Here is a 57671-nt window from a genome sequence, read left to right as displayed (position 1 = left end):
CTTTGGCATTGGCCTTTGGTGTTCAGTCCGGGTTAGGAGCAATCTCAGGACTTTACGGTGCCATTGCGGTAGGTATTTTGGCAGCCCTTTTTGGGGGCACATTAACACAGGCCAGCGGACCTACAGGGCCCATGACCGTAGTATCGGCAGCCTTGGTAGCAAGTGCTATAGATATTGCCGGAAGTTTAGAAAGCGCTATGGGTATTATAATACTCGCTTTTTTATTGGGTGGCGTACTACAGATACTTTTTGGGCTTATTAATATTGCCGGATATATCAAATACTTTCCCTATCCCGTTGTTTCTGGATTTATGAGTGGCGTAGGTTTAATTATCGTTATTCTACAACTATTCCCGTTTGCAGGATTGGATTCTGCTAAATCTACGGTAGGAGTAATGCAGGATTTGCCCCGACTGTTTACAGATTTTAAATGGCAGGCACTAGCACTTGGAGCATTAACCGTGCTTATTTACTATGTTTTTCCGAAAATAACCAAAGCGGTGCCAAGCCCCTTAGTGGCGCTAATCGTTGCTTCTTTGGTAGCTTTTTTCCTAAAATGGGACGTGCCGGTTATAGGTGAAATTCCTTCTGGTCTTCCCAGTTTACAACTAGATGGCATCTTATCCATAGATAGTTCGGCTTATTATCTTATTGCGGAATATGCCTTGGTACTGGCAGTTTTAGGTTCCATTGATTCGTTGTTGACATCGGTCATTGCAGATAATATGACCAAGACCAAACACAATAGTAATCGTGAACTAATTGGGCAAGGTATTGGTAATGCCGTTGCGGCGATGTTCGGAGGTATTCCAGGAGCAGGTGCTACAAAGGGTACCGTTGTAAATATCAACTCTGGAGGTAGAACAAGGTTATCTGGCATGTTCCATGGTCTGTTTCTTTTAGCCGTTTTATTGGGTCTAGGCTCTTTGGCAGCGCATATTCCACTCGCCGTACTCGCAGGAATACTAATTCCAATAGGATTTAAAATAGTGGACACCAAGGGACTAAAACACTTGACAAGTGTGCCACGGGCCGATGCGGTGGTGCTTATTGTTGTACTTCTTTTTACGACCTTCGGTAGTTTAATACAAGCAGTAGGTATTGGTCTTATTCTTGCCTCCTTACTTTTTATGAAGAAAGCAAGTGATCTTGGTGAAGAAGGCATTGAGGTGGGTCTGTTGGCTGGTTTTGATGGGGAAAAACCTTGGAAAGACGAGGAAGAATTCTACAATAAGTACAAAGATAGGGTTGCGATAAAACACCTTTATGGACCACTTTTTTTCGGGTTTACCTCACATTTTAAAGATCAATTACAGGAAATCTCAGAAGTAGATGCGCTAATCATTCGTTTTGACCAAGTTCCCTATATAGACCAATCCGGATTATATGCCCTGGAAGATGCCCTTTTAGAGCTTGACAAAAAAGGTATCAAAGTTTTGCTGACCGGTCTACAGACCCAACCAATGGATTTACTTTCCTCAATTGATATTGTACCGGACCTTGTGCCCGAAGAGCAGCTTTTTGAGGATATTGAAGGTAGTTTTGAGTGGTTAAGGACCCATTTAAAAGGATTTGAATGATAGCCAGTCAAAAAACGGTGTAGTTCTACTATTCTTATTTTCAATAATCTATAATATGTCTTATCCGTAAAGTGCGTCCAAAAATGGCTGCGATATACGCAAAAAACCTACTATTTGACATGGCCTAACTGTGAATTTCGCTTTTTACGGGTGTTCAATTTTCATTATATCTATTTTAACCCTCTGATTTTTACGGTATTGGGATAGGTTTTTTATTAGCTCAATTCTAACTTAGTAACCATAGCTAATCCAACAAAAAAACTTCTCATGAGAACAGAAAAAATAAACCGTAGAAATTGGTTAAAAAAAGGTGTTTTAACTGCTGGTGGAGTCATCGCCGCACCCTATTTAAGTTTTGCGGAGACATCCCGAACACCCATTACCCTAGACCTTAATGGAGACGCAATCTATAGTCCTTTTTTTAAGGAATATTTACTAGACACTGAAAGGGAGTTCCCCGTTCTATCCGCAAAATTAAACGCCAACGAAAATCCTTATGGCCCCTCTCCAAAAGCACTTGAAGCATTAAAAACTAACGCTTTTAAAGGTAACCGTTATGCATGGAAGGAACTATTTGAACTCATGGACAAAATTGCCGAAGTTGAAGGGGTTCAACGTGAAAATATAATGATGGGGCCCGGGTCCTCTGACCTTTTGGAAAAAACGGCTGTTACGCTATTCATGAACGGAGGAAACGTTGTATCTGCAGACCCAGCTTATATGTCCCTAATACGCGTGGCAGAGGCCGCAGGTGGTACTTGGAAAGCCGTTCCTTTAAAAGAAAATTGGTCTCATGACCTAAAAGCCATGGAAGCCGCTATAGATAAAGATACCAAGTTGGTATATATCTGTAATCCTAATAATCCTACGGGAACTATTACCGAGTACAATGAACTCTTGGATTTTTGCTCTAGGGTCTCCGAAAAAGTGCCCGTTTTTATAGATGAAGCTTATCTAGGTTTTCTTGAAGATGGTGCCAAAAAAAGCATGGTCTCCCTGGTCAACGAAGGAAAAGACGTCATCATTGCGCGCACCTTTTCAAAAATTCATGGAATGGCTGGTTTAAGAGTAGGGTACGCCGTTGCGCAGAAAGCTACTTTAGATAGACTTCAAAAAATTACTCGTGCCGGGATGGGCATATCATATCCATCGGTATTTGCGGCAATGGCGGCAATGGATGATGTCGAATTTTTGGACCAATCTAGAGCACTTAATGCAGCATGTAGGGAGTATGTTTACCAAAGTCTTGATGCTATGGGCATAGCATATGTGCCTTCGCACACCAGTTTTATGATTTTCCCGATTGAAATGGAAGGCAAGGATTTCCTTCAAAAAATGACCGATTTAAAGGTCGGCGTACGTGCTTTTAACTTTATGGGAAAAAATTGGTGTCGCGTAAGTATGGGTACTATGGAAGAAATGAAAATTTTTACCTCTGCCCTAAAAGATGTAATTGCGTAGGATGGACTTAACTTTACAAAAGACCATAACATTTGTACTATTTATTGGTATTGGCATACTCTTAAAACTGAAATTCAAGTCTAAGGAAGAGTTGACCGGCATTAAGAAGATTATTCTAAACCTAGCGCTGCCCGCTACTATTTTCTTAGCACTAATAGGGGTTAAAATCGATAGCGCGCTACTATCCCTTCCATTTTTAGCTCTGATGCTAAACATGATTCTATTTCTAGTGTTTCCATACCTAATTCCTCTTACGGGTATCGCCAAGAATAGTCCGCAATATAGAACTGCTAGACTACTCGTTCCCTCATTGGCACCTGGACTCTCCTGTTTTCCTTTTGTTATAGAATTTTTGGGCGATGAGTATCTGGCTAAGGCTGCCATGGCAGATTTAGGGAATAAGGTTTTTGTGCTGATCATCCTTTATCTAGTAGCAATGAACTGGTACTATCGTAAAAGAGCTCTGAAAACAACATCAAACACTAAAAAAATTAAATCTTTGGTATTGGCAATGATTTCAGAACCTGTAAATATCTTTATAATCATTGCCTTGATTTTGGTGTTTTTCGGGTTTAATAAGGAATCGTTGCCATTTTTTATTAGCGAAACCATAAGTCGTTTAAGCCTAATCATGACCCCGTTAGTGCTTTTATTTATAGGTCTTGCCGTAAATATCAAGAAAAAACAGTTTTCAAAATTGTTAGCTTTACTTTTTTTACGAGCAGGTTTTGTGGCTTTATTATGTGGTTCGTTAATCATGGTATGCAATATTGAAGTTCAAAACGATATTCTTTTACTGCTTGCCTTTGGTTTTAGTGCTTGTAGCTTTTGGCCGTTTTCGCATATTGCACTGGTTGATGCCCAAGAGAACAGAATTGCCAAAAGCAAACGTACGTTTAACTCCAACTTTGCTGTAAATATTCTGGCACTTTCCTTCCCATTATCAACGGTATTAATTTTAGGAATTCTTTCCAGTGGAAGCTTATTTTCAAGCGCAACTCCGGTTTTCTTACTGGGAGCAATTTTTATGAGCTTGGGAATACTGCCCTTTATCATAAAAAACATTAAAGCGATACGAAGAAAAGCGGCCAAGGAAAAAATGCAATGGGTAATCTTTAAAACATCGTATACAGAGAGTCTTTAGTAACGCAACCCTTAACGTTTCTTGGCATCTTATGAAAGATATGATGCTAAAAAGTAAAGTGGCTCTTTGCCTAATTATACTGCTATTTTCTTGTAAGGACGATGAAGGACTTGGTGAATGTGCTCTTATAGATTGTGCAGCTCAAACTTTTGCCCTTGAATATGTTGATGTTGAAGGAAACAATCTTATTGCCAATAACTACTATTCATTAGAGAATATCACCATTACAAAGGATGGTGAGCAACTTAATTTTGGCCAACAACAAGGTGACGAAGTGGTCTACTTTTTTGTTGCGGGAACCAACGGCAGTAATACCTATAACATAAAGCTAAACGATACGGAAACGGACGAATTAATTCTCGACTTATCTAGAATAAAATCTGACCTAGAATGCTGTGGTCCGTATTTCACCGTAAATAGCTCTACCTACAATGACGAAACAATCGAAATTGCAGAAGGTCAGAATTCCTTTATTGAAAAAATCACCATTGTAAAGCCATAAGTAATATTCGTTCCTTCAAATTAATACAAATCTTAAAATCATCAATCATGGCCCCCTATATAGCACATCCCCTTATAAAAAACTTAAAAACAAAATTTTCTTTCCTCGGGCTTACGTTATTATTTATCTTTAGTTGTGACAACAATTCGCGTATTGACTGCGATACAGTAGTATGTGCCCAACAGCTATTACTTATTGAACTGGTCAATGAAGAAGGCGTCAACTTAATCACGAACGAAACGTATTCCTTAGAAAACATCGTTGTTTCCAAAGATGATATTCAGGTCAACGACTCTGGAAACTCCTCAACGGAAACTATTATAATTTTTATTTCTGGTATGGAAGGCAGTAACACCTATGAAGTTTTCTTGAACGATTCCGAAACCGATATTTTGGTGTTAAACCTTAGAAAAAATAGTCCTAGCAGTGATTGTTGTAGTCCGCCATTTACTATTGAAGAAGCCACCTATAATGAAACAGACATAGAAATAATTCGTGAAGAATCTGCATTGGAGCGTATACGCGTAGTTAAGTAGTTCGCCATTCGCTAAATGGCATCTTGCTTAATTGAGAATTATAATATTTGGTTTCTCCGGTGACTTCCCTTCCCAGCCATTTTGGCTTCGTAAAGACCTCGTTTTCGGAATCTAGTTCAACCTCCGCAACAATTAAACCTGTATTGGGGCCATAAAACTCGTCGACCTCAAAGACATGCTTGCCGTAAGATATTTCATATCTGGTTTTCTCCAAAGTACCTTCTTCACATAACTTCAACAAAGCTTCTGCTTCTTCCGGGCTTATTTCTTTTTCCCACTCAAAACGTGAAATGCCCGTTTTATTGGACCTGCCTTTTATTGTGATAAAACCCTCTTCTCCCTTTAATCGAATCCGAACTGTCCTATCAGGGTCCGTGTTCAAAAAACCTTGGACTATTCTAGTTTTTGAAATTGCTTCCTTCTTAAAAATAGCTGATGTTACTAAAAACTTCCGTTCAATTTCAATCATTCTATAAACTAGTATTACGAACTGATTTAAGTTGTTATAAATTTACAATATGATATCCGATTTGCCATTGCGAAAAATTATTCATGTAGATATGGATGCCTTCTATGCTTCGGTAGAACAATTGGACAATCCCGAATTAAGAGGTAAACCTATCGCCGTAGGAGGAAGCTCACAGCGAGGTGTCGTAGCCGCAGCTAGTTACGAGGCTCGTAAGTTTGGTGTGCGCAGCGCAATGAGCAGTGTTCTCGCAAAAAGGAACTGCCCGGAGCTTATCTTTGTAAAAGCAAGGTTTGACCGTTATAAAGAGATTTCCCAAAAAATAAGGGCCGTATTCTATGAATATACAGACTTGGTGGAGCCCTTATCTTTAGACGAAGCGTATTTAGACGTTACTACAAACAAGAAAGGAAACCCTTCTGCTACGCTAATAGCGAAAGAAATACGAAACAGGATTTACGAGGAAACGGGTTTAAATGCCTCCGCAGGAATTTCAATAAATAAATTCATTGCCAAGGTGGCTAGCGACATCAATAAACCGAACGGACAAAAAACCGTAAATCCCGAAGAGGTCATCGAATTTTTGGAAGACTTGGAAATTCGAAAGTTTTATGGAGTTGGAAAAGTTACCGCAGAAAAAATGTATCAACTGGGCATTTTTACGGGAAAAGATTTAAAGTCTAAATCTAAGGCCTTTTTGGAGGAGAAATTTGGAAAAAGTGGAAGCTATTACTATAATGTGGTGCGGGGAGTGCACCAGAGCGAAGTTAAACCACATCGGATTCCAAAGTCCGTGGGTGCAGAACGTACTTTCAATGAAAATCTAAGTAGTGAGATTTTCATGTTAGAACGTTTAGAGCATATTTCCAACGAGTTGGAAAAACGCTTGAAAAAATCGGATATCGCCGGTAAAACAGTAACCTTAAAAATTAAGTATAGTGATTTTACCTTGAATACAAGAAGTAAAACCCTTCCCTATTTTATAGCTGACAAAACCTTGATTCTTGAAACGGCAAAAGAATTGTTATACCAAGAAGAACTTCAAAATTCCGTACGCTTATTAGGTATTTCCCTAGCAAATCTAAATACGGACAAAAAGGAAAAAACCAAACAAGAAGCAGAGGCCATACAAGTACAATTGAAGTTCGATTTTTAACGAAAAAGCCGCCAATGAAATTAATATTCCATTAGCGGCCCTTACAAACACTAAACTTAAAAAATTACTGTACTATCAAGGTGTTATCCGTAGAGGTTGGGTTCAAAGGACAGAAATATACATACTCTCCTTTTGTCAACGTAGTTGGTTTTGACGTTTGTTTCTCACCGGTTACAACCTGCTCGGTTACGTAAGCGGTTTTGATGTGGTTTTCAGGTTTAGATACATCTTCACCTTTTTTCACTAATACGAAACCTACGTTATGTCCAACATTATTATTGGCGATTTCAAAAACATAGGTCCCTTCCGAGACGGTGATTTGTTTTTGTGTAAATTCTCCACTCGTTTGCTCCAAGGCAATTGTTTTCGTGGTAGATTTCATCATCTTATCCTCCTTCATCATTTTGTCTTGAGCGTTCATGGAGAATACTGTTCCTACTGCTAATACTAATACTGCGATTACTTTTTTCATGTTTTCTAATTTTAAATTCGGTCCCATATCAATGGAAGCTTGTTGTTTATATTAATTATATTGATTTACTGAACTTGAGCGGCCAGTCTTCGCTTTTTATAATTGTACTGTTTCTAAAGACTGTACTGCAGGAAAATCTACAGGCACATCAGTTGTCCTATGTAAGTAATTGGATATGGTCTTGTCGCCTACCAAAACTATGGTATCCACTAAATTCTCTTTGGTCCAACCGGCGTTTAGGAATTCGGTTACGACTTCTTCGTCGGTAGCTCCCCTATTTTCAGTGATGTTCTTAGCGAATTTGGCCAATGCATCCAATTTAGAATCGAACGAAGCTTCACCAGCTCTCAATTCTAAGATTTGCGCTTCTGTAAAACCGTTCATTTTTCCTATTGCGGTATGTGCGGCTAAGCAATAACTACAGTTGTTTACTTGACTCACAGCAAGATTTACGACTTCTTTCTGTTTTGCGTTAAGCGATGTTTTGGCGCCGCTTAATGCCAAATAGTTTCCTAAAGCATTCTCGGAGTGTGCGTAGGTGGCGTAAAGGTTCGGGACAAATCCCAATGCTTTTTCCAAGTTGTCAAAAATAGCTTGATTCCCTTCTGAAACTTCTTCTCTTTTTGGTACGTTAAATGTGCTCATAATTTTTATTGATTTTAAAATGATACAAATGGTTTCTCGGCATCACAATAGAAATCGTGATGGTGTTTTTGTTCACAGTGAGTTTTAGGGCTCACGGTATTTAGTGTTGGCCTTTTAGCTTGTCCGAAAATTTCGATTAAATTGAAAAGTGATTTTATTTGTGTCTTCATCTTGTATTGTTTTTAATTACACTACAAAGATGCGAACAGAAGAAGGGTATTTGTTAGGAGCTATTGCCCGACTACTTGCACATATTTCCCTTTAATTAGACAAGACCACTGTTTCTCGAAATCTAGATGGGGAATGACCTGTCATTTTCTTAAAGAACCTACTAAAATGTGCAGGATCGTTAAAACCAAGTTCATAGGCAATTTCTTGATTTTGCTTGTCCGTAAAGCTCATCAATCTTTTTGCCTCCAAGGCCAGGCGCTCCAGAATTATCTGTTGTGGAGATTTCTGATTATAAATAGCAAAAAGATTGGATAAGGTTTTTGGACTTTTAAAAAGGAGCTCCGCATAGTCACTTACTTTACGTTTGGTCTTGAAATGATTATCTACCAAAACGTTGAACTTACGTACCACATCAATCTGTTCGTTATCAAGAGTTCGTACAATAAGTTGTTCCTTGGCCAAGCGCGTGCACATTATGATCAAACGCTTTAACAGCATTTGTAGCATATCTCCCTGTATTTTATCCGAGGTAGAGAACTCCTCTTCAAAGACCTCAAACAATACATTGAACTTTCGCTCTTGTTCCACTGGAATTGTAATAATAGGTAAATCCTGGGTGCCAAAGAAAAGTATACCATTACAGGAAACTTCACTATCATGATCATTGATACAATAGAATGGCCTATTAAATAGAAAGGCGGTTAAAGGAGCCTTAGTCTTACTAAAACTGACATGTTGTAAATAGGTTGTGGTTACGAGCTGATTAGGTAGTAGTGTTATCGTAAGACCATCAATGCAGAGTAAAATAGGTATCTCATTTCGGTTCCAAAGAATTTGTATGTTACCCGAGTTACTAGAAAAGTTATTTTCATTTTTTTTGATATCATCCGTAAACCCAAAAAGTGAAGCCAATTTGGTATCATGAAATTCAAACTTCATACATTTTTCTGCTTTAAGTTCCCTTATTTACTACATTTAGTCTTAATTCTTGTTCATTCTTTACAAGTAGACGGGGCTTTAAACCAATCATTCTTTAAACAATAGTGTTAATCGTTGTTATATATTTTAACCTGAAACCTGATTTTTTAGCTTTAACAAAAATGCTACGAAAAAGAAGAGTTTTTATGACGAATTTACTAAATTATGATAACGCCCTACATAAGTTTTACAAAACACTAAAGCTTACTAGTTTACCCATTTCTTCATGGGATTTTTATAGTACATTTTTTGATAACCATTGTAAATCTAGTAGTGATGTTAAAGCACTTTTACAGCTTGCAAAAAATAACGCATGGGTATTCAACGAAGCTGTCCTAGAACAAGAATTGATTGATAAAGAACATACCATTGTAGTAACCGATGCGGAATTACGTATTGTGTACGCTTCACAGAATATATGGGAAATGAACAGATACCATCCTGAAGAAATAATTGGGCAACAACCAAAAATGTTCCAAGGAGAAAAGACTTGTAAAACCGCACTCAAAGTAATTTCTAACGCTGTTAAAAAGAAGGAGCCCTTTGAAGCCACCATCTTGAATTACCGTAAAGATGGGTCTACCTATAATTGCTGGATACATGGTCAACCTCTGTTCAACAAAGAAGGGGAAGTTGTGAATTTTATAGCATTTGAAAGGGAAGTAGCGTAATCTTCACCTACTGAAAAAGAAAGGCCCGCTTGTTATAAGCGGGCCTTTTTTTGATAACCGTATTTTTCTAAAAATTACAGCTCTCTATCTCTGTTACACGAAGGGTATTTACCATACCTTTTGCCTTTATAGGCATCGCGGCCAAACTTATAAGCATATCTCCCACTTCTAAAAATCCCTTCTTGCAAGCTATGCCGTTTACATCCTCGATAGTTTCATCGGTAGAAACGAATTTATCATAGTAAAAAGCTTTTACCCCCCATAAAAGATTAAGCTGCGTAAGTATTCTTCTATTTGATGTAAACACCAAAATATGAGCACTAGGTCTCCACGCAGAAATTTGAAAAGCCGTATATCCGCTATTGGTTAAGGTAGATATTGCTTTCGCCTTTATTTCATTTGCCATGAGCGCGGCATGGTAACAGACTGATTTGGTAATATATCTGTTTGTTCTAATGTGTGGCGGATCATGAGGAACATGAATAAGGTCCGATGCTTCCACACTTTTCAGAATACTAGCCATTTTCTCAATAACCTGTACCGGATAATTCCCTACGGAAGTTTCACCGGACAACATTACCGCGTCTGCACCGTCCATCACCGAATTTGCAACATCGTTGACCTCTGCCCTTGTCGGGGTAAGGCTAGTGATCATAGTTTCCATCATTTGGGTAGCTATGATTACAGGAATCCTGGCCTTTTTGGCTCTTAGGACCAATTGTTTCTGAATCAACGGAACCTCATGAGCCGGTACTTCTACACCTAGATCTCCCCGAGCTACCATTAAACCATCACAGTAAGCAACAATCTTATCTATGTTCTCGACTGCCTCTGGCTTTTCTATTTTAGCTATAATGGGAATTTTATGCTCCGAATGTTTTTGTATGATATTCTGGAGGTCTATTAAATCCTGACTGAACCTCACGAAAGAGAGTGCGATCCAATCTACTTCTAATGAAATAGCAAACTCCGCATCCTTGACATCTTTTTTAGTGAGCGCAGGTAAGGAAATATTCGTATTTGGAAGGTTTACCCCCTTTTTAGATTTTAAAGGTCCCCCTTGAATTACCTTGGCCTTTACTTCATTTTCGCCATTTGTAGCGACTACCTCGAACATAAGCTTACCATCGTCCAATAAGATACGCTCACCTGCCTTGACATCTCTTGGAAACTCCTTATAGTTCATATACACCCTTTCGGCCGTACCTTCAAAGGGTTCGCCCGTTACAAAGGTTATTTCATCTCCAGGGCCAACCACAACTTCCCCGGCCATTACCCCTACTCGAAGTTTAGGTCCCTGTAAGTCTCCCAAAATAGACACATTGGTCTCCAATTCTTCGTTCAATTCACGAATCATGGTTACGCGTTGCTTTACATCTTCGTAATCAGCATGGGAGAAATTAATTCTAAAGACATCTACTCCTGCCAAAATCATATCTCTTAGCACATCTTTCTTGCTCGTAGCCGGCCCCAAGGTGGCTACTACCTTTGTCTTCTTTTTAGTTGGCATTCTTAAAATATTAAATTGTTCTTAGATTTTAGTTTGTTGCTGTCTACTTCATATGCCGCCATTACTTTTGGCATTGTCAGCACATTTTTAATTATTTTGTCACTGCTACCCGTTATGTCTTCTTCTATCTTTAAAAAATAATCTACATCCTTTAATTCTGGAACAAGCCGCGGTACACTGTAGGTAGATTCGTTCTGAAATAAATCATTATTCGCTAGCAGCTCTCGTTTTAGACTTTGGTTAGCTACTAACACCCAGCACCGATCATGATAGGTATCTTGCCATTCAAAACAGGGAAAAACACTGTTTTCGAACAAATCAAAATCCTTTCTGGTTCTCTTGAAATTTGCCTTCAGGGTTATATTCAATTCATACGCCATTGCATAGTCCGCCATGGTGCTATGCATCGCAATTAAAAGAAATGAATCATCGTAAAAATCATCGTCAATTTTGTGTATTGCTGTCATATGCGCACAAAACGTCAAATATAGGACTATTACACTTTAAAGCCTAAAAAGCAATTGGGTTTAAGATGTTGTGAAAGTTACGATTACGTTAATCCTTTGTTGTATTTATAACTAGAGTTGCTCCATTTTATCCTGTAGCGCAAAAAAGGCTCTTTTAGAGGCTCTTTCCTCCGCTTTCTTTTTAGAAGTTGCCCTTGCTTTGGCAATAACGCTACCAGCGATCGACAGTTTAACCGCAAAATGTTTTAGGGAATCATTTCCCGTATCCTCGTACACATTATAATCGAATGTTTTCTTTTGCTTTTGGCACCATTCTATTACCAAACTCTTGTAGCTAATAACACGACCCTCTAGCTGCTCTATATCCACATAGGGTTCAATAACACGTTTGTCTATGAACTTCTGGCAATAAGAGTAGCCTCTATCTAAATAAATAGCTCCAACAAGTGCTTCGAATACATTACCATGGATATTCTCTCCAAAGTGGGTCTTGGGAATTCTGCTCTCTACGTATTTTATGAGCTGTAAATCTTTTCCTAGTTCGTTCAAATGTTCCCTACTAACAATTTTTGAACGCATTTTGGTAAGGTAGCCTTCGTCTCCGTTCGGGACTTCTGTATAAAGATGCTTAGAAATGATAGTGCCCAACATGGAATCACCTAAAAACTCAAGGCGTTCATAGTTCATTGGGTTACCCTTATCATCCTTTTTATTCATTGACCTGTGCAAAAAGGCCTTTTTGTAAAATTTAATGTTCTTTGGCTTAAACCCTAGTATTCTTTTCATCCCTAAAAAAAAATCCCCATCCGCTTTAGGATGGGAATTAAAAATATTTTTGGGGAAAGTCATACAGTACGTGTATTAACTTATTTTTTTGAATACTACACAGGCGTTGTGTCCTCCAAAACCAAAGGTGTTACTCATGGCAACCTTAACGTCTCTCTTCTGAGCCTTGTTCAGTGTTAAATTTAAACTTGGGTCAATATTCTCATCTACTGTCGTATGGTTTATTGTCGGGGGCACTATACCATGTTCCATTGCCAGAATACTTGCGATAGCTTCTATTGCACCTGCTGCACCGAGCAAATGACCGGTCATTGATTTTGTAGAATTGATATTAATGTTTTTGGCATGATCGCCAAACACTTCCGAAATGGCTTTCAATTCGGCAACATCTCCCAATGGTGTAGAAGTACCGTGTGTATTAATAGCGTCTACTTCTTCTATGGCAATGCCAGCGTCTTTGAGGCAGTTTTGCATTACACGCACAACTCCAATGCCGTCAGGATGTGGTGCCGTCATATGGTATGCATCACTTGAAAGACCACCACCGGAAACCTCGGCATATATTTTTGCACCGCGCGCCTTGGCGTGCTCATATTCTTCCAGTATCAACGCCCCTGCACCTTCGCCTAGAACAAAACCATCCCTGGTTCCGTCAAAGGGTCTAGAAGCAGTTTCCGGACTATCGTTCCTTGTAGAAAGTGCATGCATTGCTCCAAAACCACCCATACCTGCAATTGTAACAGCAGCTTCGCTTCCGCCAGTAACCACAACATCACAATGTCCTAATCTAATATAGTTCAGTGCATCGATCATGGCGTTGGCCGACGATGCACAAGCAGATACCGTTGTATAATTTGGACCCATAAACCCATGCTTGATAGAAATATTCCCTGGGGCAATATCGGCTATCATTTTGGGTATAAAGAAGGGATTAAAGCGTGGTGTACCATCACCTTCGGCAAAATTCATTACCTCGTTTTGGAAGGTCTCCAGACCGCCGATACCGGCACCCCAGATAACTCCTACACGAAATTTATCCACCTTGTCCAAATCCAATTTAGAATCAAGTATAGCTTCGTCCGAGGAAACTAGGGCATATTGTGCAAACTTATCTAGTTTGCGCCCTTCCTTGCGGTCAAAATGGTCCTCTGTTTTGTAGTTTTTTAGTTCGCAGGCGAATTTTACCTTGAATTTTTCCGTATCGTAATATGTAATCGGCGCGGAGCCACTCTTACCATTTACAAGACCTTCCCAATATTCCTCAATATTATTACCTATAGGTGTTAGTGCCCCTAATCCGGTAACCACAACTCGCTTTAATTGCATTGAACTTGTTTTTCGTTTAGATATAAACCGAATGTAAATTAAAAAAAATTATCCATGCGGAGCATTTACCACATGGATAATTTGAATTCTATTTAAGAAATCATCAAATTACTTTGCTTCTTCTATATAGCTAATGGCTTGGCCAACTGTTGCGATATTCTCGGCTTGATCATCTGGGATTTGAATATCAAATTCTTTTTCGAATTCCATAATCAACTCTACTGTGTCCAATGAATCTGCCCCTAAATCGTTAGTAAAGCTAGCTTCTGTTACCACTTCGTTTTCATCAACTCCTAATTTATCAACGATGATAGCTTTAACTCTTGATGCAATGTCTGACATAATAATATTGGTTTTAAAAATTTAAATTGATGGCAAAAATAAAAAACTTTGGTTGAATAACACTAATTGTCGTTAAAATGTGCTGTAATTTAAGAAAATTATACACATCCAAGAATCTTTTCAATCTAAAATTAAGCCTTTAGCCCACGAGGTTTTTATTTGTTCTTTTATTGCGAACCTGTGCCAATTACTTAATTCCTACTCTGCCGCCAGGCAGGTCTCTTTAGTTTATATTATTTTTGCCTTACTTTCTTTTGGGAGGTAAATGGTACTACTAAACTTAAAATCTATTTCTGTTGAACACCAAACGAATTGTTCTTTTTGCATCCGGTTCTGGTTCTAATGTTGAGAACATTGTAAACTATTTTAGTGATAAGAGTCCTATTACGGTCACCGCCGTACTTACCAACAAAAGGGATGCCAAAGTTATTGACAGGTGTAATAGATTGAATATTAATGCCTTATATTTTAACAAACATGCCTTTACTGGTAGTAATTGTGTGCTGAACATATTACTATCCTTAAAGCCTGACTTGATCATACTTGCTGGTTTCCTATTGAAAATTCCAAAAAACCTTATCGATGCTTTCCCCAACAAAATCATAAATATTCATCCGGCACTATTACCTAAATACGGCGGTAAAGGTATGTACGGAATGCACGTACACCGAGCAGTGAAAGAAAATAAGGAAAAAGAGACCGGTATTACCATACACTATGTAAATGCCAATTATGACGAGGGTGCCATAATTAAACAGGCCAAAACATCAGTTTTACCAGAAGACAGCCCAGAGGAAATAGCTGCGAAAATTCATAGCTTAGAGTATGAGCACTTTCCTAAGATAATTGAAGAACTTTTAGCCTCCTCCCACATTGACCCAGGCAATGTTGACCGATCCAAAGGCGAGGTGTAAATATAACTTCAATTTAATTTTACTATCATGGCTAAAAAAGCAAAGTTTTATGTGGTTTGGAAGGGAAAGCAACCTGGCATACATAAAACTTGGGCAGCTTGTAAAAAGGCCATTGAAGGCTATAAGGGAGCAGAATACAAATCTTTTGAGAGTTTTGCCATGGCCCAGAAAGCCTTTAACGGCAATTATGAAGATTTCAAGGGTAAGAAAAAAGGAGAAACCACCTTATCCCCAGCTGAACTATTAAAAATTGGCCAACCCAATTACCATTCCATATCCGTTGATGCGGCCTCTAGCGGCAACCCTGGGGTTATGGAATACCAGGGAGTGGATACTAAAACTGGAAAGAAATTATTTAAGCAAGGTCCATTTCCTCAAGGCACCAACAACATTGGCGAATTCTTGGCCCTTGTCCACGGGCTTGCTTTTTTAAAGGAGCGCGGCAGCGACCGTATTATCTATACGGATTCCCGTACAGCAATGAGTTGGGTGCGCAAAAAAAAATGTAATACCAAGTTAACGGAGAACGAAAAGAATAAAGAAATGTTCCATTTGGTACGTAGGGCAGAAGCATGGTTAAAATCTAATACCTACAATACACCCATTGTAAAATGGGAAACCAAGGCTTGGGGAGAAATTCCTGCGGATTTTGGGAGGAAATAAGGAAATACGTTCGATGGGGAGATTTCTTAATAACTATTCCTAATTACCCCGTAAACCAAGTTTAAAATAGTAGTACAAAACCGTATATTTGCAGCTTAATTTTAACCAACAAAATGGGTAAACTTGTTATCGTAGGGACCGTTGCTTTTGATGAGATTGAAACCCCTTTTGGTAAAACCGATAAAATTCTAGGTGGCGCGGCCACGTTTATTGGGTTGGCGGCATCACAGTTTAAGGTAGATGCGGCTATTGTATCTATCGTAGGTGATGATATGCCGAAGAAATATTTAGACCTACTTTCCGATAGAAATATTGATCTAACCGGTCTAGAAATTGTAAAAGGCGGGAAAACCTTTTATTGGAAAGGAAAATACCACAACGACTTAAATTCTAGGGACACCTTAGTTACGGAATTAAATACTTTGGCCGATTTTAACCCTGTTGTCCCTACTGGTTATACCGATGCGGATGTAGTCATGTTGGGCAACTTACACCCAGGAGTTCAGCTCAGTGTAATTAATCAAATGGAAAAACGACCAAAACTCATCATTTTAGATACTATGAATTTTTGGATGGACAACGCTTTGCCGGAATTATTGGAAACCATTAAGTATATAGACGTTCTCACCATTAACGATGAGGAGGCCAGACAGCTAACGGGAGAATACTCCCTGGTAAAGGCAGCACACAAGATATATGGCATGGGACCTAGATATGTGGTCATTAAAAAAGGAGAGCACGGTGCGCTATTGTTTCATCAAGATCAAGTTTTCTTTGCTCCCGCATTACCTCTAGAAGAAGTTTTTGATCCAACTGGCGCAGGCGATACTTTTGCCGGTGGTTTCGCTGGATATTTGGCAGCTACGGACGACACCTCTTTTGAAAACCTGAAGAAAGCAGTAATTCATGGTTCTAATTTGGCATCATTCTCCGTGGAACGTTTTGGTACGGAACGAATGATTGATTTGGATAAACAGGAAGTCAATAAAAGATTGCATCAATTTAAAGCATTAACACAATTTGAAATTGAATTACAATAACCCACGCCCCATATTCGGGGCTTTTTTAATACAAAGAAGTAATGAGTGACGCTATTAAGCACGAGTGTGGCATCTCTGTAATCCGATTGCTTAAGCCCCTTGAATATTACAAGGAAAAATATGGGTCCGCGTTTTATGGTGTAAATAAAATGTACCTCATGATGGAAAAACAGCACAATCGCGGTCAGGATGGTGCAGGTTTTGCTAGCATTAAGTTAGATGTAGATGCAGGGCAACGTTATATGAGTAGGGTTCGTTCTTGCCAACAACAACCCATACAAGATATCTTTGCTCAAATAAATGAGCGTATAAACAAGGAGCTTAAGGAACATCCAGAATATGAAGATGATGTAGCGTTACAAAAAAAGAATATACCCTATATTGGCGAGTTACTCTTAGGTCACGTACGCTATGGAACTTTTGGTAAAAATAGTATAGAAAGTGTACATCCGTTTTTAAGACAGAACAATTGGATGCATCGTAACCTTATCGTTGCAGGTAATTTTAACATGACCAATGTTCATGAACTGTTCGATAATTTGGTACAGTTAGGGCAGCACCCTAAGGAAATGGCGGACACCGTTACCGTAATGGAAAAGATAGGCCACTTTTTAGATGATGCCGTTGCCAAACTATATAAGGAAATAAAAAAGCAGGGCTATACAAAACAAGAAGCTTCCGCCATTATAGCAGAACGCTTAAAAGTTTCCAAAATATTGAGGAGAGCTGCCAAAAATTTTGACGGTGGCTATGCCATGGCCGGTCTACTTGGACATGGTGACGCCTTTGTGCTTCGTGACCCCGCAGGTATAAGGCCTGCATATTATTATAAGGACGATGAGATTGTTGTAGTGGCTTCTGAGCGTCCTGCTATACAGACCGTATTCAACGTGCCTTATGAAAGTGTTCAAGAACTGGACCCCGGACACGCTATAATCGTTAAGAAAAGTGGCACAACGGCCATAAAACAAATATTAGAACCTAAGGAAAGAAAGGCGTGTTCTTTTGAGCGAATCTATTTTTCTAGAGGTAGCGATAAGGAGATTTACCAAGAACGAAAGAAACTGGGCAAGTTGGTTTTTCCGCAAATCTTAAAGTCTATTAACCATGATATAAAGAGAACGGTATTCTCCTATATTCCGAACACCGCAGAAACATCTTTCTTTGGTATGGTTAAAGAAGCGCAGAACTATCTTAACAAAAAGAAAGAAGAACAGATTCTTGCCATAGGCTCCAAAATTACCAGTAAGGAACTCCATGATATACTTGAGGTAAGACCAAGAATTGAAAAAGTAGCTATTAAAGACGCTAAATTAAGAACCTTTATCACGCAAGATGACAGTAGAGATGACCTTGTAGCCCACGTATACGACATTTCCTATGGGTCTGTAAAGAAAGGTGATAATTTGGTCATCATAGATGATAGTATTGTTAGAGGCACCACGTTAAAGAAAAGCATACTTCGTATCCTTGACCGTCTTTCTCCTAAAAAAATAATAGTAGTCTCCTCTGCTCCACAGATCAGATATCCAGACTGTTATGGTATAGACATGGCCAAACTAGAAGACTTTATTGCCTTTAGAGCTGCGCTAGACCTCCATAAGGACAATAATACCATGCACATAGTCGACGATATTTATAAAAAATGTGTTGAGCAAATTAACTCCAAGGATAAAGACGTAATTAATTACGTAAAGCAATTCTACGCCCCATTTTCGGCTGAACAAATATCGAAGAAAACTGGAGAACTTCTTAGCCCAAAAGGTATCAATGCCGAAGTTCAAATAATTTACCAGACCATATCAAATTTACATAAGGCCTGTCCAAAAAATTTAGGAGATTGGTACTTTACGGGAAACTATCCCACCCCTGGAGGAAACAGGGTGGTAAACAAGGCTTTTATCAACTTTTACGAAGGTAAAAACGAAAGAGCGTATTAAGCTTTTTAGTAAGAAAATATCTAATTTTAATGTATTTCATCGATAAAAATTGTCGTTTATCGATGGAATAGTCTTTTTGACCGGAGCAATTCTATTTTAGAGCTTGCCATAGCATAAGTAGGTTAAGTTCATGGTAAGATTTGGGGCAAAAAAGGTGGAGAACTCTCCACCTTTTTTATTTGATATAATGTAAGCTCTGAAAGATTAGGATAACCTCACATGGATAACTCCTCCTATACCTTTCAACCTAGAAATTGTACTTTAAACAAATACCTTTTTTCACAAGACTTAAAGCTCATACCTTTGAAGAACCATAGCATAAGTAGGTTAAGTTCATGGTAAGATTTGGGGAAAAGGCGGGGCAATGCTCCGCCTTTTTATTGCTCTTTATTTAATACGCGAACAACTTCTTTCGTCTTCTGTAAGACAATAATACACAGAAGGTATTTCAACCTTAAAATAAGACTTTAAACAAATACCTTTTTTCACAAGACTTAAAGCTTATACATTTGAAGAACCATAGCATAAGTAGGTTAAGTTCATGGTAAGATTTGGGGAAAAAAGGTAGAGCTGTGCTCTGCCTTTTTTATTTGACCACATTTTAAAAACGGACCCGTTTTTTAATTCTCATCAATGTTCCTTAAGCAATCTACTTAATGAGGTTATAATTAAAAATTTCTTAAAATTTCTTTTTTTATTTCCCACAATACCAGTAATTTAGTATTGCCATAGCATAAGTAGGTTAAGTTTATGGTAAGATTTGGGACGAAAAGGGTGGAGACTTCTCCGCCCTTTTCTATGCGTAAAAATCAAAAAAAACCACCTAAAGATTTCTCTCTAAGTGGTTGTCAGTCTTCTATTTAACAAGAATTTTCCTAACGTATTTTACTTCCCTGCAGCATATAGTTCAGCTACTTTTTTCCAATCGATAACGTTGAAAAAAGCACTTACATAGTCTGGTCTTCTGTTCTGGTAGTTTAGGTAATAAGCATGCTCCCAAACGTCTAAACCAAGAATTGGTTGACCTCCACAGCCAACATTTGGCATTAAAGGGTTGTCCTGGTTAGGGCTAGAGCAAATCTCTAATCTACCTCCCTTGTGTACACATAACCATGCCCATCCCGAGCCAAATCTAGTACCTGCGGCAGTGCTGAATTTTTCTTTAAATCCATCAAAAGAACCAAACGCACTATTTATTGCATCTGAAAGTTCTCCTGAGGGAGCACCTCCTCCGTTAGGGGACATAACGCTCCAAAAAAGAGAGTGATTGTAAAAACCGCCACCATTATTGCGTACGGCACCATTACCCATGTCTAAGCTAGACAAGATATCTTCAATAGATTTACCCTCCAAATCCGTGCCTTCTATTGCACCGTTCAACTTAGTAGTATATCCGTTATGATGTTTCGTATGATGTATTTCCATTGTCCTTGCATCAATATGCGGTTCTAAAGCATCATATGCATAAGGCAGTTTTGGTAATTCAAAAGCCATAATTTTTAGTTTAAAAGATTAATATTAATTGCTTTTCAAATTTACAGGTTTTAACATTTATATTCCTATAATTATTTGTTAAGAACTGTTCTATAATCCTTATTTTGCAAGTAAAAATAGGTGGACAACAGTTCCTTTAAAATTTATAATGCATCCGCTGGCTCCGGCAAGACCTATACCTTGTCCAGTGCCTATCTAAAAATTATTCTTTCTAGGCCTTTTGGTTTCAAGAGAATATTGGCCATCACATTTACCAATAAAGCGGTTAATGAGATGAAGGGGAGAATTTTGGAGAGTCTTTTTAACTTTAGCGAGGTTACCACCGAAGATAATGCTCCTCCTCTATTTTTAGAGATGATGCAAGCGCTGAATCTAACGGTGCCAGAACTTCAGAAACTCAGCGAACTGCGGTTAAAAGAAATTCTTCATAATTATGCTTTTTTCGATATTTCCACCATAGATAAATTTACACATAGGCTAATACGAACATTTGCAAGGGACCTGAAAATTCCGCAAAATTTTGAAGTTGTGTTAGATAGTGATTTACTTTTGGACGAGGCAGTGGCCAGAATCCTATCTAAAGCAGGGGAAGACAAGGAACTTACCAAAGTACTTTTAGACTTTGCCCTAGAAAAAATTGATGACGACCGGAGTTGGGACATTGGCTACGATCTTCTCAAGATTGGAGCATTACTCTTTAATGAGAGTAACATTTCTCATTTAGAATTATTGAAGGACAAGGACCTTCAAAGCTTCAAAGTTTTAAAGGAAGCGGTCATCCGTCAACTAAAGGATCTAGAAAAAAAATTGTCTGCAATGGCAACTGAAACGCTCAACTACATTGCACAGAGTGGTCTTGAGATGGAAGATTTTCCTAGACAGACTTTGCCTGATCATTTTAAAAAAGTTAAAAATGGTATTTTTTCACCCGCTTCATTGTATAAAAACAAGCTAGAGGAAAATTTGATTAACGGAAAAATAGTTAAGGTAAACGTTGTTTTACCGTCTGCCGAAATACCAATTCAGCTTTTGCAGCGGTATTTGGGCATAAAAGAATTAATATATCAAAGAAGTTTTCTACAAAACGTGTACAGAAATCTTGTGCCACTTACTTTACTAAATGCTATACAGCAAGAGGTGGCCGCCATTCAAAAAGAAAAGGACCAACTATCAATTTCAGAGTTTAACTCCATCATTTCTAAGGAAATAAAAAACCAGCCTGCCCCTTTCATATACGAGCGCTTAGGCGAAAAGTACCGTCATTATTTTATCGATGAGTTTCAAGACACTTCAGAGATGCAATGGACCAATCTAATTCCCTTAATAGGAAGTGCTCTGGAAGGTCAAGATGATTTTGGAAAAACAGGCTCGTTATTTTTGGTCGGTGATGTAAAACAGGCAATTTATAGATGGCGCGGAGGAAAGGCAGAACAATTTCTAGATTTAGCTACTGCTCAAAGCAATCCTTTTTCCGTATCCGCAGACACTTATTTGCTTCCGAAGAATTACCGCAGTCATGAGGAAATAATCAATTTTAACAATCGCTTCTTTCAAAGTGCTAGTGAATTTTTAGAAAACGATAGTTATAAGCACTTTTTTAAGGAAGGGAATAAACAGGAAACTAATAGTAAGAAAGGCGGGTATGTAAAACTCTCTTTTTTGGAAGAAGACACTGAGGAAAATTATGGACAAAAAACCTTGGAGTCCATTAGTCATGCCTTGTCCAATGGTTATACTTTTGAGGATATTTGTATTATTGTCCGCAAGAAAAAACATGGTGTTTCTTTGGCAGATTATTTAATGAAGGAGCATATACCCGTGATTTCATCAGAATCACTTTTGCTTGCATCAAGTTCCAAGATACAATTTATGGTAAGCCTTATACGATGGTCCCTGCAACCAGAGGAACAGGCGCTTGCCTTTGCTATACTGAATTTTCTTGCCGAGCTCCATGAACATAAGCACGATTTTATAGTTGAACATCTTAACGACTTGGCTAAGGGACTGCTACATGAATTCAATTTTAATAGCCATCTATTTTCTCAGCTTTCCGTTTATGATGGTATGGAATATGTGATTAGGACGTTTAGTTTGTCACAATCTCAAGACGCCTATCTAAACGCTTTTATGGATACCGTTTTTGAGGTAGAACAAAAGGATGGTGCAGATAAACAATCCTTCTTAAACTATTGGGATAAAAAGGAAGATAAATTAAGCATCGTTATTCCAGAAAGTACTTCGGCGGTTCAGATAATGACCATTCATAAAGCAAAAGGATTGGAATTTCCTGTAGTCATATTCCCCTACGCCAATACCAATATATATGAAGAAATTGAACCTAAACTCTGGATACCCGTAGATACCGAAACTTTCTCAGGTTTTAGCGAAGTGTTGATAAGCAAAAAACAAGAAGTCTTGGATTATGGCAACAAAGAAGCCCATATTTTTAATGAAGAGCAGGGCAAACTGCAGTTAGACTCCTTTAACCTTCTCTACGTAGCCCTAACCAGGGCGGTCTCTACTTTGTATATCGTTAGCGCATATGATTTTAAAAAAGAGCACACCTATAAAACGGATTATTTTTCTGGCCTATTCATTCATTTTTTAAAAGAACAGCAACTTTGGCGCGATGAAACATTCGAATATGAATTTGGCACAGTTCCCAAAAAAATAGAAGATTTGGGCAAAGAAACTCACATTACAACAATACCTTATATATATACTCATAAAGACAGACCCAATTTCAGCATTTTGACCAGCGCTGGCATGTTATGGGATACGGAACAAGAAAAAGCGATCAAGAAAGGAAATACCATCCATTATCTCTTAGGACTTATTAAGTTTGCAGATGATTTGGAAACTGCGTTGAAAATTGGCCTACAAAAAGGGATTATCGTAGCAGGTGAAATAGAACCGATTAAACGGACCCTACAACAAGTTATAGACCATAAAGACTTGAGGGACTTGTTCAAGACCGGAACAACAGTTCTCAACGAGACGGATATCCTGATGGCGGACGGAACGATTCAGCGGCCGGACAGGGTGGTAATTAAAAATAAAGAAGTTTATATCATAGACTATAAAACAGGTGCAAAAAATTCCAAATATAAAAATCAGTTAAACACTTACGCCGATGCCTTTTTAGAAATGGAATATGCGGTAACACATAAAATCATTGTTTATATTAACGATAACATAGATATAGAATTTATACCCTAAAAGATGTACGGAAAAATTAAAGAACACTTAGAAAAGGAATTAAACCAAATCAAAGAAGATGGTCTCTTTAAAGAAGAACGGATTATTGTTACTCCACAAGATGCGGTAATAAAAATCTCCACAGGAGAAGAGGTCATTAATTTTTGTGCGAACAATTATCTAGGTCTTTCTTCCCATCCGGAGGTAGTTCAGGCCGCTAAGGACACTTTGGACTCTCATGGTTTTGGTATGTCTTCGGTTCGGTTTATTTGTGGCACTCAAGACATCCACAAAACTTTAGAGAAAAAAATAGCCGAATTTTATGGTACAGAAGATACCATTCTATACGCGGCCGCTTTTGATGCGAACGGTGGTGTTTTTGAACCGCTATTAACCGCGGAAGATGCCATAATCTCCGATTCTCTAAATCATGCCTCCATCATAGATGGTGTAAGACTTTGTAAAGCCAAACGTTACCGCTACGCTAACAGTGATATGGGCGACCTAGAGAAACAATTACGGCAGGCCAATGAGGATAAGGCTAGATTTAAAATTATAGTGACCGATGGTGTATTTTCCATGGACGGCCTTGTTGCTCCACTAGATGAAATCTGCGACCTTGCCGACAAATATGATGCTATGGTCATGATAGATGAATGCCACGCTACTGGTTTTATAGGGCCAAAAGGAAAAGGTACTTTGGAAGAAAAGGGCGTAATGGGCCGCATTGACATCATAACAGGAACCTTGGGAAAAGCATTAGGCGGGGCCATGGGCGGTTATACAACGGCAAAAAAGGAAATTATAGAGCTTCTAAGACAGCGTTCCAGACCTTATCTGTTCTCCAACTCGTTAGCGCCTGCTATAGTCGGGGCCTCTATTAAGGTTTTTGAAATGTTGGAGAACGACACCTCGTTAAGAGATAAGCTGCAACAAAACACAGAATACTTTAAAAAAGGAATGAAAGAGGCAGGTTTTGATATTATAGACGGGGATTCCGCAATTGTTCCTGTAATGCTTTATGACGCTAAACTCTCACAAGACATGGCGAATATGCTTTTAGAGAAAGGTATATACGTAATAGGTTTCTTTTATCCCGTAGTTCCAAAAGATAAGGCTAGGATAAGAGTGCAGCTATCAGCAGCGCATACAAAAGAGCATTTAGATTTCGCAATCAGGGCTTTTATTGAGGTTGGCAAAGAATTAAAAATCGTTTAAATGCTGATTTTATTCTATCAAATGCGTTAAAAAAAATAGGAAATTGATTTTGTTAATAATATTTAACAACTTACATTTGCAGCTAATAAACACTTAAACTTAAAAATTTGAACATGAAACATCTTAGCAAATTATTGGTTGTTGCCCTACTTTTTGTAGGTTTTAACAGCATACAAGCGCAAGACGAGAATAATCCTTGGCAAGTACAGTTCGGGGTTAACGCCATTGACGTATATCCTACTGGGGATGTAAGTTCTTTCGGTAATGAATTCTTTAATGCGAACGATCATTGGAACATTCTTCCATCAATTTCTTTTGTAGGAGTATCTAAATCCGTTGGTGACGGATTCTCTATTGGAGCAAGAGGTTCCTTAAACAAAATTAGCAAATTAGGTGACGTTTCAGTTGATGACCTATCTCACTATGCTATAGATGGTACAATTAAATATGACTTCATCAAAAGAGAAAGCGTTATCGATCCTTTTATCGAAATCGGTGGTGGTTATACTTGGGTTGATGAAATTGGTGCTGGTACGGTAAACGGTGGTCTTGGTTTGAACATCTGGTTCTCTGAAAACCTTGGTCTTACTTTACAATCTACTTACAAGCACGCTTTCGAGGATTACGGAGTAAAACATTTCCAACATTTAGCAGGTATCTCTGTTAAGTTTGGTGGTACTGACACTGACGGTGACGGTATATACGACAAAGATGATGCTTGTCCAGAAGTTGCTGGTTTAGAAGCTTTCAACGGATGTCCTGATGCTGACGGTGATGGCATAGAAGATAGCAAAGATAGCTGTCCTAATGAAGCTGGTTCTGCCGAAATGAATGGTTGTCCAGATGCTGACGGTGACGGTGTTGCCGATAAAGACGATGCTTGTCCTAACGAAGCTGGTCTTGCCGCTTTAGCTGGTTGCCCAGATGCTGACGGTGACGGTGTTGCTGATAAAGATGATGAGTGTCCTAACGAAGCAGGTCCTGCTGAGAACAAAGGATGCCCATGGCCAGATAAAGATGGTGATAGCGTATTAGATAAAGACGATCAATGTCCAGATGTTGCTGGTACTGTAGCTAACGCTGGTTGTCCAGAAGTAACTGAAGAGGTTCAAAAACAATTGAACGACTATGCAAGAACTATCTTGTTCGACACTGGTAAATCTTCTATTAAAGCTGAGTCTACTTCTGTAATGGTAGATATCATCACAATCTTAAAAGAATATCCTAACGCTAAGTTTACTGTAGAAGGACATACTGACAGTGTTGGTAGTGCTAAATTGAACCAGAGTCTTTCTGAGTCAAGAGCTCTTTCCGTAAAAGAATTCTTAGTAGACAAAGGAATTGAAGAATTCAGATTATCTGCCGTAGGTTACGGAGAAGATAAGCCAATTGCTACTAACAATACTAGATCTGGTAGAACTCAGAACAGAAGGGTAGAAATCAACTTGGTAAAATAAGTTTCTAATAAACATAAGTGTTTTAATAAACAAAAAGCTCCGCAAATTGCGGAGCTTTTTTATTTTTACCATATGCGAAGTTTCATAGCGGAAGTAATAGATGACTTAAATTTAAAAGTTGATGATTTTGAACATCTTGTTTTTATTCTTCCCAGTAAACGAGCAGGTACGTTTCTTAAAAAAGCAATTTCTAAAAGCATTGCAAAGACCATCATCTCGCCTTCTATTTTTAGTATAGAAGAATTTATAGAGCAAGTTTCCGGATTAACCTACATCAATAATACTGAACAGTTATTTAAACTCTATGAGACCTATCTCACTGTTGGTGATTTCGAAAAAGAGTCCTTTGAATCCTTCTTAAAATGGGGGCAGACTTTACTGCAGGATTTCAATGAAGTAGATCGCTATCTGATCGATGGTCCAAAACTTTTTTCCAACCTATCCTCCATTCAAGAACTCAACCATTGGTCCCTAACTAATGAAAAGACGGAGTTAATGAAAAACTACCTTCATTTTTGGAATCATTTAAGCCCAATATATTCCTTATTTAATTCTAAACTCCTTCAAGAAAATGTTGGTCATCAAGGCTTAGTATACCGTACGGCGGCCGAAAACATAGGAACCTATTTGAGCCATAATTCCAAAAACCATGTGTTTATAGGTTTTAATGCTTTAAATAATGCGGAAAGTGAAATTATTCAGACCATCCTAGATACAACGAAATCAACTATTTATTTTGATATAGATTCTTATTTCTTAGAAGACCCCGTTCATGATGCAGGTCTTTTTATTAGAAAGCACACCGCCCGTTGGGATTACTTAAAAAAGAATTCGCTGAAAGGTTTAAGTAATTATTATTTGTCTAAAAAGAAAATCAAGGCAGTTGGAGTGCCAAAAAATATATCCCAATCTAAATACGTGGGAAATATTCTCGAAGAAATCCAGGAACATACTCCTGATCAATTAAAAAATACTGCTTTAATTCTAGCTGATGAAAATCTTCTGAACCCCATTTTAAATTCTATCCCTGAGACCATTGACAAGGTAAACATAACCATGGGGCAACAATTGGGAAATAGCCCTATTGCGAGTTTCTTTGAAAGTCTTTTTGAAATTCACGAGCAACGCACAACGAAAGGCTGGTTTTATAAAGACTTTATACGTTTGCTATCCCATCCTGTTACTTCAATCCTGTTAAATACATCAGGCTTTTCAACCAATGAGGTCATTACTACCCTTAAGACCAAAAATTGGGCTTACATAACAAAAGAACATATAGCATCTGTTCTTGATTTTAAGATAGCTACTATACCGCTACTTTTTGGTCAAGCCTTTATGGAACCAAAACAATTTATTGCTAATAGCCATGTTTTAATTTTAGAACTGAAAGATATCTATACCCAAAACGGGAATAATTTGGCGCTAGAGCAGTTGTATAAATTTCATACGCTCTTCAACCAGCTGCAAGACCTTCTGTTTAAGTACGATTATATTACCAATTTAAAAGGTCTAAAAACCCTATACTTACAACTATTATCCTCAGAAACTTTGGATTTTAAAGGGGATCCATTAGAAGGCCTACAGGTAATGGGTATGTTGGAATCTAGAAATTTAGATTTTGAAACAGTTATCCTTACTTCCGTAAACGAAGGTATCTTACCCTCTGGAAAGTCCAATAATTCCTTTATTCCCTTCGATTTAAAAATAGCTCACGGTCTACCTACTTATAAAGAGAAAGACGCTATTTACACCTATCACTTCTACAGGTTACTACAACGTGCGAAAAACATCCATCTAATTTACAATACAGAACCAGACGTGTTAGAAGGAGGTGAGAAAAGTAGACTCATTACACAAATCTTGACGGACCCTAATAGAAAGGACGTAACTGAAATTATAGCCTCTCCTAAAGTAACTATTCTACAGGAGAATGTTGAAAGCATAAGAAAAACCGAGGACTTAATATCCCTTATCCGTACCTATGCTGCAAAAGGATTCTCTCCCAGCTCATTAAGCAATTACATTAGAAATCCAGTAGATTTTTATAAACAAAATCTTTTGGGTATTAACGATATTGCTACGGTAGAAGAAACAGTAGCCGCGAATACATTTGGGACCATAGCTCACGATACGTTAGAAGAACTATATACGCCGTTTATTGGTCACGAACTATCAAGGGAAGGTCTGGAAAAGGCCAAATCACAAATTGAAGATACTGTACAAAAGAACTTTAAGAAAACATATCTCGACGGTGATTTCAGTACCGGTAAAAATCTTATTTCCTATTACGTTATCATCAAGTATATTCAGAATTTCATTGAGATAGAAATCGAGGGACTAAGCAAATGCACCACCAAAGTAATAGCACTAGAACAAAATCTATCCGTAACACTCAAAATCCCGGGAATAGAATTCCCAGTTGTATTAAAAGGTAAGCTAGACCGTATAGACGAGGTTGACGGGGTCGTAAGAATTATCGACTACAAAACGGGAAGAGTCCAAAAAAGCAATGTAGAAATCAAGGAATGGGATTCCCTCGTCGAAGACTACCAATACAGCAAAGCCTTTCAACTATTATGTTACTCCTACATGTACAATCACATACACCCGAGCAATTCCATACAAGCAGGTATCATATCGCTTAAAAATTTAAAAGCCGGAACACAATTCTTTGCGAAAAAAGAATCTTCCGGTAGGGCTACGAAAGAGCAACAGCGCATAGCTTCCGAAATTATATCAGAATTTGAACGCTGTTTGTTTCACCTTATTTCTGAAATTACCAATCCGGAAATAGACTTTCTGGAAAAAGAAGTATAACCCTATTTTAAATCTGGCCTGGTAGGTCTTACCTCTATTTTACTTGGTAACGTTCTCGGATTCATTCTTAGCAAGTCTACTACAAGTTCCCCAATGTCCTCAGGTTGAATTTTCCAAGCATCTTTTTCGTTAGGTTCATTCCCATTAAAATGTGTAGCAACGGAACCTGGCATAATTGTAGACACCTTTATCCCATGTTTTCTAAGGTCTAACATTACCGCTTGGGTAAAACCGACCACTCCAAATTTAGTGGCATTATACCCCGCACCTGAAGCAAAGAAATTGGTTCCGGCCAAACTCGCCAACGTAATGTAATATCCTTGAGACACCTTTAATCCTTCCATGGACGCTTTTAGTGTGTGGAACGCCCCTGTAAGGTTGGTGTTGACCATAATGTTCCAATCCGACAGAGAGAGCTCGTCTACAGGCGCAAAATGCCCTACTCCTGCATTGGCGAAGACAATATCCAAAGTTCCCCACTTTTCTAAAATCTGAGCAACGGCATTTTTTTCATTATCAAAATTAGTGACGTCAGACTGAATGCAAATCAAATCTTCTGAAGCATCCAAAACTTGTTTGGCATTTTCCAAACTCTTAGTGCCTCTTCCACTTATAGCAACCTTCACGCCTTCTTTTAAGAGAGCAGCTGCAACGCCTAATCCTATACCTTTAGAACCTCCGGTTATATAGGCCACTTTTCCTTTCATATTTTCTATATTAAATTTTACCTTGATACCTTTTATAAAGGTACTCATCTAAAATATGGTATATGTTAAAGTTTTGTTTTCTTATATTTAGAAGTTGTTAAACTCATTTTATGAATAGAATACTAGTTTGGTCCATAACCGTTGCTTTAGCCGGTTTCTTATTTGGTTTTGATACCGTTGTAATCAGCGGTGCAAATGACCCCATAAAGCAACTTTGGGAGACCTCTCCGTTATTCCACGGAACATTCATTATGAGTATGGCACTTTGGGGAACAGTTTTTGGATCGCTCTTCGGAGGTATTCCAACAAAAAAACTAGGTCGTAAAAAGACCCTTTTCTGGATTGGTATCCTCTTCTTTGTATCGGCTGTTGGTTGTGCCCTGGCACAAGACCCCTATGCTTTCTCCGCCTTTAGGTTTATAGGAGGCGTTGGCGTAGGAATCTCTTCCGTAGCGGCCCCAATCTATATCTCTGAAATCACGTCCAAAGAGAATAGAGGTAAGCTTGGAGGACTCTATCAGTTCTGGTTGGTCTTTGGAATACTAATTGCCTTTGTATCCAATTGGTTGCTAAAAGGTTTCGATGGTGCTAACGATTGGCGCTGGATGTTAGGCGTGGAAGCCATCCCTGCATTGATTTATACCATTATGGTACTTAAAGTTCCGAATAGTCCTAGATGGTTGGCGCTGCAAAAGAAGGATGATGAGGGTGCCCTCAGGGTCTTGGAACTCATTTATTCCAAAGAGACCGCGCAGCAACATCTGGATGAGATAAAACTAGATTTAGTCGAGTCCGAAAAAAACGAAAACCTTTTTCAAAAGAAATTTTCTCGAGTCATTTGGCTTGGCTTTTTTATTGCGCTCTTCAATCAACTATCGGGCATTAATTTCGTGCTCTATTATGCACCAGAAATTTTGGAACAAGCAGGTTTAGGAGGAAAAGAATCGCTCTTCAATTCAATCGCCATTGGAATTGTAAATCTAATCTTTACCATTATTGGGGTGCGCTTGTTGGACAAACTTGGCAGGAAACAATTGATTATAATAGGTTCTTTTGGCTATATCATTAGTTTACTCATGGTAGGTCTCTGCTTTCAGTTCGATTTGGGCTCTACTCTGACCCTCACATTTATATGCTCTTTTGTGGCTGCTCATGCCATAGGCCAAGGTGCTGTAATCTGGGTGTTCATTTCGGAAATATATCCAAACAGCGTGCGCGCTTATGGTCAGTCCTGGGGCGTTAGTATACATTGGGTCTTCGCGGCGATCATAACCTTGATCACTCCATTTTTTCTGGATGCAAGTGAAGGACTCCTGAGAAATGCAGTATGGTATATTTATTATTTCTTTGGCTTGATGATGGTACTGCAACTCATTTGGGCAATTACTGTAATGCCAGAGACCAAAGGTATGTCTCTAGAAGAATTGAGCAAAAAACTGTTGAATAAAGAATAGGTTACCATCCTTAAAGACAAGTGAAAGCTAGGTCGACGCCGTGCAAATAAAAAAAGCTTCCAATTTCTTGGAAGCCCTGTCATACTTGGTGGAGAATACCGGATTCGAACCGGTGACCTCTTGCCTGCCAGTCCGAAATTCTTAAAAACATCGAAAATTAAAATTGCTCGTTACTTATTGATTTTTAATTAGTTAACTCATTTTTCATAAGATTTATATTCATTTGACATCATATGAATACAAACAAAACTGTGCACAGACTGTGCATTTTTATTCCTAACTTGAAGTAGTTTAAGGGGTGAAAATGGCTAAAGTTAGACTCATATTAGATACTCGAAAATCCTCGAAAAATGCAATTTCCGAATTGTATCCGATTGCTTTGCGCGTTTTCCATATAAAACCAAGAATCATTCGATTGCCTTATGAAACTTCAAAAAATGGATGGGATGTAAATTCATTCTGTCTGAAACGCTCTGTTCTTGTAAATAAAAATATAGATTGTTCCAAAATCAACCAAATTCTATATGACAAACTTCATGTTGCGCGAAGCTTGATAAATGAACTCGGAGATGCTATTCAATATATGGACATTGATACTCTAGTAACAGAAATCAAAGATAAATGGGAGGAACAGATAAGCCCATCGCTCAAAGGTAAACTGTCAAACGGATTAACTCTAAAAGTTTGGGGTCAAGTCATTGTTGACAGAAAACTAAAAACAAACAAACCAAGCTCAGCCGAATGGTATCTCAATGGGATAAAAGCTTTTATAAAATTCAATAACAATCAAGATTTGAGATTGGACCAACTAAATGTAAGTATGCTCAAAGATTTTCAAATAGAAAAAGAATCAAAAGGTCTAAAACCAAATAGCATAAGTTCAGTTTTAAGAGCTATCAGAGCAATATATAACGCAGCTATAAATGAAGATAGAATTGAAGTAGCTAAGAATCCCTTCCATCGCTACAAGATTCCATCTTCAAATCAAACAAAGAAGAGAGCGATTTCTAAAGAAGACTTCCTAAACATTCGCAAATTAAAATATGAAAAGAACTCTGCGCTGTGGCATACGAAAAACTATGCTCTGATAATGTTTAATTGCAGAGAAATGAATTTGATAGACTTGGTTAAGCTTAAAAAATCAAATGTACGTGAGGATAGAATATTCTATGGAAGAAGTAAAACTGGTGACCCATTATCAGTAAAACTCACTTCCGAGTTAAAAGAAATTTTAACTCATTATTTAATAGATAAATCAGAAGAAGATTTTCTATTCCCTGCAAATTACGATGGCAGTACAGCTAAATATGAGAAGTATAAAACTATAAGAAGAAGGGTAAACGAAAGACTAAAAATTATCGCGCTAGACGCAGGAATTAAACAGCACTTTACAACCTATTCTATTCGTCATTCTTGGGCGACAATTGCTAAGTTTATGGGAATATCGACGGCAATAATCAGTGAAGGTTTGGGGCATAGTTCCTTAAAAACTACTGAAATTTACTTGAAACGTTTTGATAACTCCACTTTAGATGAAGCCAACGAACGCATTGTTGCTTAGTAGAATCATCCCAAATCTTACCCTAACTTAACTGCGCATGGTTCCTGTTTCGATTTCATAGTGTTCCGATAGATAAGCGTTAAGTGAAATCGAAATAGGGCGCATCTATTTATCTTGTTTTAAGTTCTAATTTTCCTTTGCAACCATCGGGAGCAAAGCAAGATTGTCATGACAATGACACATCTTGAATTGCCTTTTTTACTAAAAAATTAACTGTAAAACAGGAGCTGCGAAGGTTTTTTACGAAAAAATCAAGTAAAATTAGTGATGAAAAAATATTAACACATTGATTGTCATTGTTTTACAATAAATAACATCGCTTTGGCGTGTTATCCTCTTGCTTCTACCGAACTTTTTCAAATCCAAGCTAAGATTGATGACATATACAATCTTGATTGAATTCTTTTAGAACCTTTCCTTACTGCTTCCCCTACTGAAAATGGTCTAGTTAGCCCAATTAAAGAAACTACTAAAAGAGACCACGAATGAGACTTTAAGGGAATATTTTTTTGTCTTTTGAACTTGTCCCTTTAAACACCCGTTTGTTACACCTAATTTATTATAGACAGAATCCTAAATGGTAATGGAAGAATCAATTCAACGACCTAAATTCCTGTGGCGAATACCCAACTTTTTTCTTAAACAAACGACTAAAATGCTGTGGATATTTAAATCCAAGGTCGTAGGCTATCTCACTAACCGATTTATTAAGGTCAAAAACTTTTTCTTTTGCCACCTCGATAAGCTTACTTTGAATGTAGTCTTGAGCCGATTTTCCTGTTTCTTTTTTGACGAGGTCGCCAAAGTAATTAGACGATAGATGCAATTCATTTGCAAAATATCCTACGGTAGGTGTTCCAAGAATTTTAGGCTTATCCGATAAAAAATAGTCATTTAGTAAACCATCAAACTTCGCCAATGAATTTTGATGCGAAGTTTCGCGGGTCAAGAATTGACGGTCATAAAATCGCAAACTATAATCTAAGAACAATTCAATATTGGCAAGAATCAACTTTCTGCTGTGCTTGTCGATATTCTGTTCTAGTTCAAACTGAATTTTTTCTAACAGACTTATAATTACCCTGCGTTCTTTTGCTGATAAGTGCAATGCCTCATGTGTGGCATATGAGAAAAAACTATAGCGCTTCATCTTTCTGAGTAAATTTGTTCCTATCAATAAGTCCGGATGAAACAAGAGCGCATATCCCTTAGGTTTAAAATTAGGTTCATTGTAGGTCAAACCAACAACTTGTTCAGGACTCACAAATACTAAGGTTCCTTCATCATAATCGTATGATTTACCGCCGTATTTCAATTTACATCCTTTGGCATCTTTCAAGAAAATGGCATAGCAATTAAATTGTAGCGCGTCATAGTCAGAAATGGTTTTTGCTGATTCATCAACATTCTCAAAATCAACGACACCTACCAAAGGGTGAAGCACTTCCTGCTTTCGCATTTTCAAGTAGTCTCCTACAGCATTGATGGTACAAATATTTCTCATTACCTCACTAAGTTTGAACTAAAGATATGATATTGATTACCAAGGTTTCAAGCTTACATATCAATATCCGTAAAAATGGTATGAGCAACCGTAATTTAGGTATGGCTAACTGCCCTATTAACCTCTATTTTTGAATCAAAAGAAAACTCTTGAATGAGAACGGCAAAACAAAATAGTTTAATTTAACTTCATATATCTAAAAGCAAAACCATGAGAACAATATACATCGCATTATTATTAATCGCATTTAGTGCGAATTCCTTCGCACAAGACACCACTATTACACAAGAAATTACGGAGCTTTCTAAAGCAAAATGGGAATGGATGGCTGATAAGGATGTTGATAAACTTACCAACTTGTTTCATGATAAATCAAGATTTGTACACATGAGCGGCTCTTGGAAAAAAGACCGAGAATTAGAAATCATCGAATCGGGAAGCATTTGGTACAAAAAAGCCGATGTTCATGATGTGGTCGTTGAAGTTATTGCCGATGACACCGTGTTGCTTTGGAATCGAATTACGCTAACTGCTCATGTTCGTGGTAATGACGTCGCTAATGAATTTACCGTGACCGAGTTTTACCATAAAGAAGGAGAAGATTGGAAATTGTTAGACCTGACTTTTAGTAAGGTAAGAGACACGCATGAGATTGCACACTAAAGTTAAATAACTAGAGGGAAATTCGTGTTTTAAAATTTCATAACTTCATAGCATTCATATATTTATATAATAATCATGGCGAAATTTAATCTGAATATCAACGGAAAAGAACGTGAACTAGATGTTGACCCTACAACACCTATGTTATGGGTTTTAAGAGACCATATCAAACTAGTGGGAACAAAGTATGGTTGCGGTATTGCCCAATGTGGGGCATGCACCGTGCACTTAGATGGTACTGCAGTACGTTCTTGTCAACTACCAATATCTTCAGTTGGTGACAAAGAAATTACAACCATTGAAGGCTTATCTGAAAAAGGAGACCACCCGGTTCAACAAGCATGGTTAGAGGTTGATGTTCCGCAATGCGGCTATTGTCAAGCAGGCCAAATTATGACAGCTTCCGCTTTGTTAGAAAAAAATCCGAATCCTTCAGATGAAGAAATCGAGACGGCCATGAATGGTAACATCTGCCGTTGTGGAACGTATACCCGTATCAAAAAAGCGGTTAAAATTGCAGCAAATTCAATCAACGCTTAAGTACTGAGCACTCCTAAAAATCTGATACTATGACACTCATAAAAACCAAAATAGGTAGACGCTCATTCATTCGAACATCCACTTTAGCAAGTGGCGGATTAGTGCTAGGCTTTAATTGGCTAGCCTCTTGCAAAAACAAAACAGAAGAAGAAATTTTAGCCATGCCTAAGGAATGGTTTGAGATGAATTCATATTTAAAAATCGGAGATAATGGCGTGGTTACGATTACCACACCGAATCCTGAATTTGGTCAAAACATTCGGACTTCAATGCCCATGATTGTCGCTGAAGAATTGGGTGTTGATTGGAAAAATGTTGTCGTTGAGCAAGCACCTTATCATGCTGAAAAATACGGTATGCAATTTACAGGAGGTAGTCGCGGCATAATGACACGCTGGGAACCGCTGCGAATGGCAGGTGCTTCTGCACGTCATGTTTTGATTGCAGCAGCTGCCCAAGCATGGCAAGTTCCTGCAAATGAAATTACTACTGAAGATGGAGTGTTGTATCATAAAGCAACTGAAAAATCGGCTGGCTACGGAGAAATGGCATCCGCTGCAGCTAAAATTACCATCCCTGAAGATATCACCTTGAAAGAAGTCAAAGACTTTAACATCATTGGCACATCGCATAAGAATGTTGATGCGAAAAGTATCGTTACTGGAGAACCGATGTTTGGAATGGATTACCAAAAAGAAGGTATGTTGATTGCTATGATTGTCCATCCTCCTGCCTTCGGAATGACATTAAAATCTATGGATGCTCAAGCTGCCAAAGCCATGTCTGGCATTAAAGATGTCGTTGCGATTAAAAGTTTTAAAGACGATTATGAGAAAGGTGGTTTTGATGTCAATGCATTCCCCGAAATAGTTGCGGTCGTAGGAGATTCCACTTGGGAAGTATTACAAGCCAAAAAGAAATTAAACATAGAATGGCAACAATTTGATTCGTACACAGAGACCATCAATGGGTTTAGAGGTACGCAAACCAAAAACGTTCCTGCCGGACTCGAATCGTCTACAAATCATGCCGCGAAAATGGCAGAACTTGCTGCAAAACCCGGAAACATTGTCCGTACAGACGGTAACCCAAAAGCAGCATTTAAAAATGCCGCAAAAATTATAGAACGTTCGTATTCAGCTCCTTTTCTAGCGCATAATTGCATGGAGCCTTTGAATGCTTTTGCTCATGTAAAAGGAGATAAGGCAGAGATTGCCGCACCCATTCAAATTCCAAGTTTAATTGTGCCCACAATTGCCTCCAGTTTAGGAATTCCAGTAGAAAATATAGCCATGGAAATGCCTCGTATGGGAGGTGGTTTTGGTCGTAAGGCCTATGCACATTATGTCGTTGAAGCAGCTTTGATTTCTCAAAAAGTAAATGCCCCGGTAAAGTTGGTATACACTCGTGAAGATGATATGACTAATGGAATTTATCGCCCTAGTTATCATGCCACCTATCGTGCTGCACTAGATGAAAATAATAATATGACTGCCTTGCATGTGAAAGCGGGTGGTGTACCTGAGAGTCCCTTATTCGCAAATCGTTTTCCTGCGGGAGCCATCGATAATTATATGGCGGAAGAATGGGCTATTGATTCTAACATTACCATTGGGGCCTTCCGAGCGCCTCGCTCCAACTTTATGGCCGGTGCTGAGCAATCGTTTTTAGATGAAGTTGCTGAAGCTTCAGGCAAAGACCCGATTCAATTTCGTTTGGATTTGCTAAAACGTGCGAAGGAAAATCCTGTGGGAGAAAGAAATGATTACGATGCAGAACGCTATGCAGGAGTTTTGGAACTGCTTCGTGAAAAATCAGGTTGGAGCGCAACTCCGGCGAATGTAAACCGAGGAATATCAGCCTATTTTTGTCATAATTCTTATGCTGCACATGTTTTAGATATTCGAATGGATGACGGAAAACCTGTGGTTGAAAAAGTTGTTTGTGCTATCGATTGTGGTATTGTAGTGAATCCTGATGCGGCCACAAATATGGCCGAAGGAGCAATTACAGATGGTATTGGAAATGCCTTTTTCGGAGAACTGCCTTTTATAGATGGGATGCCGCAGAAAACGAATTTTCATGAATATCAGATGATACGTATGACCGATGCCCCTAAAGAAATAGAAGTGCATTTTGTTGAAAATGAAATCGCACCAACAGGAATGGGAGAACCACCATTTCCGCCAATTTTTGGTGCCGTTGCCAATGCATTGTACAAAGCAACTGGACAACGTCATTACCAACAGCCTTTTGTAACTGAAAAACAGGTGGTCGGATAATCAAAAATTCAATTCTTAATGAAGAAGAGCAAAATTCTGGTTTTTATCTTTTTTTCGGCTCTTGTAAGTAGTTCTTGGGGGCAATCGGAAAAATTAGTCCTGCAAGATTCCGTGTTTGACAATATGATGGTACGGATGGCGGAGATAGAAATCCATCCGGAATATATTGATGAATACAAAGCTATACTGAAGGAGGAATCCGAGGCATCGGTTAGGCTTGAAGCTGGGGTTATTTGTATTTATCCCATGTATCAAAAGGATAATCCGTTGCAAATCCGTTTATTAGAAATTTATGCAGATGATGAAGCTTATCAATCCCATCTACAAACCTCACATTTCCAAAAATATAAGACCTCGACCCTCAAGATGGTTAAGTCGCTAAAATTAATAGATATGGAAGCCATTGACTACAAAAGCATGTCCAAGCTTTTTCGAAAAGTCTAGTTATGTCATCAGTAAAAACAAAAATCGGAAGACGTTCCTTTATAAAAAGTTCTGCTTTGGCAGGTGGTGGACTCATGCTAAGTTTTAATTGGTTGGCATCGTGTAAAATGACTTCGGAAGAAGTAAATAATCTACCCAAGGAATGGTTTGAAATCAATGGCTATCTAAAAATTGCGGACAATGGTCAAGTCACAATCATGTCTCCAAATCCCGAAGGCGGTCAAAATGTAAAGACCGCTATGCCGATGATAGTAGCGGAAGAATTGGATATTGATTGGAAGGATGTTATTGTTGAACAAGCTCCCTTAAATACTGATTTATACAGCCGTCAATTTATCGGTGGTAGTCAAGCTATTCGAACAAGTTGGGAAGGTCTCCGTATGGCAGGAGCTTCTGCAAGATATATGCTTAAATCGGCAGCTGCGGAAGTATGGCAAGAACCCATTGAAGAAATCACTACGGAATTGGGAATACTGCATCACAAATCGAGTGAAAAGTCCGCGAGTTTCGGAGAAATGGCATCGACCGCAGTGCAAATTTCAGTTCCTGAAGAAGTGCAATTAAAGGAGGTAGGCGATTTTAAAATCATTGGCACTTCCAAAAAAAATGTGGACGGACTCAAAATCGTAACTGGGAAACCGTTGTTTGGAATAGACACCTACCATGAAGGTATGTTAACTGCCATGATAGTTCATCCTCCTGCTTTTGGAATGAAACTCAAATCATTCGATGATTCAGTTGTCAAGAAAATGCCTGGAATTCGAGCCGTTTTTTCAACAAAAGTGTTAGATGATGACTACACGCGACAACATTTTGACACCTGTACTTTTCTTGAGGTGGTTGCCATTGTAGGCGATTCTACTTGGGAAGTCATGAACGCAAAAAAAGTAATTTCTGTTGATTGGGAACCTTTTGAAACCTATACTGAGGAAAGACAACCCTATAGAGGGCCACAAATAACCCTTACTATCCCCTCTGGTTTGGAAAATTCTACTGGCCATATTGCAAAGATGACCGAAATGGTATCTAAAAAGGCTAAAGTCGTCCGGAAAGATGGTAATCCAGAAAAAGCCTTCAGAAATGCTGCAAGAGTTATTGAGCGGACTTATACCGCACCTTTTTTAGCCCATAATTGTATGGAGCCGATGAACTTTTTCGCCGATGTAAAGAGTGATAGCGCACAACTATCTGGGCCCCTTCAAAAAGCTGAACTTACAGAGCAGGCTATTTCTGTTCGGTTGGGAATTCCGATAGATAAAATAGATATTCAACTTACACGTCTCGGTGGTGGCTATGGGCGACGTTCATATGCCCATTGGGCTTTGGAAGCTGCTGTCATTTCACAAAAAATGAAAGCTCCCGTTAAACTGGTGTATTCGCGTGAAGATGACATGACCGGAGGTATCTATCGCCCTGCATATCAAGTTATCTACAAAGCTGCTTTGGATGCAAACAACAATGTGACCGCTTTTCATATTAATGCCGGAGGTATTCCTGAAAGTCCCTTGTATGCAAATAGATTTCCAGCTGGGGCAGTTGATAATTACCTTGCCGAGAGTTGGACAATCAATACGAACATCACCATAGGTTCCTTTCGGGCGCCCCGCTCCAATTTTATGGCGAGTGCTGAACAGTCTTTTCTTGATGAAATTGCGGAAGCAGTTGGAAAAGACCCCATCGATTTTCGACTAGAACTATTAGACCGTGCAGCGAAAAATCCGGTAGGCGAAAAGAACGATTATGATGCCGAACGTTATGCCGGCGTCTTAAAATTGGTCAAAGAGAAATCGAATTGGAGTGATAGCGATACGAATGCCAAACGGGGAGTTGCTGCTTATTTTTGTCATAATTCATATGCTGCTCAAGTGGTGGATATGACTTGGGAAAATGACCAACTAAAAATTCAGAAAGTGACCTGTGCTATTGATTGCGGTATCGTAATAAATCCTGATGCGGCTAGTAATCTTTGTGAGGGTGGAATTGTAGATGGAATTGGGAATGCACTATACGGAGAATTGACTTTTAAAGAAGGGATTCCTCGGAAAAGCAATTTTGACGATTACCGTATGATTCGGATGCGTGAATCGCCAAAAGAAATTGAGGTACACTTCGTAAAAAATGATATTAACCCAACTGGGTTGGGAGAGCCGACTTTCCCGCCTGTTTTTGCCGCTTTAGCAAATGCAATGTACAAAGCTACTGGTAAGAGATATTACAATCAACCATTTGCTAGTGACATGAAGGAGTTGATATAGCGGACTCATTTTTGGAAAGATGATTTTAAAAATCGAACGTTTTTTCGAACCATTATTTGCATTCATTTGACTTGAATTCAGCCCAATTATGTTAAATTTTATATCAAAAAGAAGAGATTTTCAAAAGTGTGCACAAACTGTGCATTATGAAAAAAGAAAAAGGCCTCACATCTGTGAAGCCCTGTAAATATTAGTGGAGAATACCGGATTCGAACCGGTGACCTCTTGCCTGCCAGGCACAGGATTATTGTATTAATACGATTCTAAAAATACATACTATACTGTTTTTCAGTTAATTAAAATTAATATGAATTCATATAAGACCATATAAAACACTATTTTGAGTGCAAATTGAGTGCAAATTTTTATATCTTTAGTATATGAAAACAAATATCACACTCTCGATGGACACAAGGCGCAAGCGTAAAAATGGCACTTGTCCCATTGTTTTCAGATTAAGCCATCATCGTAAAACCATTGCCATTTCTACAGGTTTTGCTGTGCCTCCCGAATTCTGGAATAAAAAGAGTCGTGACGTAAAAAAGACCTATAAAGGTGTTTCCTCAGTAGCCCGCCTCAATAATCTCCTAACAAAAAAAAAGACAGAGCTGAGAGACGGTATAAATGTCTTGGAGGAAAACGGTCAATTAAATGGCTTAAGTATTAAGGAGCTGAAATATAGGTTGACCAAAAAATCGGATTCAATTTGTTTTTTTGAATATGGCAAAAACTTGATTGAAGAAATGAAAGAGGCAAATCGTTTTGGAAATGCTCAAACCTACATCGGTGCCCTAGGCGTATTAAAAAAGTTCCATAAAAAAGAGCATCTTCGGTTTGAGGAGGTAACCTATGCCTATCTCAAAAGATTTGAAACTGCTCATTTAAAAAAAGGCAATAGCATCAATGGACTATCTACATACATGAGAACATTTAGGGCTATATACAACAAAGCTATTCATCAAGAATTGGTATCAGCAGATTCTTACCCTTTCAGAAAATATAAAATAAAAACTCAGCCAACGGCTAAACGAGCAATTAGTAAAGATAAAATCAAACGTATTTTGGATTTAAAATTAGAACCTGATTCCCCTTTATTCCATTCGCGCAATTACTTTCTCTGCTCATACCTTATGAACGGTATTTCCTTTATTGATATGGCATTTTTAAAAATTGACAACATCGTAGACAACCGCATTCAATATCGTCGGCAAAAAACTGCCAGACCTTATGATATCAAAATAACGGAGCAACTGGCATCTATAATGAACCACTATTTGAAAGATAAAATTAAAACCGCCTTTATATTTCCAATTATAAAGCGTGATGAAATTCAGGACCAATATAAAGATGTAAGATGGGCAAGAAAGCGATATAACAAACGTCTAAAAGAGATTGCTCAACTTTGTGAAATTGAAGAAAATTTGACAAGCTATGTAAGCCGTCATTCCATGGCAACAAACCTGATTCTCAATAATGTTCCAATAAATGCTCTGAGTAAAATGCTCGGACACAGGGATATTAGCACAACGGAAATATACATTAAAAATCTACCCACACATATAATGGACGAGTATCAGGAAAGATTAGAAATTTAAGTTTGACAACATATCGTATAAAAATTTTAACGCAGTAACCTTCGCCTAGGTTTCGGTGATAAAATAAGCAAATAGTATTTTTCTTTCTTCTCCCTATCCACAAAAAAGCGCCCGTTAGGGCGCAAAATTCCTCTTCAAGTTTTACCACAGAAGTCCCATGCCTATACCTTTCCTTTTGGATTTTGTGGAATCCGTCAATTCATCCTTAAACCCGTTATAGACCTCTTCGGCTTTCTTACCACTACTGCCCAATAAGGAGCTAACCGCATAAACGCCTTTTCTGAGCAGTCGGTTTTGTTGAATATTGGTTTGCCTTACTGATGCCACGTTCATGCTTTCGCGAAGTCCGTTGTCCATATGGTGCTGCACCATTTCCCGATGCAGGTTCGGGTACACTTTTTCAGCCGTTAGCATAAAGGCGACCTTATCGTACATTCCCTTTTCCAATAAATGTCCCGCCCATAGATTCTTTAGATTACTCCTGCCCTCTTCCAATAGGTCTCGGATGATGGGCTTTTGTTTATGCAAAACGTTAGTCAAATCGGGAATCGAACCCAAATAAAGGCTTGTTCTTCTGGACAAGGTGTGGCTTGATTCGTTGCCTGTATAAATCGACTTGATTTTGAAACCCTCCTCTCCCTTTACAAAATAGAAACCTCTTGCGTTAAAAAGCGCGATATAGTCCTTCGGAGATTTTTCGAAGGGGGCGTGCATCCGTTCTGCATTTTTTACATAGGACCCCAAAGCGACACTTTCAAATTGCTTTTTATAAACGGGATTCATTTTTTCATAAAGATTCGGAAAAATCATGGGCAGGAACATAGCGGTCGCCGTCAGCTTTGGACTGCTTTCGGAAGACTGTTCCGATAACATTTCCAACATCGAATGGTTTTGGCGCACGAATCCCGTGGATACATATTTTTCCATTTGCCCGGGTAAAGACAAGTGTCCCAGAGGAACGGGAACGGTGTGTCTGTCCGAATTTGCAAAGGACAACTTGTTATCATGATACTTTACGCCCAAGGATTGAAACAAAAGATGAACGCTTCCTTGCTCCGTGCTGACATCGAAGATTTTATTTTTCAATACCTTGCCAATGAGATTGAATTTGTTTTGCAGAGCGGCCTTTTCCTTCTTGGTTTCAAGTTCAAACAACCTTTCCCTGACAATCGGAAAAATCTTTTCTACGGCTTTCCTGAATCCGGTCTTTTGATTTCTTGGGATGTAACGTTCCAAAAAACTATGCTTTTCTGAAGTGGTCAAGCTTGGGACGATATCCCCGAAGCTGGTTTTCAAAATATGTTCCGAAAGCAGTCCTTGCTGTTTCCGGGATTTCAGGTAAGAAGTCTTCAATGCCTCTTCTATAACTTTTTGGACTTCCAATTTGAACTGTTTGCTTTCGGTATCGATTTGGGTGGGTTCCTCCCTATTGCCGAAAATATCCAAACGATTCTGCATCCGAACGTTCCTGCCGAGTTCCTTTGCCCTGAAAACGTACATCGATTTGTCAAAGACCGTGTACCCCTCGATAACATCTCCTTTTATGTCCAGTTTGATGTCGATTCCCTGATATTCCTTTAGGACTTCCTCAAGGTCATGTGGTTGGATGGTTCGGAAAAGGTCATAGGTCGTTTCTATCTGTTTCAAGAGGCGTTTGCGATGCGTCGGCAACAGCTTCGATTTGGAATGTATATCGAAGACCTTTTTAAGTTTCGGGCCGCTCAATCCTCGGTGTACTTCGGAGCCGTTGATGAACCTTGTCTGATAGCCTTTTTGATTGTTAAGCCCGTAAGCGACACCTACCCTTCCCGATTCGTTCTTTATAGTTCTTATTTCGATGTGGTAAGGTTTTACCAATCTTGCCAGTTCATCGAAACTACGCACCTTGTATTTTTGGTTGATACTGTTGAGTACATCCTGCAAGTAATATTTTGTTCCTTTTTCCGCATCCATTCCGAACTGTAGTTCGGGTAATCGATATATCGGCAGCTGGCTTTTCTGTTTCGTTGTGGGTGCGGGGGATAGGCCGTATTTCTTCTCTAGGTGTTGCCGCGTCGCCATGCTTCTTCTATGGCTATTGTAGATTCCGAGTACTTTGCCATCTTCCTTTACATTTGTCGTTACGATATGGACGTGTTCATGCTCGGTATCCGTATGTCTGACAACGACGTAGGGCTGCTCCCCGTAACCCATATTCTCCATGTACTCTTCGGATACTTTTAGGAAGGTCTTGTCGTCCAAGTGTTCCCCATGGGGAAGGTTAAGGCTGATGTGCGCATAGCGGTTTTTAGTGGCGTTGCGCTGTCCCTGAAAATAAAGTACGTTTTCAAAGAACTTTGGCGATATGTTTTGGGAAAACGTGTTGCCGTAACCGAGTACGCGCATACCCTCTTTTCCGAGAACATACTTCATCGTTCCTTGACAGGTCTCGCCATAAATCAGCTTTGCTATCATTTCCATTTTTCGTTTACGGTTTCCAAAAGAGCCTGTAACAATTCGTTCGTTTTCCGTATCTCATATTGTAGTTCGCTGTTCGGACTCCTTTGGTTTTTGCGGTGTGCGAGTTTCACCAATTGGTTGATATTGTTTCCTATTTTATTGAAATGATAGGCAAGGTTCGAAGTGTCGGGAAGCCTATCCTTCTCCGCTGCCCCTTGTTGCAAGATCAACCTTCTGAGCATCGGACCTGTCGTTCCCCTTTTGGAAATATCCAGTTGGTACGATGCGCATAGTTGCCTCAATCTTTCGTATTCCGTATCGTTGAACCGAAGCATGATATTATGGTGCCGCTTCTTGTTACCCAATCTTTTTCGACCTCTTTTCCGTTGTTCCATTTTTATTGCTTTTCGGAGCAAAACACTTCGCCAGAAGTAGATAATTCTAAGTTACTTAGAATACACCTCGCTATCCGTTTCACGGATAAATATAATCAATGAAATAGGATTACAACTATCTTATAATCAATTATTTAACCCGTAAAATCAGATAAGACCATATCGATATATATGGGTACAAATAGGAGATTTATCTGGTCTAATATATTGTTTAAAAAATATAAAGAAATAGAGAACTGTCCAGGTTTTTTGTGGGTAGGGAGAGAAAAGAGCAAGCGGCATTTTCGCCGCTTGTTCTTTTGCGCGGTCGCGAGGGGGTCGTGCAAAACCGGAACGGAAAGACTTTACGGACGGACCGGCGAAGCGTGTCCGTCCGGGGAGGATTGCAGTGGAGTTTTTGTGCGACTTCCGCAGGGACTAAAGAATATTAAGCATACGGGCAGAAATTTCAGGGATTTTCGCTGCCAAATGCTTCAATGGCTTCTTGGATATCTTCCTTGATGAACTCCCAATACTTTCCCCGTAGGCAAATGGGGTCGAAATCCTCATCTGCCCTTTCGAAATTGGTGAAATTTTCAAGTATTAGATTCCTATCGTGGCTATAAGGGTATCGACTTTGGTGCCAATCCAGCATATCCCCTACCCCATATTCGGAGAGCAGTTCGTGCAAATCCCAAAAGTCCTTTTTCCGTCCTTCCCGTTGCACCACATCCAATTTCATGGCAATGATTTCTTCAATGGTGGTCATACGGATTCCATCCACAATTTTTACGGGCGTGATGAAATCATCAGTATGGTAAACATCCAACTTTATGGCGTTTTCCTTATCCTTTCCAATGAGATAGGACTTCCCAATTCCGGGGAACAGTTCTCGAATATCGTCCACGTATGGAAACGCTTCGTCCAAATAATTATCGATGCTATTAAAATCAATAGAGCTATAAGTCAAATCACTGAACAGATCTATGTCCACAGATTCCCTATGACCGATCTGTAGACTTAGGGATGTTCCACCTACCAATCGAAAAGCTTCAAATTCTTTTGCGTTCATTAACTTGATTAGGCTTTCTTTGAGCAGCTGGTTTACTGTCTTGTAATAGAGCAAATCAATATATTTAAAGTGAAGTTGCTGTTCTATTCATGGAATTGGCGACCTCAGCAACCCTTTTTGCCCCGTAAAATCGAGAAATCTCCTTTTTTTCCTGGGTATTGCCGCGTTCCAGTACACGGCGAATAACCGCTTTGTATTGCCCTTCCCAATCAATTTTTTTGATATCCGTATCCCAGAAAAGGGATTTTCGTAAAATCGAAAAATCAGGTGTCTTGGTATGATGGCCCGCTTTCTCCTTTTTAATATCATAAAAGGCCTGTAAGAGCACCAAACTGCCTTCCTCCAAACCAAGTTTATCCTCAATCTTTAGAGCCAAGGCCGTATTGAGGTCACGCCGCTCATTCGTAATGGCGTTAAGGGTTTGGGGATGTTCGGCTATAGACAGGGCAAAAGGGCGTTGTTTAAGAGACCGTTTTTTAAGTTCCCTTTTCAGAACCCTGCCAGGGTGTATTCCTTTATATTTTTTGGCATATGCAATCATATCACAAATGTAAACAAATTTGTTTACATTTTTATTACAAAATACATCCCTTTTTTGATGGGATTTGCTTTTCAGGATACTTCAACCAACATGATTCGATACGATTGGCAATTAATCCCCTCTCCAATTGCTATTAAGGTTGTTCAAAAGTTACCCTCATATTCTAGCATTTCAATAATCTGTTTAATTTCTATTCCTTACGCATAAATTATCGAGCACCAGAAAGGAATTTTGTGGGGAGGGGAAGGAAAGGTCGATGGGCGCGGAACGCCGCTTGTTTTTCTGGGCCCACCAAAGGAGGTTAGGCAACCGGTAGCGGAAGGACGACGGTTGTGGACCGGCATGGTGTGTCCGCATAAGAGGAATTAGAGCGAAAGGTTCGGCCGACTTCCACAGCGTTCTTATTGATTAAACAATTAATCCATTATTATCACATGCCAAGTCCTTTATTCTTTTTGGGATTGTTTATTCGCTTCAATTCTTTAACATCCAACAAATCCTTGGTTCTATTTGACTTGATTTTACTACTGATCAAATCATCTAAAGTCAATACACGAAGCTTAGCAACTTTATTCGGACCAATTTGGACCTGTTCGGATGCCTCGTATGCTTGGTCAAAAGGTCGGCCTACATTGAATTTTGTAATTAGCTCAACATCCAGATCCGCTGGAGAAAACTTTAAGGATATATTCTGTTTCTGTTCTTGAACCTCTGGAGGGAACCCATTAAAATCAAAGCCCATGTCCTTAAAGACCCGCTCCAACTTTTCAAAGTTTTCTTTAGAGGTGTCCAACCAAAAATCTATATCGGCAGAATGTCTTTGGTACCCATGAAAATTTACGGCCGCCCCTCCAACCATTAACATTCGTACCCCATGTTTATTGGCTAATTCTAGAAATTGATCAATGTCCTTTTTCCATTGTTGCATCAATCGCTTGTTTTGATGATGACCTTGAAACCTTTGTCGTTGGTTTTTTTGACTTTGGAGGGCAGCTTCTTACTATGTTGTATGAACTCCATAAACCTATAGAACCGCTCACTTCCCGATAGTGCTAGATACTCCTTTTCCTGTTCCCTATTGGCTTCTTCCTTTGTTCTAAAAGTAATTTTCATATTTGAATCAATAGGACTCTAAGTTAGTATTTTTTTAGATTCCTGCCGATCGGACTTAATTGAAGGATTAGGAAGGCTCATTTGGATTGTCTGAATTGGATATCATCGATCATTCCAATAAAGTATATATAATTACAGGACAATTAACACACTACCTTACATCTACCCTTAGGATTATACCATCACAGGGCAGTCCTGGACATTAAAACCCTAGGCAATATCAAAAACAAGGCGAAACAAAATCCATTGTCAAAACACCTAGATTCAATACCCTAGATTTTATGGGAATTAGTTTTCGTGGCGAGGGTAAGGAAAGGTCGAGGAGCGTGGAACGTCGCTTCTTCTGCTGAGCCCACCGAAAAGGTTGGGCAACGGGTTGCGAAAGGACGACAGTTGTGGACCGGCATGGTGTGTCCGCATAAGAGGAATTGGAGCAGAAGGTCTTATCTACTACCGGAGGTTGACAAGACTTCCATATATTTTTTTGAAAATTACGCTTTTCAGTAAGGAAGTCTTATCCAAACATCCTATCTTAGGAATTCTCTTACGAGAAACCTTCCCCCGAATTAAATTGTAAGATGTATCATTCTATAGTCTTTAGGACTATGGATTAAACATTTTTTAATTAAACCAACTAGAAATGCTTCAAACATTACTTAAAATCGGAGAATGGCAAAGCCAAGGGAAAAGTGAATGGGATCGCTTTTTGGATTATCCAAAAGCCGAACGTGAGGATAAACGAGGTAACCCAATTACGAACTACACACTTCCTATTATTTTTGATTTAGATGCTCAAGAAATAATAATTAGTCCAGAAAGTTTACGGGTATATGACGAAGAAAAAATAAAAAACACATTCCCATTAAAAATAAAAGGAGGTAATAATAAGGCAATTTACACCTCTGTCCCTGCTGGAAAAATCAACCAAATTTATAAAACATTTTTTGGAAAGGAAGGAACTGATACTGAGAAAGGAGAGCTTGTCGAGGCCATTGAAAAAGTCAATAAGTACCTTCTAACAGAATATCTCGAAAAGTTACTGGGTCAAATTTTCAAACTCAAAGATAAGTTCCTCGAAATGACGGTTCATTCTGCGAAAGGTGTTGTTGACATTCGCACTATAAATGAATCCTTTAATTTAGGTAATAATGAAAACATTGTATTTGTAAATGTTTTGGTTAAATCTGTAGAATTTGGTTTTAACGCGCCTACTGTATTTGCTGATATTGAAGATTACACAACCTTTTTGCAATATTCCTTTTTTGGTAATCAAACAACCACCCAAAGCAGCAAAAAAACTAAAATGAAATTGTGTTATGCCAGTGGTGACCAGATGGAAGATGTTGAAGAGCTTAATCTTGATATTCGCTACAGTTTAAACAAGATGTTTGTTACCGAAACAAAAAATTATGCAAGTTTTTTTGATAAAAAAAAATTCTCTGTCAATTATCAAGTTAGCGTTGAAAATCAGAAAAAACTGGATTATGCGTCTAGCTATTTATTGAGTCAAGGATATAAAATACGTATAGCTAATCTAGACCATGTGATTATACCTCAATTTATGCAAAATTCTAACGTCGATTTAGAAATGGCTTTGGAAGGAATTCATAAAAAATCAGACCTTCTTTTCAACATCAACAGTCTGGATGAGTTTGCAAAAAACGTTAATCTAGAACTGGATGATGAAGTATTTTGGATAAACTTTATTGCTTTTGAGTCTGATGGTAATTTCTTTAAATCAACCGAAATTATCAAAGATGTAAGCAGCTTTCATTTTAGCAAATTGCTTAAAACTTTTAATGATGTCAACTGGGAGTTTCGAGAGGATAGCTTTGTGGATTGGGACAAAGTTATTACTGAATATGATTATGAGAGCAAAGAACGCGTGCCAACAAATTTAAATTTCAATTCCATATTCAAAATTATTCCGCTTCGAAAAGACAAAGAAAAAAAGAACAAAGCCCTAGAACTTTTTAAAATAATCCTAGAAAACAGAAAAGTAAAGAAGGAAGTTCTTTATGACTACTTTATAGAACTTATACTTTGCCATTATTACCGTAGATACGGCAGCTATACTAACGTTCATCAATATAGTAGCGACTATTTCTATTTTGCTATTCGTGACAGTGTTTTCAAATACCACGCCTTCATACAATTCCTTAAAAAACTAAACCTAATCGATATGGAAAACCCCAACAGTAACTCCGCCGAAGAAAAATCGGAAAACAAGTATGAGCAATCCATTCAGGATTTCTTTTCTAAGATGTCCTTAAATACAGATCAAAAAGCAATGTTTTACCTGGGCAGAATGCTCAATACCGTTGAATATATCCAAAAAGGTAAAACCAAGACCGTAATCCAGAAGGTTAACTTCAATGGGATGGATAAAGAAAATATACAGCGGCTTCGCATCTCACTGATTGAGAAGGCTAAGCAATATAATGCTATGGGTAAAGTAATTTTTACAGACAACGAGTTTGGAAAACATTTCAATCTCAACAACTGGACATTAAACCCTCAAGAAGCTGTCTTTTTTCTTTTGACAGGCTACTCTTTTGGTGTTGGTGTTCAAGATGCAGATGAACTTACTGAAAAAGAAATACTTTAAATCAAATAAAATATTAAACTATGAAACCAAGCATTACCAACTCTTCCGATTTTCTATTTGTTTATGAAGCCATTCAGTGTAATCCAAACGGTGATCCCGATCAGGAAAACAAACCTAGAATGGATTATGATACGAAAACCAATCTGGTGACCGATACCCGAGTTAAACGCTTTATAAGAGATTATTTAAAAGCAAGCAACGAGGATGAGGTTGTTTTTGTAGATATGGAAGGAGATTCAAAAGTTAGTGTCGACAGCAAGCTCAAGGCTGTAATAAAGCGAATTGTTGAAAATGAAGGTGAACTGGAAAAAGCCTTTGCTAACAATCCTGAAGCCTTAAAAGTTTATAAAGAAATAATCGCTAAAGAGAAAGATGCTGAAGGTGTGTGGAAAACCATTACAGATAAAAAATTTAAGCAGAAAGAAGTGAACTATGAGCTGCTGGCTTATTTAGTGAAAGAAAAATTCCTTGATATAAGGATGTTTGGCAGCGCGTTCGCTGTTGGCGGGTTCACTAAGGCTTATACCGGTCCAATTCAATTAAATTGGGGCTATTCCTTTAATAAAGTGGAGTTAATTGATTCAAGCTCTATTGTCACGATTATGAACGATGACAGCAGTACATTTGGTAAAGATTATCGGGTTCATTATAGTTTACTGGGCTTTAATGGAACAATTAATGCCGCTGCTGCAAAAACAACCGGACTTACTAATCCTGATGTTCTGGAATTTAGAAAAGCTATTTGGGAAAGTATCCCGGCTTCACCCACACGCTCCAAATTAAATCAATACCCAAAACTCTATCTGGAAATTGTTTACAAAGAGGGGTTTTCAAACGGGCAATTTGGGGATCTGCGCAACTTTGTGGATGCAGAACCAAAAGAAGGGATTACCGATAAGCAAGTACGAAAATTCAAAGATTTATCATTTGATTTAACCGCTTTAAAAAACTTAATCTCCCAAGATAAGGAAGGGGAAAATAAAATCAAGGAAGTAATTATAAAAACCTCGGCCGATTTTGAGTTTTCACTGTAACAGAAGTTTCACATTAAACCTACTGTTATGGAGATATTAAGTTTTAAAATCAGCGGAAAATTAGCGCATTTTAGAAAGTATTACGCGAACAATACTGCGTTCAGTTTTTCTATACCGCCACGTACTGCCATTATGGGAATAGTGGCCGCTGCAATGGGATGGTCAAGAGATTCATATTATGAAGATTTGGCTTCCAAAAATATTCAGATTGGCATTAGGGTCCTTAACCCATTGAAGAAAAGTTTTCACCGCCTTAATTTTTTAAGCATTAAAAGTACGGGGAATATGGCTAAAAACTGGTCTTCAGATTTTCGTGGCGAAGGAGGCCGTATTCAGACACCATTTGAAGTAATCACGGCTTGGGATCTTACTAAAGCTGATGTAGCTTATCAGATATTTATAAAGGCAAATGATAAAGAGAAAACGGTTTATGAATCGATTAGAAACCATTTTTTAGAAAAAGAACCGGTGTACAATATCACGCTAGGGACAGCAAATTTCACTGCACGCCTATCAGAAATTGAAACCTTTAGTGATAGTCAAATAGAGGTAAGAAATTCAAATGAATATGTTCAGATTCATTCTGCGGTACCTGTAGAACTTGTAGAAGAACTAAAGTTTGATAAAGAAGAATTTCAGAATTACAATTTTGTAGAGGAAGATATGCTACCGGGGGAATTTGTAGCCAACGGAAATCGGGAAGTGCGCAAAATGAACCGGTTGCTGTTCTCCATTACTCCTCATCCCATTAGGGTAAAGTTAAAAGGCTCGTATTATGTATTAAAAGACGATACCGGCGAACTGAACATTCAATTTATGGACGCATGAACTATTACTCCCACAGTAAATTAAATGACCATGAAATTACAGAAGGTTCAAAAGAATTACGCGTTCATGTAAATGGAGTAAAGGAGAAGGCTTTATTTCATTTCTCAGAAGGCTTATCCCTAGGATATAAGGATGATGAACTGAAAGAAATGATAACTGTTGTGGTGGATTTTCACGATTTAGGAAAATACACTTCCTATTTTCAGAACTATCTTTTAAATAAAGAGCCTATAGATTTCAAATTAAAACAACACGCTCGATTAGGAGGTTTTGTAGCTTATAATTATTTAGAGAAGGACGATGAGAAAAAGGCGCTGTTAGCCTTATATCTAATTTTTTTACACCATAGTCCGCTTATAGACATACTTCAGATTCCCTCAAAATTAGATGATGATTTAAAACGAATCATCAATAAACAAAAAGAGGATTTAATTCAGAATTTCCCAATAATCGAAAAAGATTTCGAAATTGAAAGACTACAGGATTTAGTTTACTATACGGAAGAAACAAAACTGCGGAAGGGCTTTAGGTACTGGGGGAAAAAATACGCTTGTATTCAGGATTATTTCCTAATCAATTATTTGTTTTCCTTGTTGATAGAAGGGGATAAACTCGATGCTTCCAATACTGTTGCCTATCAATTAAAACCCATTAAACCCTCTTCTGTTGATGACCGTTTTGGAATACCTGATTTTCAGGAGAAAAATTTAACTGAACTTGGCAACAACGAATTGCGGAACTACTGCAGGGCTGTTGTCATCTCTAATCTAGAACAAAGCAATATTTTAGAGCACTTCATTTTTACGTTAACTGCGCCTACCGGTATTGGAAAAACAATGACGGCACTTGATTTTGCTTTAAAGCTTAAAGATAAAATTAAGTATAATTCAGGAGTAGAAGCCAGGATAATTTATGCTTTACCATTTATTAATATCATTGAACAAGCTCTGAGTGAATACGATAAAGTTTTACAAACACAAAACATCAATATCTTAGGGCATTATCAATACGCAGATGTTTTCGGGAAAAACGACCAGAAAGAAAATGTAGATGGCGCGGAGAAAGGTTATGATCAAAAATTAATGGCATTGGACACTTGGCAAGCTGACGTTGTTATTACTTCTTTTGTTCAGTTTTTTGAAACCTTGATAGGGAACCGAAATAAACTTTTAAAGAAGTTTAACCATTTTGCAAATTCCATCATCATCCTCGATGAAGTACAGACCTTACGCTTGGATCAAATGCCCCTACTGGGAACTGCTTTGTTTTATCTATCAAAATTTTTAAAATCACGTATTATTTTGATGACGGCTACACGTCCTAAAATTTTTGAGCTAGCACAACAAGAGATTTTAAACCTGGAAGGAGAAAAGGTAGAGCCAAAAGAATTACTTGCCAATTATGAAGAAGTATTTGAGGTTTTTAAACGCACTTCAATAAATCCATTATTATATAACTTAAAGCAAGAAAAAGAAAACAGGACACACGAATTTGTGTATTCCATTTTTGCCGATAAATGGAATGCTGAAAAATCTTGTTTGATTGTTTGCAATACTGTTAAACGTTCTATTGAAGTTTTTGATATTATTAGAAATTATCTAGAAGAAAACAATCTAGAAAACCCGATTTATTATTTATCGACCAATATAATTCCTGCCCATCGCCTTAAACGAATTCAAGATATCAAAGACGATATTCAAGAACATCAAGCTCCTATTTTAATAGCAACCCAAGTGGTTGAAGCAGGAGTTGATTTGGATTTTGACATGGGCTTCAGGGATATTGGCCCAATTGATTCCATAATTCAGGTCGCGGGTAGAATCAACAGAAATAATACTGTTGAAAAAATACATTCCCCACTTTATATTATAGATTTTGACGCTAAGGCAACAACGATGGTTTATGGCCGATTAACATATATTCAGGCAAAAAAGTCACTGGAGCAAAAAACTTGCTTCTACGAAAAAGAGTATTTAGAGTTGATTACAGCCTATTTTGATGGGATTTCTGAAAAAAGCTCCTTTGCAGACGCGCGCACTTATTTCAATTCTATGAAAACATTAAAATATGATTCTGACGAAAAAGGCGAACTTCCCGTCTCAGCCTTTCGCATTATTGAAGAATCTGATCGATACGCCGCCGTTTTCATAGAGATAGATGAAGATGCTTCCGAAGTTTTAGAGAAGTATCTCCAGAAGATTACGAATGAAATAAGCAGGGAAGAATTCAATAAAGGTTGGAAACTAAAATTCCAGCAGCACATAATTTCTGTTCCAAAATATCTGTGTGAAGATTTGGAAACAATAAATGAATATGAAGAAAACATCTTACTTGTTTCAAAAGAAGATATTGACTCAAGATATATTAATGAAACAGGGTATAATCGTACATTAATACAAGAAAATAGTGTGTTTACCTTTTAAATTTAAATCAAAAGCAAACCATGAAACACCCCCTCAAACTAAAAATCGCCCTACAGGACCTGCCCCACAAATGCCAGCGCAAGCTATTGGTGCCAGAAGATTGTACCATGCTGCAATTACATTTTATCATCCAGGAATCCTTTGGCTGGTTGAACGCCCATCTTTTCGAATTCAGCGATGCCAAAGGCCGTGCAACAATGCGTGTAGGTATACCGGACGACTTTGATGACTTTGGAGGCCCCGAGAAATTGAAAGCCCATGAAGTCTTGTTAAAGGACAGCTTCTTGTTTGAAAATGGGGCTAAATCTTTTTGGTACAATTATGACTTTGGGGACGATTGGTGGCACAAGATATCCTTTTTAAAAACGACCCAAAAAGAGATTGACGCTTTTACACGAATACCCAATTGCATGGATGCTGTGGGTAAATGCCCGCCGGAGGATGTGGGCGGACCATGGGGCTATGCTAATTTTTTGGAGGTTATTAAAAACAAGAAACACCTGGAACACAAAGAAATCAGTACATGGTATGGCCTTGAGCCCGGTGAGGTTTACGCTGAAAATGAAGTCGTCATAGAAGAAATAAATCAAAATTTAGAGGCCCTTTTTAACTCAGAAAATTGGGAATCCAATGAATATGAACTTTTCTAGTCGGCTATAGAACAACCGTTAAACATCCACTAAAACAAGGAATATGACCACAGCAACTACCACCAAACAACTACAGATTTGTCGTATCAAATTCCCGGAAATTAAATTACAGACCCGGGATGCCCATAAACTACGGGGGTATTTTGGTACGCTTTTCAAAGAACATTCCCCTATGTTGCACAACCATTATGACGATGGTAGCTTTCGGTATAAATACCCCACCATACAATATAAAGTACTACAAAATACACCTATGCTTGTAGGAATCGACGAAGGGGCAGAACTGTTGCCCAAACTGTTCCTGAAAATAAAGGAACTGGACATTTCGGGCAAAAAATATTCCATCAGCAGCAAAAATATCGAACTGAAAAATGAGGAAACAGGGTATAGCAACCAATTACAGGAATACTCCTTTGCCACCCTCTGGATGGCCCTCAATCAAAAAAATTATCCCAAATACCAAAATTTTAAAACCAAAACCGAAAAGGAGGCCATGCTCAATGCCATCCTTGTGGGCCACATCCTTAGCTTTTTTAGGAATACGAACATAGAACTCGACGAAAATGAGCGTTTGATGGCCAAGGTGAACCTTCAGGAAAAAAGCACCTTGTTCAAAGAGAACAAAATGGTCGCTTTTACGGGTTCCTTTATTGTAAATGCAAAGCTTCCTTCGGAGATTGGCCTTGGCAAATCGGTAAGTAGGGGCTTTGGAACCATAATGGCCAGCTGATGCAGATTTTCATAAATACATACGGCACCTATTTACATGTAATGGACGACATGTTCGAGATAAAGGTACGCGAGGATAAAAAACAACCCTTTAAGGTAAACCATATTGCCGCACACAAGGTAACTTCTTTTATCGTTTCCAAAGGGGCCGCCCTTACCACGGACGCCATAGCCCTGGCCTTAAAGCATAATATAGATATCGTCATCGTTGAAAACAACGGGCACCCCATGGGCAGGTTTTGGCATAGCAAATTGGGCAGTACCACCAAAATCCGAAAGCAGCAATTGGTGGCCTCATTAAATGAAACAGGGCTTATCTGGGTAAAAAGTTGGTTGGCCAAAAAATTGGAAAATCAGGCAGATTTCCTGAACGGTCTAAAAAAACATAGAAAACTGCAACATGCCTACTTGGACGAAAAATGTGCGGCGATTTTGGAATTCAGAAAAAAGATTCTGGAAACAGATGGCCCAGATGTCAGCTCCGTTGCAGAAAGTTTCCGCGGCTGGGAAGGTTCGGCAGGGAGACATTATTTTGAGGCCTTGTCTACCTGTATTCCAAATACCTATCAATTTAAAGGGCGTAGTTTTAGGCCGGCACAGGATGAATTCAACGCACTTCTCAATTATGCATATGGTATACTTTATAGCCGTATAGAAAGGGCCCTGATGTTGGCGGGTCTAGATCCTTTTGTGGGCTTTATGCATAGGGACGATTACAACTCTAAAAGCTTGGTTTACGATTTTATTGAACCCTATCGTATTTATGGCGAGCGGTTTGTGTTCAAAATGTTTACCTCCAAAAAAATGAACAAATCCTATTTTGATAACTTCACCGGCGGCGTAAGTTTAAACCAAGATGGAAAGGCCTTTTTTGTACCAGAATACTTAGAATACCTTGATAATGACAGAATCAAATATAAAGGGAGGTTACAGACTAGACTTAATGCAACCCAATTGGAAGCACACAGATTCGCGAACAGTTTAATTGAAAAAGAATGATTACTTGGGTTTTATACGATATAAAGAATAATTCGGCTCGCAGCTATGTTTCAAAAGCATGCAAGCATGCTGGACTGTATCGGGTTCAATATTCCTGCTTTTTAGGCACGTTGAACGCCAATGAAAAGGACAGTTTGGAACTTCAGATCAACAAAGTCATCAATGAGGAAACGGACAAAGTATATCTGTTTAGAATGAACAAAGAACAATTGAAGGAATGCAGTATGTTGGGACAGGCATTTGATGAAAAACTGGTGACGGACGAGGTAAAAGCATTATTCTTTTAGGGTAATGCAAAGCTTCTACCCCTCCCAGATCATTGAATACCTGTATTGTCCACGGTATACCTATTTTGAATATGTGCTACGAATACCGCAGAATGAGGTTAAATACTTTAAGGTAGAACGAGGTAGGGAAATCCATGATGAAAAATTGGAACGCAACAAAGAGTATCTGCGCAAAAAAATTGGCGTGACCCGCAAATGGACGGATATGTATTTGGGCAATGATTATTTAAGGGGCAAGGTGGATGAAGTGTTGGAACTGGAAGATGGTAGTTACGCTCCCTTGGATTATAAGTTCGCTCTTTGGAAAGACCGTATTTTTGAAACCTATGCCCAACAGCTCTATTGCTATGCGATTTTAATCGAGGACACCTACAACAAACCGGTCAATAAGGGTTTCTTGGTGTATACCAGAAGTAGGAACAAATTGGTGGAGGTTCCTATAGATGAAAATGCTAAGAGTAAAGTAAGGCAAAGCACTGGGGAAATGCTTAAAATAATAGACGGAAACAAATTTCCAAAGGCAACAAAATTTAAAAAAAGATGCTTAAATTGTACGTATCGGAATATCTGTACAAAGTAGGTTTTCCGGGTATTAATTTATATTCATCTTTTTGA

At 38.4% G+C, this 57671-nt stretch carries 50 protein-coding genes (1 of these 50 cut by a window edge); 32 read left to right on the top strand and 18 right to left on the bottom strand.

Annotation, left to right across the window (positions count from 1 at the left end; translation table 11 throughout):
• The 5 genes from EJ994_RS14440 to EJ994_RS14420 all read left to right on the top strand — a co-directional run.
• Nucleotides 1-1580, top strand: partial view of a SulP family inorganic anion transporter gene (locus EJ994_RS14440; RefSeq protein WP_126593129.1) — the 3' portion only. It extends 79 nt beyond the left edge of the window; 1580 of the gene's 1659 nt are visible here — the last part of the coding sequence; its start codon lies beyond the left edge, outside the window; its stop codon occupies nucleotides 1578-1580.
• Between the two features lie 267 nt (nucleotides 1581-1847).
• Nucleotides 1848-3041, top strand: coding sequence for a pyridoxal phosphate-dependent aminotransferase (locus EJ994_RS14435; RefSeq protein WP_126593128.1), 1194 nt, complete (start codon nucleotides 1848-1850; stop codon nucleotides 3039-3041).
• A gap of 1 nt (nucleotide 3042) precedes the next feature.
• Nucleotides 3043-4185: an AEC family transporter gene (locus EJ994_RS14430; protein WP_126593127.1), complete on the top strand. Its 1143-nt coding sequence runs from the start codon at nucleotides 3043-3045 to the stop codon at nucleotides 4183-4185.
• Between the two features lie 40 nt (nucleotides 4186-4225).
• Nucleotides 4226-4687 (top strand): hypothetical protein, encoded by a 462-nt coding sequence (locus EJ994_RS14425; protein ID WP_126593126.1) that lies wholly within the window; start codon nucleotides 4226-4228, stop codon nucleotides 4685-4687.
• A gap of 47 nt (nucleotides 4688-4734) precedes the next feature.
• Complete coding sequence (locus EJ994_RS14420) at nucleotides 4735-5223, top strand: hypothetical protein (RefSeq protein WP_126593125.1); 489 nt, start codon at nucleotides 4735-4737, stop codon at nucleotides 5221-5223.
• On the opposite strand, the gene EJ994_RS14415 is transcribed toward EJ994_RS14420, so the two are convergent.
• Nucleotides 5216-5692 (bottom strand): CYTH domain-containing protein, encoded by a 477-nt coding sequence (locus tag EJ994_RS14415; protein WP_126593124.1) that lies wholly within the window; start codon nucleotides 5690-5692, stop codon nucleotides 5216-5218. The two genes, EJ994_RS14420 and EJ994_RS14415, sit on opposite strands and share 8 nt — an antisense overlap.
• Nucleotides 5693-5741: 49 nt before the next feature.
• Between EJ994_RS14415 and dinB the strand changes: the two genes are divergently transcribed.
• Nucleotides 5742-6845, top strand: coding sequence for a DNA polymerase IV (gene dinB / locus EJ994_RS14410; RefSeq protein ID WP_126593123.1), 1104 nt, complete (start codon nucleotides 5742-5744; stop codon nucleotides 6843-6845).
• Between the two features lie 64 nt (nucleotides 6846-6909).
• Here dinB and EJ994_RS14405 read toward each other — a convergent pair whose 3' ends face one another.
• The 3 genes from EJ994_RS14405 to EJ994_RS14395 all read right to left on the bottom strand — a co-directional run bounded on the left by EJ994_RS14405 (nucleotide 6910) and on the right by EJ994_RS14395 (nucleotide 9072).
• On the bottom strand, nucleotides 6910-7317 hold the full coding sequence (locus tag EJ994_RS14405; protein WP_126593122.1) for a plastocyanin/azurin family copper-binding protein: 408 nt from the start codon (nucleotides 7315-7317) through the stop codon (nucleotides 6910-6912).
• A 96-nt stretch (nucleotides 7318-7413) separates the two neighbouring features.
• Nucleotides 7414-7962, bottom strand: coding sequence for a carboxymuconolactone decarboxylase family protein (locus EJ994_RS14400; RefSeq protein ID WP_126593121.1), 549 nt, complete (start codon nucleotides 7960-7962; stop codon nucleotides 7414-7416).
• A 261-nt stretch (nucleotides 7963-8223) separates the two neighbouring features.
• Nucleotides 8224-9072, bottom strand: coding sequence for a helix-turn-helix domain-containing protein (locus EJ994_RS14395; protein ID WP_126593120.1), 849 nt, complete (start codon nucleotides 9070-9072; stop codon nucleotides 8224-8226).
• A gap of 185 nt (nucleotides 9073-9257) precedes the next feature.
• Here EJ994_RS14395 and EJ994_RS14390 point away from each other — a divergent pair, with 185 nt between their 5' ends.
• A complete protein-coding gene (locus tag EJ994_RS14390) occupies nucleotides 9258-9782 on the top strand; it encodes a PAS domain-containing protein (protein ID WP_164721479.1) in 525 nt (174 codons plus the stop codon).
• Between the two features lie 67 nt (nucleotides 9783-9849).
• Here the strand turns inward: EJ994_RS14390 and pyk are convergent, their stop codons facing one another.
• From pyk to EJ994_RS14365, 5 genes are all read right to left on the bottom strand, one after another.
• The gene (gene pyk / locus EJ994_RS14385) at nucleotides 9850-11292 is read right to left on the bottom strand and encodes a pyruvate kinase (RefSeq protein WP_126593118.1); all 1443 of its coding nucleotides are present in this window, start codon (nucleotides 11290-11292) and stop codon (nucleotides 9850-9852) included.
• Nucleotides 11293-11294: 2 nt separating this feature from the next.
• Nucleotides 11295-11759 (bottom strand): IPExxxVDY family protein, encoded by a 465-nt coding sequence (locus EJ994_RS14380; RefSeq protein ID WP_126593117.1) that lies wholly within the window; start codon nucleotides 11757-11759, stop codon nucleotides 11295-11297.
• 111 nt (nucleotides 11760-11870) lie between these two features.
• Nucleotides 11871-12608, bottom strand: coding sequence for a ribonuclease III (rnc, locus tag EJ994_RS14375; RefSeq protein ID WP_099572116.1), 738 nt, complete (start codon nucleotides 12606-12608; stop codon nucleotides 11871-11873).
• A 12-nt stretch (nucleotides 12609-12620) separates the two neighbouring features.
• Nucleotides 12621-13871: a beta-ketoacyl-ACP synthase II gene (fabF, locus tag EJ994_RS14370; RefSeq protein ID WP_126593116.1), complete on the bottom strand. Its 1251-nt coding sequence runs from the start codon at nucleotides 13869-13871 to the stop codon at nucleotides 12621-12623.
• 108 nt (nucleotides 13872-13979) lie between these two features.
• Nucleotides 13980-14213: an acyl carrier protein gene (locus tag EJ994_RS14365; RefSeq protein WP_008269813.1), complete on the bottom strand. Its 234-nt coding sequence runs from the start codon at nucleotides 14211-14213 to the stop codon at nucleotides 13980-13982.
• A gap of 296 nt (nucleotides 14214-14509) precedes the next feature.
• On the opposite strand from EJ994_RS14365, the gene EJ994_RS14360 reads away from it, so the two are divergent.
• The 4 genes from EJ994_RS14360 to EJ994_RS14345 all read left to right on the top strand — a co-directional run bounded on the left by EJ994_RS14360 (nucleotide 14510) and on the right by EJ994_RS14345 (nucleotide 18770).
• Complete coding sequence (locus EJ994_RS14360) at nucleotides 14510-15127, top strand: phosphoribosylglycinamide formyltransferase (RefSeq protein ID WP_126593115.1); 618 nt, start codon at nucleotides 14510-14512, stop codon at nucleotides 15125-15127.
• Nucleotides 15128-15154: 27 nt separating this feature from the next.
• Nucleotides 15155-15790, top strand: coding sequence for a viroplasmin family protein (locus tag EJ994_RS14355; protein WP_126593114.1), 636 nt, complete (start codon nucleotides 15155-15157; stop codon nucleotides 15788-15790).
• A 113-nt stretch (nucleotides 15791-15903) separates the two neighbouring features.
• The gene (locus EJ994_RS14350; RefSeq protein ID WP_126593113.1) at nucleotides 15904-16830 is read left to right on the top strand and encodes a PfkB family carbohydrate kinase; all 927 of its coding nucleotides are present in this window, start codon (nucleotides 15904-15906) and stop codon (nucleotides 16828-16830) included.
• A 41-nt stretch (nucleotides 16831-16871) separates the two neighbouring features.
• Nucleotides 16872-18770: an amidophosphoribosyltransferase gene (locus EJ994_RS14345; protein WP_126593112.1), complete on the top strand. Its 1899-nt coding sequence runs from the start codon at nucleotides 16872-16874 to the stop codon at nucleotides 18768-18770.
• Between the two features lie 885 nt (nucleotides 18771-19655).
• Here EJ994_RS14345 and EJ994_RS14340 read toward each other — a convergent pair.
• Complete coding sequence (locus EJ994_RS14340) at nucleotides 19656-20264, bottom strand: superoxide dismutase (RefSeq protein ID WP_126593111.1); 609 nt, start codon at nucleotides 20262-20264, stop codon at nucleotides 19656-19658.
• Nucleotides 20265-20384: 120 nt separating this feature from the next.
• On the opposite strand from EJ994_RS14340, the gene EJ994_RS14335 reads away from it, so the two are divergent.
• The 4 genes from EJ994_RS14335 to EJ994_RS14320 all read left to right on the top strand — a co-directional run bounded on the left by EJ994_RS14335 (nucleotide 20385) and on the right by EJ994_RS14320 (nucleotide 28954).
• Nucleotides 20385-23483, top strand: coding sequence for a UvrD-helicase domain-containing protein (locus EJ994_RS14335; RefSeq protein WP_126593110.1), 3099 nt, complete (start codon nucleotides 20385-20387; stop codon nucleotides 23481-23483).
• A gap of 3 nt (nucleotides 23484-23486) precedes the next feature.
• On the top strand, nucleotides 23487-24680 hold the full coding sequence (gene kbl, locus EJ994_RS14330; RefSeq protein ID WP_126593109.1) for a glycine C-acetyltransferase: 1194 nt from the start codon (nucleotides 23487-23489) through the stop codon (nucleotides 24678-24680).
• A 113-nt stretch (nucleotides 24681-24793) separates the two neighbouring features.
• A complete protein-coding gene (locus EJ994_RS14325) occupies nucleotides 24794-26137 on the top strand; it encodes an OmpA family protein (RefSeq protein ID WP_099572104.1) in 1344 nt (447 codons plus the stop codon).
• Nucleotides 26138-26209: 72 nt separating this feature from the next.
• A complete protein-coding gene (locus EJ994_RS14320) occupies nucleotides 26210-28954 on the top strand; it encodes a PD-(D/E)XK nuclease family protein (RefSeq protein ID WP_126593108.1) in 2745 nt (914 codons plus the stop codon).
• A 2-nt stretch (nucleotides 28955-28956) separates the two neighbouring features.
• On the opposite strand, the gene EJ994_RS14315 is transcribed toward EJ994_RS14320, so the two are convergent.
• Complete coding sequence (locus EJ994_RS14315) at nucleotides 28957-29709, bottom strand: SDR family oxidoreductase (protein WP_206507151.1); 753 nt, start codon at nucleotides 29707-29709, stop codon at nucleotides 28957-28959.
• Nucleotides 29710-29771: 62 nt separating this feature from the next.
• Between EJ994_RS14315 and EJ994_RS14310 the strand changes: the two genes are divergently transcribed.
• Entirely contained in the window at nucleotides 29772-31115 is a 1344-nt protein-coding gene (locus EJ994_RS14310; protein WP_126593107.1) for a sugar porter family MFS transporter, read from the top strand.
• 304 nt (nucleotides 31116-31419) lie between these two features.
• Nucleotides 31420-32676 carry a tyrosine-type recombinase/integrase gene (locus EJ994_RS14305; protein ID WP_126593106.1) on the top strand — a complete coding sequence of 419 codons (1257 nt, stop codon included), beginning with the start codon at nucleotides 31420-31422 and terminating at the stop codon, nucleotides 32674-32676.
• Nucleotides 32677-33268: 592 nt separating this feature from the next.
• Here the strand turns inward: EJ994_RS14305 and EJ994_RS14300 are convergent.
• On the bottom strand, nucleotides 33269-34180 hold the full coding sequence (locus EJ994_RS14300; protein ID WP_126593105.1) for a helix-turn-helix domain-containing protein: 912 nt from the start codon (nucleotides 34178-34180) through the stop codon (nucleotides 33269-33271).
• Nucleotides 34181-34390: 210 nt separating this feature from the next.
• Between EJ994_RS14300 and EJ994_RS14295 the strand changes: the two genes are divergently transcribed.
• The 6 genes from EJ994_RS14295 (at nucleotide 34391) to EJ994_RS14270 (ending at nucleotide 41959) form a co-directional block, all read left to right on the top strand.
• Nucleotides 34391-34843 (top strand): nuclear transport factor 2 family protein, encoded by a 453-nt coding sequence (locus EJ994_RS14295; RefSeq protein WP_126593104.1) that lies wholly within the window; start codon nucleotides 34391-34393, stop codon nucleotides 34841-34843.
• Nucleotides 34844-34918: 75 nt separating this feature from the next.
• The gene (locus tag EJ994_RS14290; RefSeq protein WP_126593103.1) at nucleotides 34919-35383 is read left to right on the top strand and encodes a (2Fe-2S)-binding protein; all 465 of its coding nucleotides are present in this window, start codon (nucleotides 34919-34921) and stop codon (nucleotides 35381-35383) included.
• Nucleotides 35384-35412: 29 nt separating this feature from the next.
• Complete coding sequence (locus EJ994_RS14285; protein ID WP_126593102.1) at nucleotides 35413-37665, top strand: xanthine dehydrogenase family protein molybdopterin-binding subunit; 2253 nt, start codon at nucleotides 35413-35415, stop codon at nucleotides 37663-37665.
• Between the two features lie 18 nt (nucleotides 37666-37683).
• The gene (locus EJ994_RS14280; RefSeq protein ID WP_241240794.1) at nucleotides 37684-38109 is read left to right on the top strand and encodes a putative quinol monooxygenase; all 426 of its coding nucleotides are present in this window, start codon (nucleotides 37684-37686) and stop codon (nucleotides 38107-38109) included.
• A 2-nt stretch (nucleotides 38110-38111) separates the two neighbouring features.
• The gene (locus EJ994_RS14275) at nucleotides 38112-40364 is read left to right on the top strand and encodes a xanthine dehydrogenase family protein molybdopterin-binding subunit (RefSeq protein ID WP_126593101.1); all 2253 of its coding nucleotides are present in this window, start codon (nucleotides 38112-38114) and stop codon (nucleotides 40362-40364) included.
• A 380-nt stretch (nucleotides 40365-40744) separates the two neighbouring features.
• Nucleotides 40745-41959: a site-specific integrase gene (locus EJ994_RS14270; protein WP_126593100.1), complete on the top strand. Its 1215-nt coding sequence runs from the start codon at nucleotides 40745-40747 to the stop codon at nucleotides 41957-41959.
• Between the two features lie 141 nt (nucleotides 41960-42100).
• Here the strand turns inward: EJ994_RS14270 and EJ994_RS14265 are convergent, their stop codons facing one another.
• From EJ994_RS14265 to EJ994_RS14240, 6 genes are all read right to left on the bottom strand, one after another.
• Entirely contained in the window at nucleotides 42101-44413 is a 2313-nt protein-coding gene (locus tag EJ994_RS14265) for a relaxase/mobilization nuclease domain-containing protein (protein WP_164721478.1), read from the bottom strand.
• Nucleotides 44410-44793 (bottom strand): plasmid mobilization relaxosome protein MobC, encoded by a 384-nt coding sequence (locus EJ994_RS14260; protein WP_126593098.1) that lies wholly within the window; start codon nucleotides 44791-44793, stop codon nucleotides 44410-44412. The genes EJ994_RS14265 and EJ994_RS14260 overlap by 4 nt, the downstream gene beginning before the upstream one ends.
• A gap of 448 nt (nucleotides 44794-45241) precedes the next feature.
• Nucleotides 45242-45844, bottom strand: a complete 603-nt coding sequence (locus EJ994_RS14255) for a nucleotidyl transferase AbiEii/AbiGii toxin family protein (RefSeq protein WP_126593097.1) — start codon at nucleotides 45842-45844, stop codon at nucleotides 45242-45244.
• A gap of 64 nt (nucleotides 45845-45908) precedes the next feature.
• Entirely contained in the window at nucleotides 45909-46385 is a 477-nt protein-coding gene (locus EJ994_RS14250; protein WP_126593096.1) for a transcriptional regulator, read from the bottom strand.
• A 430-nt stretch (nucleotides 46386-46815) separates the two neighbouring features.
• Nucleotides 46816-47313 (bottom strand): nucleotidyl transferase AbiEii/AbiGii toxin family protein, encoded by a 498-nt coding sequence (locus EJ994_RS14245; protein WP_126593095.1) that lies wholly within the window; start codon nucleotides 47311-47313, stop codon nucleotides 46816-46818.
• A complete protein-coding gene (locus tag EJ994_RS14240; RefSeq protein WP_126593094.1) occupies nucleotides 47313-47498 on the bottom strand; it encodes a hypothetical protein in 186 nt (61 codons plus the stop codon). Before EJ994_RS14240 ends, EJ994_RS14245 begins: the two co-directional genes overlap by 1 nt.
• A gap of 640 nt (nucleotides 47499-48138) precedes the next feature.
• On the opposite strand from EJ994_RS14240, the gene EJ994_RS14235 reads away from it, so the two are divergent.
• The 9 genes from EJ994_RS14235 to cas4 are packed head-to-tail and all read left to right on the top strand — an operon-like array spanning nucleotide 48139 to nucleotide 57636.
• Complete coding sequence (locus EJ994_RS14235) at nucleotides 48139-50106, top strand: TM1802 family CRISPR-associated protein (RefSeq protein WP_126593093.1); 1968 nt, start codon at nucleotides 48139-48141, stop codon at nucleotides 50104-50106.
• A 20-nt stretch (nucleotides 50107-50126) separates the two neighbouring features.
• A complete protein-coding gene (locus EJ994_RS14230; protein WP_126593092.1) occupies nucleotides 50127-51140 on the top strand; it encodes a CRISPR-associated protein in 1014 nt (337 codons plus the stop codon).
• 27 nt (nucleotides 51141-51167) lie between these two features.
• Entirely contained in the window at nucleotides 51168-51968 is an 801-nt protein-coding gene (gene cas5 / locus EJ994_RS14225) for a CRISPR-associated protein Cas5 (RefSeq protein WP_126593091.1), read from the top strand.
• Nucleotides 51965-54391 (top strand): CRISPR-associated helicase Cas3', encoded by a 2427-nt coding sequence (gene cas3, locus EJ994_RS14220; protein ID WP_126593090.1) that lies wholly within the window; start codon nucleotides 51965-51967, stop codon nucleotides 54389-54391. The genes cas5 and cas3 overlap by 4 nt, the downstream gene beginning before the upstream one ends.
• A 20-nt stretch (nucleotides 54392-54411) precedes the next feature.
• Entirely contained in the window at nucleotides 54412-55041 is a 630-nt protein-coding gene (locus tag EJ994_RS14215; RefSeq protein ID WP_126593089.1) for a plasmid pRiA4b ORF-3 family protein, read from the top strand.
• A 43-nt stretch (nucleotides 55042-55084) separates the two neighbouring features.
• Nucleotides 55085-55771 (top strand): CRISPR-associated endonuclease Cas6, encoded by a 687-nt coding sequence (locus EJ994_RS14210; RefSeq protein WP_126593088.1) that lies wholly within the window; start codon nucleotides 55085-55087, stop codon nucleotides 55769-55771.
• Nucleotides 55771-56769: a CRISPR-associated endonuclease Cas1 gene (gene cas1, locus EJ994_RS14205; RefSeq protein WP_126593087.1), complete on the top strand. Its 999-nt coding sequence runs from the start codon at nucleotides 55771-55773 to the stop codon at nucleotides 56767-56769. The genes EJ994_RS14210 and cas1 overlap by 1 nt, the downstream gene beginning before the upstream one ends.
• Nucleotides 56766-57056 carry a CRISPR-associated endonuclease Cas2 gene (cas2, locus tag EJ994_RS14200; protein WP_126593086.1) on the top strand — a complete coding sequence of 97 codons (291 nt, stop codon included), beginning with the start codon at nucleotides 56766-56768 and terminating at the stop codon, nucleotides 57054-57056. The genes cas1 and cas2 overlap by 4 nt, the downstream gene beginning before the upstream one ends.
• Before the next feature lie 4 nt (nucleotides 57057-57060).
• Nucleotides 57061-57636 carry a CRISPR-associated protein Cas4 gene (gene cas4 / locus EJ994_RS14195; protein WP_126593085.1) on the top strand — a complete coding sequence of 192 codons (576 nt, stop codon included), beginning with the start codon at nucleotides 57061-57063 and terminating at the stop codon, nucleotides 57634-57636.
• Nucleotides 57637-57671 lie beyond the last annotated feature (35 nt).

Source organism: Maribacter sp. MJ134, assembly GCF_003970695.1.
GTDB lineage: Bacteria > Bacteroidota > Bacteroidia > Flavobacteriales > Flavobacteriaceae > Maribacter.
The sequence above is the reverse complement of the archived record's forward strand: the minus strand, read 5'-3'. Positions and strand labels throughout refer to the sequence as shown.

Excerpts from the sequence above, each read along its gene's own strand:
- EJ994_RS14435 (WP_126593128.1), top strand. The coding sequence starts at position 1,848 with ATGAGAACAGAAAAAATAAACCGTAGAAATTGGTTAAAAAAAGGTGTT.
- EJ994_RS14430 (WP_126593127.1), top strand. The coding sequence starts at position 3,043 with ATGGACTTAACTTTACAAAAGACCATAACATTTGTACTATTTATTGGT.
- EJ994_RS14425 (WP_126593126.1), top strand. The coding sequence starts at position 4,226 with ATGATGCTAAAAAGTAAAGTGGCTCTTTGCCTAATTATACTGCTATTT.
- EJ994_RS14420 (WP_126593125.1), top strand. The coding sequence starts at position 4,735 with ATGGCCCCCTATATAGCACATCCCCTTATAAAAAACTTAAAAACAAAA.
- EJ994_RS14415 (WP_126593124.1), bottom strand. The coding sequence starts at position 5,692 with ATGATTGAAATTGAACGGAAGTTTTTAGTAACATCAGCTATTTTTAAG.
- dinB (WP_126593123.1), top strand. The coding sequence starts at position 5,742 with ATGATATCCGATTTGCCATTGCGAAAAATTATTCATGTAGATATGGAT.
- EJ994_RS14405 (WP_126593122.1), bottom strand. The coding sequence starts at position 7,317 with ATGAAAAAAGTAATCGCAGTATTAGTATTAGCAGTAGGAACAGTATTC.
- EJ994_RS14400 (WP_126593121.1), bottom strand. The coding sequence starts at position 7,962 with ATGAGCACATTTAACGTACCAAAAAGAGAAGAAGTTTCAGAAGGGAAT.
- EJ994_RS14395 (WP_126593120.1), bottom strand. The coding sequence starts at position 9,072 with ATGAAGTTTGAATTTCATGATACCAAATTGGCTTCACTTTTTGGGTTT.
- EJ994_RS14390 (WP_164721479.1), top strand. The coding sequence starts at position 9,258 with ATGACGAATTTACTAAATTATGATAACGCCCTACATAAGTTTTACAAA.
- pyk (WP_126593118.1), bottom strand. The coding sequence starts at position 11,292 with ATGCCAACTAAAAAGAAGACAAAGGTAGTAGCCACCTTGGGGCCGGCT.
- EJ994_RS14380 (WP_126593117.1), bottom strand. The coding sequence starts at position 11,759 with ATGACAGCAATACACAAAATTGACGATGATTTTTACGATGATTCATTT.
- rnc (WP_099572116.1), bottom strand. The coding sequence starts at position 12,608 with ATGACTTTCCCCAAAAATATTTTTAATTCCCATCCTAAAGCGGATGGG.
- fabF (WP_126593116.1), bottom strand. The coding sequence starts at position 13,871 with ATGCAATTAAAGCGAGTTGTGGTTACCGGATTAGGGGCACTAACACCT.
- EJ994_RS14365 (WP_008269813.1), bottom strand. The coding sequence starts at position 14,213 with ATGTCAGACATTGCATCAAGAGTTAAAGCTATCATCGTTGATAAATTA.
- EJ994_RS14355 (WP_126593114.1), top strand. The coding sequence starts at position 15,155 with ATGGCTAAAAAAGCAAAGTTTTATGTGGTTTGGAAGGGAAAGCAACCT.
- EJ994_RS14350 (WP_126593113.1), top strand. The coding sequence starts at position 15,904 with ATGGGTAAACTTGTTATCGTAGGGACCGTTGCTTTTGATGAGATTGAA.
- EJ994_RS14345 (WP_126593112.1), top strand. The coding sequence starts at position 16,872 with ATGAGTGACGCTATTAAGCACGAGTGTGGCATCTCTGTAATCCGATTG.
- EJ994_RS14340 (WP_126593111.1), bottom strand. The coding sequence starts at position 20,264 with ATGGCTTTTGAATTACCAAAACTGCCTTATGCATATGATGCTTTAGAA.
- kbl (WP_126593109.1), top strand. The coding sequence starts at position 23,487 with ATGTACGGAAAAATTAAAGAACACTTAGAAAAGGAATTAAACCAAATC.
- EJ994_RS14325 (WP_099572104.1), top strand. The coding sequence starts at position 24,794 with ATGAAACATCTTAGCAAATTATTGGTTGTTGCCCTACTTTTTGTAGGT.
- EJ994_RS14320 (WP_126593108.1), top strand. The coding sequence starts at position 26,210 with ATGCGAAGTTTCATAGCGGAAGTAATAGATGACTTAAATTTAAAAGTT.
- EJ994_RS14315 (WP_206507151.1), bottom strand. The coding sequence starts at position 29,709 with ATGAGTACCTTTATAAAAGGTATCAAGGTAAAATTTAATATAGAAAAT.
- EJ994_RS14310 (WP_126593107.1), top strand. The coding sequence starts at position 29,772 with ATGAATAGAATACTAGTTTGGTCCATAACCGTTGCTTTAGCCGGTTTC.
- EJ994_RS14305 (WP_126593106.1), top strand. The coding sequence starts at position 31,420 with ATGGCTAAAGTTAGACTCATATTAGATACTCGAAAATCCTCGAAAAAT.
- EJ994_RS14300 (WP_126593105.1), bottom strand. The coding sequence starts at position 34,180 with ATGAGAAATATTTGTACCATCAATGCTGTAGGAGACTACTTGAAAATG.
- EJ994_RS14295 (WP_126593104.1), top strand. The coding sequence starts at position 34,391 with ATGAGAACAATATACATCGCATTATTATTAATCGCATTTAGTGCGAAT.
- EJ994_RS14290 (WP_126593103.1), top strand. The coding sequence starts at position 34,919 with ATGGCGAAATTTAATCTGAATATCAACGGAAAAGAACGTGAACTAGAT.
- EJ994_RS14285 (WP_126593102.1), top strand. The coding sequence starts at position 35,413 with ATGACACTCATAAAAACCAAAATAGGTAGACGCTCATTCATTCGAACA.
- EJ994_RS14280 (WP_241240794.1), top strand. The coding sequence starts at position 37,684 with ATGAAGAAGAGCAAAATTCTGGTTTTTATCTTTTTTTCGGCTCTTGTA.
- EJ994_RS14275 (WP_126593101.1), top strand. The coding sequence starts at position 38,112 with ATGTCATCAGTAAAAACAAAAATCGGAAGACGTTCCTTTATAAAAAGT.
- EJ994_RS14270 (WP_126593100.1), top strand. The coding sequence starts at position 40,745 with ATGAAAACAAATATCACACTCTCGATGGACACAAGGCGCAAGCGTAAA.
- EJ994_RS14265 (WP_164721478.1), bottom strand. The coding sequence starts at position 44,413 with ATGATAGCAAAGCTGATTTATGGCGAGACCTGTCAAGGAACGATGAAG.
- EJ994_RS14260 (WP_126593098.1), bottom strand. The coding sequence starts at position 44,793 with ATGGAACAACGGAAAAGAGGTCGAAAAAGATTGGGTAACAAGAAGCGG.
- EJ994_RS14255 (WP_126593097.1), bottom strand. The coding sequence starts at position 45,844 with ATGAACGCAAAAGAATTTGAAGCTTTTCGATTGGTAGGTGGAACATCC.
- EJ994_RS14250 (WP_126593096.1), bottom strand. The coding sequence starts at position 46,385 with ATGATTGCATATGCCAAAAAATATAAAGGAATACACCCTGGCAGGGTT.
- EJ994_RS14245 (WP_126593095.1), bottom strand. The coding sequence starts at position 47,313 with ATGCAACAATGGAAAAAGGACATTGATCAATTTCTAGAATTAGCCAAT.
- EJ994_RS14240 (WP_126593094.1), bottom strand. The coding sequence starts at position 47,498 with ATGAAAATTACTTTTAGAACAAAGGAAGAAGCCAATAGGGAACAGGAA.
- EJ994_RS14235 (WP_126593093.1), top strand. The coding sequence starts at position 48,139 with ATGCTTCAAACATTACTTAAAATCGGAGAATGGCAAAGCCAAGGGAAA.
- EJ994_RS14230 (WP_126593092.1), top strand. The coding sequence starts at position 50,127 with ATGAAACCAAGCATTACCAACTCTTCCGATTTTCTATTTGTTTATGAA.
- cas5 (WP_126593091.1), top strand. The coding sequence starts at position 51,168 with ATGGAGATATTAAGTTTTAAAATCAGCGGAAAATTAGCGCATTTTAGA.
- cas3 (WP_126593090.1), top strand. The coding sequence starts at position 51,965 with ATGAACTATTACTCCCACAGTAAATTAAATGACCATGAAATTACAGAA.
- EJ994_RS14215 (WP_126593089.1), top strand. The coding sequence starts at position 54,412 with ATGAAACACCCCCTCAAACTAAAAATCGCCCTACAGGACCTGCCCCAC.
- EJ994_RS14210 (WP_126593088.1), top strand. The coding sequence starts at position 55,085 with ATGACCACAGCAACTACCACCAAACAACTACAGATTTGTCGTATCAAA.
- cas1 (WP_126593087.1), top strand. The coding sequence starts at position 55,771 with ATGCAGATTTTCATAAATACATACGGCACCTATTTACATGTAATGGAC.
- cas2 (WP_126593086.1), top strand. The coding sequence starts at position 56,766 with ATGATTACTTGGGTTTTATACGATATAAAGAATAATTCGGCTCGCAGC.
- cas4 (WP_126593085.1), top strand. The coding sequence starts at position 57,061 with ATGCAAAGCTTCTACCCCTCCCAGATCATTGAATACCTGTATTGTCCA.